This window comes from Rhodococcus erythropolis R138, from assembly GCF_000696675.2.
Taxonomy (GTDB): Bacteria; Actinomycetota; Actinomycetes; order Mycobacteriales; family Mycobacteriaceae; genus Rhodococcus_F; species Rhodococcus_F erythropolis.
Genome location: NZ_CP007257.1, coordinates 115,343 through 173,013 on the forward strand (window position 1 = coordinate 115,343; position 57,671 = coordinate 173,013).

General features: G+C 59.6%; 52 protein-coding genes and 6 pseudogenes (2 of these 58 running past the window's edge). 27 read left to right on the forward strand and 31 right to left on the reverse strand.

What is annotated here, in order from left to right; translation table 11 throughout:
- The 4 genes in view from H351_RS29590 to H351_RS29605 are tightly spaced (at most 41 nt apart) and all read right to left on the reverse strand, a layout consistent with a single transcriptional unit that may run on beyond the window.
- Window positions 1-702, reverse strand: the 5' portion of a protein-coding gene (locus tag H351_RS29590) for an SDR family NAD(P)-dependent oxidoreductase (protein WP_029256953.1). Its footprint begins 63 nt before the window's first position; the window shows 702 of its 765 coding nt (coding positions 1-702); it begins with the start codon at window positions 700-702; the stop codon falls past the left edge of the window.
- Window positions 699-2,063 carry an MFS transporter gene (locus H351_RS29595; protein WP_029256952.1) on the reverse strand — a complete coding sequence of 455 codons (1,365 nt, stop codon included), beginning with the start codon at window positions 2,061-2,063 and terminating at the stop codon, window positions 699-701. The genes H351_RS29590 and H351_RS29595 overlap by 4 nt, the downstream gene beginning before the upstream one ends.
- A gap of 41 nt (window positions 2,064-2,104) precedes the next feature.
- Complete coding sequence (locus H351_RS29600; protein ID WP_029256951.1) at window positions 2,105-2,983, reverse strand: polysaccharide deacetylase family protein; 879 nt, start codon at window positions 2,981-2,983, stop codon at window positions 2,105-2,107.
- A gap of 4 nt (window positions 2,984-2,987) precedes the next feature.
- Complete coding sequence (locus H351_RS29605) at window positions 2,988-3,989, reverse strand: asparaginase (protein WP_029256950.1); 1,002 nt, start codon at window positions 3,987-3,989, stop codon at window positions 2,988-2,990.
- Between the two features lie 165 nt (window positions 3,990-4,154).
- Here H351_RS29605 and H351_RS29610 point away from each other — a divergent pair, with 165 nt between their 5' ends.
- Window positions 4,155-5,165, forward strand: coding sequence for a LacI family DNA-binding transcriptional regulator (locus H351_RS29610; RefSeq protein ID WP_029256949.1), 1,011 nt, complete (start codon window positions 4,155-4,157; stop codon window positions 5,163-5,165).
- Between the two features lie 1,218 nt (window positions 5,166-6,383).
- Window positions 6,384-6,956, forward strand: a complete 573-nt coding sequence (locus H351_RS29620; protein ID WP_029256947.1) for a TetR/AcrR family transcriptional regulator — start codon at window positions 6,384-6,386, stop codon at window positions 6,954-6,956.
- A 376-nt stretch (window positions 6,957-7,332) separates the two neighbouring features.
- Here H351_RS29620 and H351_RS33000 read toward each other — a convergent pair.
- The 3 genes and pseudogenes from H351_RS33000 to H351_RS29630 all read right to left on the reverse strand — a co-directional run bounded on the left by H351_RS33000 (window position 7,333) and on the right by H351_RS29630 (window position 8,994).
- Window positions 7,333-7,643 (reverse strand): annotated as a pseudogene (locus tag H351_RS33000) (integrase core domain-containing protein).
- A gap of 643 nt (window positions 7,644-8,286) precedes the next feature.
- Complete coding sequence (locus H351_RS33005; protein WP_081051226.1) at window positions 8,287-8,526, reverse strand: transposase; 240 nt, start codon at window positions 8,524-8,526, stop codon at window positions 8,287-8,289.
- Between the two features lie 153 nt (window positions 8,527-8,679).
- The gene (locus H351_RS29630; protein ID WP_029256945.1) at window positions 8,680-8,994 is read right to left on the reverse strand and encodes a DUF1330 domain-containing protein; all 315 of its coding nucleotides are present in this window, start codon (window positions 8,992-8,994) and stop codon (window positions 8,680-8,682) included.
- A gap of 111 nt (window positions 8,995-9,105) precedes the next feature.
- On the opposite strand from H351_RS29630, the gene H351_RS29635 reads away from it, so the two are divergent.
- From H351_RS29635 to H351_RS29645, 3 genes are all read left to right on the forward strand, one after another.
- Window positions 9,106-9,795 carry a TetR/AcrR family transcriptional regulator gene (locus H351_RS29635; RefSeq protein ID WP_029256944.1) on the forward strand — a complete coding sequence of 230 codons (690 nt, stop codon included), beginning with the start codon at window positions 9,106-9,108 and terminating at the stop codon, window positions 9,793-9,795.
- 238 nt (window positions 9,796-10,033) lie between these two features.
- A complete protein-coding gene (locus tag H351_RS31990; protein WP_144440154.1) occupies window positions 10,034-10,531 on the forward strand; it encodes a nuclear transport factor 2 family protein in 498 nt (165 codons plus the stop codon).
- 50 nt (window positions 10,532-10,581) lie between these two features.
- Window positions 10,582-10,944, forward strand: coding sequence for a nuclear transport factor 2 family protein (locus H351_RS29645; RefSeq protein WP_029256942.1), 363 nt, complete (start codon window positions 10,582-10,584; stop codon window positions 10,942-10,944).
- 56 nt (window positions 10,945-11,000) lie between these two features.
- On the opposite strand, the gene H351_RS29650 is transcribed toward H351_RS29645, so the two are convergent.
- The gene (locus tag H351_RS29650; protein WP_029256941.1) at window positions 11,001-11,741 is read right to left on the reverse strand and encodes a Crp/Fnr family transcriptional regulator; all 741 of its coding nucleotides are present in this window, start codon (window positions 11,739-11,741) and stop codon (window positions 11,001-11,003) included.
- A 60-nt stretch (window positions 11,742-11,801) separates the two neighbouring features.
- Here H351_RS29650 and H351_RS29655 point away from each other — a divergent pair, with 60 nt between their 5' ends.
- The 3 genes and pseudogenes from H351_RS29655 to H351_RS29660 form a co-directional block, all read left to right on the forward strand.
- A complete protein-coding gene (locus H351_RS29655) occupies window positions 11,802-13,064 on the forward strand; it encodes an MFS transporter (RefSeq protein WP_029256940.1) in 1,263 nt (420 codons plus the stop codon).
- Window positions 13,064-13,225 (forward strand): annotated as a pseudogene (locus tag H351_RS32880) (twin-arginine translocase TatA/TatE family subunit); the annotation flags it as partial. The gene H351_RS29655 and the pseudogene H351_RS32880, both read left to right, overlap by 1 nt.
- 187 nt (window positions 13,226-13,412) lie before the next feature.
- Window positions 13,413-13,592: pseudogene (locus H351_RS29660) on the forward strand (twin-arginine translocase subunit TatC); the annotation flags it as partial.
- Between the two features lie 16 nt (window positions 13,593-13,608).
- Here H351_RS29660 and H351_RS31700 read toward each other — a convergent pair.
- Both H351_RS31700 and H351_RS31995 read right to left on the reverse strand, forming a co-directional pair.
- Window positions 13,609-13,870, reverse strand: a pseudogene (locus H351_RS31700) (Rieske 2Fe-2S domain-containing protein); the annotation flags it as partial.
- Between the two features lie 786 nt (window positions 13,871-14,656).
- A pseudogene (locus tag H351_RS31995) lies at window positions 14,657-14,746 on the reverse strand (hypothetical protein); the annotation flags it as partial.
- A 76-nt stretch (window positions 14,747-14,822) separates the two neighbouring features.
- Between H351_RS31995 and H351_RS29665 the strand changes: the two are divergent.
- Entirely contained in the window at window positions 14,823-15,128 is a 306-nt protein-coding gene (locus H351_RS29665; RefSeq protein WP_029256938.1) for a transposase, read from the forward strand.
- Entirely contained in the window at window positions 15,080-16,018 is a 939-nt protein-coding gene (locus H351_RS29670; RefSeq protein WP_230793658.1) for an IS3 family transposase, read from the forward strand. Before H351_RS29665 ends, H351_RS29670 begins: the two co-directional genes overlap by 49 nt.
- A gap of 26 nt (window positions 16,019-16,044) precedes the next feature.
- Here the strand turns inward: H351_RS29670 and H351_RS29675 are convergent, their stop codons facing one another.
- Window positions 16,045-17,634 (reverse strand): aldehyde dehydrogenase family protein, encoded by a 1,590-nt coding sequence (locus H351_RS29675; protein WP_081051233.1) that lies wholly within the window; start codon window positions 17,632-17,634, stop codon window positions 16,045-16,047.
- Window positions 17,635-18,295: 661 nt separating this feature from the next.
- Between H351_RS29675 and H351_RS29680 the strand changes: the two genes are divergently transcribed.
- The gene (locus tag H351_RS29680; RefSeq protein ID WP_051636543.1) at window positions 18,296-19,075 is read left to right on the forward strand and encodes an IclR family transcriptional regulator; all 780 of its coding nucleotides are present in this window, start codon (window positions 18,296-18,298) and stop codon (window positions 19,073-19,075) included.
- 895 nt (window positions 19,076-19,970) lie between these two features.
- Here H351_RS29680 and H351_RS29685 read toward each other — a convergent pair.
- The 3 genes from H351_RS29685 to H351_RS29695 form a co-directional block, all read right to left on the reverse strand.
- A complete protein-coding gene (locus H351_RS29685) occupies window positions 19,971-21,203 on the reverse strand; it encodes a hypothetical protein (RefSeq protein ID WP_244891529.1) in 1,233 nt (410 codons plus the stop codon).
- Between the two features lie 175 nt (window positions 21,204-21,378).
- Window positions 21,379-21,804: a nuclear transport factor 2 family protein gene (locus tag H351_RS29690; RefSeq protein WP_029256933.1), complete on the reverse strand. Its 426-nt coding sequence runs from the start codon at window positions 21,802-21,804 to the stop codon at window positions 21,379-21,381.
- On the reverse strand, window positions 21,801-22,685 hold the full coding sequence (locus tag H351_RS29695) for a bifunctional 5,10-methylenetetrahydrofolate dehydrogenase/5,10-methenyltetrahydrofolate cyclohydrolase (RefSeq protein WP_029256932.1): 885 nt from the start codon (window positions 22,683-22,685) through the stop codon (window positions 21,801-21,803). The genes H351_RS29690 and H351_RS29695 overlap by 4 nt, the downstream gene beginning before the upstream one ends.
- A 93-nt stretch (window positions 22,686-22,778) precedes the next feature.
- Here H351_RS29695 and H351_RS29700 point away from each other — a divergent pair, with 93 nt between their 5' ends.
- The 5 genes from H351_RS29700 to H351_RS29720 all read left to right on the forward strand — a co-directional run bounded on the left by H351_RS29700 (window position 22,779) and on the right by H351_RS29720 (window position 26,787).
- Window positions 22,779-23,597: an IclR family transcriptional regulator gene (locus tag H351_RS29700; protein ID WP_244891530.1), complete on the forward strand. Its 819-nt coding sequence runs from the start codon at window positions 22,779-22,781 to the stop codon at window positions 23,595-23,597.
- Between the two features lie 83 nt (window positions 23,598-23,680).
- Entirely contained in the window at window positions 23,681-24,298 is a 618-nt protein-coding gene (locus H351_RS29705; RefSeq protein ID WP_029256930.1) for a nuclear transport factor 2 family protein, read from the forward strand.
- A gap of 32 nt (window positions 24,299-24,330) precedes the next feature.
- A complete protein-coding gene (locus tag H351_RS29710) occupies window positions 24,331-25,398 on the forward strand; it encodes a maleylacetate reductase (protein ID WP_029256929.1) in 1,068 nt (355 codons plus the stop codon).
- A gap of 22 nt (window positions 25,399-25,420) precedes the next feature.
- A complete protein-coding gene (locus tag H351_RS29715) occupies window positions 25,421-26,350 on the forward strand; it encodes a dioxygenase family protein (RefSeq protein WP_051636540.1) in 930 nt (309 codons plus the stop codon).
- 86 nt (window positions 26,351-26,436) lie between these two features.
- On the forward strand, window positions 26,437-26,787 hold the full coding sequence (locus H351_RS29720) for a nuclear transport factor 2 family protein (protein ID WP_244891531.1): 351 nt from the start codon (window positions 26,437-26,439) through the stop codon (window positions 26,785-26,787).
- Window positions 26,788-26,875: 88 nt separating this feature from the next.
- On the opposite strand, the gene H351_RS29725 is transcribed toward H351_RS29720, so the two are convergent.
- The 5 genes from H351_RS29725 to H351_RS29745 all read right to left on the reverse strand — a co-directional run bounded on the left by H351_RS29725 (window position 26,876) and on the right by H351_RS29745 (window position 31,875).
- Window positions 26,876-27,388, reverse strand: a complete 513-nt coding sequence (locus tag H351_RS29725; RefSeq protein WP_037120021.1) for an HtaA domain-containing protein — start codon at window positions 27,386-27,388, stop codon at window positions 26,876-26,878.
- Window positions 27,385-28,656, reverse strand: a complete 1,272-nt coding sequence (locus H351_RS29730) for an NAD(P)/FAD-dependent oxidoreductase (RefSeq protein WP_037120018.1) — start codon at window positions 28,654-28,656, stop codon at window positions 27,385-27,387. The genes H351_RS29725 and H351_RS29730 overlap by 4 nt, the downstream gene beginning before the upstream one ends.
- Window positions 28,653-28,979: a 2Fe-2S iron-sulfur cluster-binding protein gene (locus tag H351_RS29735; protein WP_029256925.1), complete on the reverse strand. Its 327-nt coding sequence runs from the start codon at window positions 28,977-28,979 to the stop codon at window positions 28,653-28,655. Before H351_RS29735 ends, H351_RS29730 begins: the two co-directional genes overlap by 4 nt.
- On the reverse strand, window positions 28,980-30,182 hold the full coding sequence (locus H351_RS29740) for a cytochrome P450 (RefSeq protein ID WP_029256924.1): 1,203 nt from the start codon (window positions 30,180-30,182) through the stop codon (window positions 28,980-28,982).
- A 346-nt stretch (window positions 30,183-30,528) separates the two neighbouring features.
- A complete protein-coding gene (locus tag H351_RS29745) occupies window positions 30,529-31,875 on the reverse strand; it encodes an aminomethyltransferase family protein (protein WP_029256923.1) in 1,347 nt (448 codons plus the stop codon).
- A gap of 459 nt (window positions 31,876-32,334) precedes the next feature.
- On the opposite strand from H351_RS29745, the gene folP reads away from it, so the two are divergent.
- On the forward strand, window positions 32,335-33,141 hold the full coding sequence (gene folP / locus H351_RS29750) for a dihydropteroate synthase (protein WP_051636617.1): 807 nt from the start codon (window positions 32,335-32,337) through the stop codon (window positions 33,139-33,141).
- A 34-nt stretch (window positions 33,142-33,175) separates the two neighbouring features.
- Here folP and purU read toward each other — a convergent pair whose 3' ends face one another.
- The 6 genes from purU to H351_RS29780 all read right to left on the reverse strand — a co-directional run bounded on the left by purU (window position 33,176) and on the right by H351_RS29780 (window position 40,069).
- Window positions 33,176-34,096 (reverse strand): formyltetrahydrofolate deformylase, encoded by a 921-nt coding sequence (purU, locus tag H351_RS29755; protein ID WP_081051236.1) that lies wholly within the window; start codon window positions 34,094-34,096, stop codon window positions 33,176-33,178.
- A 50-nt stretch (window positions 34,097-34,146) separates the two neighbouring features.
- The gene (locus tag H351_RS29760) at window positions 34,147-35,757 is read right to left on the reverse strand and encodes an FAD-binding oxidoreductase (protein WP_029256920.1); all 1,611 of its coding nucleotides are present in this window, start codon (window positions 35,755-35,757) and stop codon (window positions 34,147-34,149) included.
- 40 nt (window positions 35,758-35,797) lie between these two features.
- Window positions 35,798-37,270 carry an aldehyde dehydrogenase gene (locus H351_RS29765; RefSeq protein ID WP_029256919.1) on the reverse strand — a complete coding sequence of 491 codons (1,473 nt, stop codon included), beginning with the start codon at window positions 37,268-37,270 and terminating at the stop codon, window positions 35,798-35,800.
- Between the two features lie 131 nt (window positions 37,271-37,401).
- Entirely contained in the window at window positions 37,402-37,809 is a 408-nt protein-coding gene (locus tag H351_RS29770; protein ID WP_029256918.1) for a nuclear transport factor 2 family protein, read from the reverse strand.
- Window positions 37,806-38,768: a PDR/VanB family oxidoreductase gene (locus tag H351_RS29775; RefSeq protein WP_029256917.1), complete on the reverse strand. Its 963-nt coding sequence runs from the start codon at window positions 38,766-38,768 to the stop codon at window positions 37,806-37,808. The genes H351_RS29770 and H351_RS29775 overlap by 4 nt, the downstream gene beginning before the upstream one ends.
- A gap of 8 nt (window positions 38,769-38,776) precedes the next feature.
- Window positions 38,777-40,069: a Rieske 2Fe-2S domain-containing protein gene (locus H351_RS29780; RefSeq protein ID WP_201026972.1), complete on the reverse strand. Its 1,293-nt coding sequence runs from the start codon at window positions 40,067-40,069 to the stop codon at window positions 38,777-38,779.
- Window positions 40,070-40,322: 253 nt separating this feature from the next.
- On the opposite strand from H351_RS29780, the gene H351_RS29785 reads away from it, so the two are divergent.
- Window positions 40,323-40,958 carry a TetR/AcrR family transcriptional regulator gene (locus tag H351_RS29785; protein WP_029256915.1) on the forward strand — a complete coding sequence of 212 codons (636 nt, stop codon included), beginning with the start codon at window positions 40,323-40,325 and terminating at the stop codon, window positions 40,956-40,958.
- 212 nt (window positions 40,959-41,170) lie between these two features.
- On the forward strand, window positions 41,171-41,593 hold the full coding sequence (locus H351_RS29790; RefSeq protein ID WP_029256914.1) for a GlcG/HbpS family heme-binding protein: 423 nt from the start codon (window positions 41,171-41,173) through the stop codon (window positions 41,591-41,593).
- 85 nt (window positions 41,594-41,678) lie between these two features.
- Here the strand turns inward: H351_RS29790 and H351_RS29795 are convergent, their stop codons facing one another.
- Window positions 41,679-43,373, reverse strand: coding sequence for a thiamine pyrophosphate-binding protein (locus tag H351_RS29795; protein WP_029256913.1), 1,695 nt, complete (start codon window positions 43,371-43,373; stop codon window positions 41,679-41,681).
- A gap of 98 nt (window positions 43,374-43,471) precedes the next feature.
- Window positions 43,472-44,686 (reverse strand): FAD-dependent monooxygenase, encoded by a 1,215-nt coding sequence (locus H351_RS29800; protein WP_029256912.1) that lies wholly within the window; start codon window positions 44,684-44,686, stop codon window positions 43,472-43,474.
- A 145-nt stretch (window positions 44,687-44,831) separates the two neighbouring features.
- On the opposite strand from H351_RS29800, the gene H351_RS29805 reads away from it, so the two are divergent.
- Window positions 44,832-45,623, forward strand: a complete 792-nt coding sequence (locus H351_RS29805) for an IclR family transcriptional regulator (RefSeq protein ID WP_037120014.1) — start codon at window positions 44,832-44,834, stop codon at window positions 45,621-45,623.
- A gap of 51 nt (window positions 45,624-45,674) precedes the next feature.
- Here H351_RS29805 and H351_RS29810 read toward each other — a convergent pair whose 3' ends face one another.
- Complete coding sequence (locus H351_RS29810) at window positions 45,675-46,076, reverse strand: nuclear transport factor 2 family protein (protein ID WP_029256910.1); 402 nt, start codon at window positions 46,074-46,076, stop codon at window positions 45,675-45,677.
- A gap of 90 nt (window positions 46,077-46,166) precedes the next feature.
- Here H351_RS29810 and H351_RS29815 point away from each other — a divergent pair, with 90 nt between their 5' ends.
- The 3 genes from H351_RS29815 to H351_RS29825 all read left to right on the forward strand — a co-directional run bounded on the left by H351_RS29815 (window position 46,167) and on the right by H351_RS29825 (window position 49,487).
- Window positions 46,167-46,991 (forward strand): SDR family NAD(P)-dependent oxidoreductase, encoded by an 825-nt coding sequence (locus tag H351_RS29815; protein WP_081051238.1) that lies wholly within the window; start codon window positions 46,167-46,169, stop codon window positions 46,989-46,991.
- Between the two features lie 405 nt (window positions 46,992-47,396).
- Window positions 47,397-47,777 (forward strand): 5-carboxymethyl-2-hydroxymuconate Delta-isomerase, encoded by a 381-nt coding sequence (locus H351_RS29820; RefSeq protein ID WP_051636539.1) that lies wholly within the window; start codon window positions 47,397-47,399, stop codon window positions 47,775-47,777.
- A 648-nt stretch (window positions 47,778-48,425) separates the two neighbouring features.
- Complete coding sequence (locus tag H351_RS29825) at window positions 48,426-49,487, forward strand: IS110 family RNA-guided transposase (RefSeq protein WP_029256907.1); 1,062 nt, start codon at window positions 48,426-48,428, stop codon at window positions 49,485-49,487.
- Window positions 49,488-49,558: 71 nt separating this feature from the next.
- On the opposite strand, the pseudogene H351_RS32680 reads toward H351_RS29825, so the two are convergent.
- Window positions 49,559-50,338, reverse strand: a pseudogene (locus H351_RS32680) (helix-turn-helix domain-containing protein); the annotation flags it as partial.
- 182 nt (window positions 50,339-50,520) lie between these two features.
- On the reverse strand, window positions 50,521-51,774 hold the full coding sequence (locus H351_RS29840; protein WP_029256904.1) for a helix-turn-helix transcriptional regulator: 1,254 nt from the start codon (window positions 51,772-51,774) through the stop codon (window positions 50,521-50,523).
- 191 nt (window positions 51,775-51,965) lie between these two features.
- Here H351_RS29840 and hxlB point away from each other — a divergent pair, with 191 nt between their 5' ends.
- Window positions 51,966-52,547 (forward strand): 6-phospho-3-hexuloisomerase, encoded by a 582-nt coding sequence (hxlB, locus tag H351_RS29845; protein WP_029256903.1) that lies wholly within the window; start codon window positions 51,966-51,968, stop codon window positions 52,545-52,547.
- A gap of 41 nt (window positions 52,548-52,588) precedes the next feature.
- Complete coding sequence (gene hxlA / locus H351_RS29850) at window positions 52,589-53,218, forward strand: 3-hexulose-6-phosphate synthase (protein ID WP_029256902.1); 630 nt, start codon at window positions 52,589-52,591, stop codon at window positions 53,216-53,218.
- 84 nt (window positions 53,219-53,302) lie between these two features.
- Here the strand turns inward: hxlA and zwf are convergent, their stop codons facing one another.
- Complete coding sequence (gene zwf, locus H351_RS29855) at window positions 53,303-54,844, reverse strand: glucose-6-phosphate dehydrogenase (protein ID WP_244891532.1); 1,542 nt, start codon at window positions 54,842-54,844, stop codon at window positions 53,303-53,305.
- Between the two features lie 1,405 nt (window positions 54,845-56,249).
- Here zwf and H351_RS29865 point away from each other — a divergent pair.
- Window positions 56,250-56,897, forward strand: a complete 648-nt coding sequence (locus H351_RS29865) for an MBL fold metallo-hydrolase (protein ID WP_081051239.1) — start codon at window positions 56,250-56,252, stop codon at window positions 56,895-56,897.
- 409 nt (window positions 56,898-57,306) lie between these two features.
- On the forward strand, window positions 57,307-57,671 hold the 5' end (the start) of the coding sequence (locus H351_RS29870; protein WP_029256898.1) for a LysR family transcriptional regulator. It continues 550 nt past the right edge of the window; the window shows 365 of its 915 coding nt (coding positions 1-365); the start codon lies at window positions 57,307-57,309; its stop codon lies off the right edge, out of view.

The following is a 57,671-nucleotide window of genomic DNA, read 5'->3' on the forward strand; positions in this document are numbered from 1 at the left end:
GGCCTTCGGGCTCGACAGGAACGCGACGACGTCGGCCACTTCGCGGGGGTGTCCGACGCGCCCCCACGGGATGTAGTTGGCTGCGCGGTCGAGTCCTTCGGGGCCGAGGGAGTTGACTGTGTCGTTCGACTGCGGAGTGCTGATGAGACCGGGAATGATCGCATTCGCCCGGATGCCGTGAGGTCCGTATTCCACCGCTAGGCTCCGTACGAGGCCGATCACCCCGGCTTTGGCGGTCGCGTAGTGGGCATGGTTTTGCCAGCCGTACACGCCGCCCGCGATCGATGAGATCGCGGTGACCGACCCTCCGGAGCGCATGTGCCTCAGGCCGGCGCGTGCTGTTCTCATCACGCCATGCAGATCGACGTCCATCATGGTGTGCCATTGCGCGTCCGACATCGAATGGAAGGATGCCTCACGAAGTATTCCTGCGTTGGCGACCGCGATGTCTAGGCGTTGCCATGTGGACACCAGGGTCTGGGCGAACGCATCGACGGAGTCGGTGGAACGGACGTCGACCTCGACGATCATTCCTTCGCCGCCGGCGTCGTGGACCTCACGCAGGGTGACCTCGGGGTCGTGGGGGTCGCCTGCGAAGGTGCCGATGCCGACTCGTATGCCGCGTCCGGCTAGGCAGGCTGCGGTGGCGGCGCCGATGCCGGAGGCTGCGCCGGTGATCATCGCGACTGGTTGCTCGCTCATGATCGAACTCCAACCGCTGTGGTCGAGGGGATCGACGGGGTGTCGTCGTCCACTGGTTTGGCGAACAAGACGATGCCGGCGGATAATACGGCGCCGACGGCGCCCACTGCCAGCGCTGCGGTCGAGTACCCGACGGACGCGGCTGTGAGACCGGTGAGAATGAAGCCGGCGATGATTGCACCGGGCTGGGACATGGCGCCGATGAATGCTGAACCCGTTGCGCGGCAGTCGGTGTCGAAGCATTCGGCCTGGAAGAACAGGATCGCTGCGTACGGGCCGAGGAGAAAGAAGAGCCCTAACATGTACGTGACGAGTACGAAGATCTGGCTTGACGGTCCGAGCAGCATCGAAGCGAAGAACACCCCCGACAGTGTCCAGCCGACGGCGATGGTCGGTCGGCGTCCGAAACGGTCTCCGGCCCAACCGTGGGCGAGGTAGCCAGCGACGGCAACGAGGTTGGACAAGACGACGAGGATCAGCGTGCTCGACGCATCGATATCTTTTCCCTTCTCGAGCACGGTTGTGCCAAGGACCGAGAAGGTCTGGATGGCGAACCAGTTGAACAGCCACGCAAAGGAGAAGACAACCGTGTTTCGCAGGTGTTTTCCGGTGAAGATGCGCTTGAACGGAGCTGCGGTCTGCTCGATGGTTGCGGTGCTCGACGAGAGCGCATCTGCTTCCTCGTTTTTACCGGCTTTGCGTAATTGTTTGACCGAGTGCTGGGCTTGGAACTGGGGACTCTCTTTCAGAGTCCGGCACATCAGTGCGACGATCACTGCGGGGATGGTCGCAAGCAGGAATGCGACGCGCCATGAGTCGACTCCGAAGACCGCGGTGATGATTGCCACGAAGCCGGCGGCGAGTAGAGCGCCGGCGGGCCAGCCTGTCTGGACCATCGAGTAGACGAAGCCGCGCCGCTTCTTGATCTTTTCGTCTTCGGTCAGCTCGTAGAGTTCGTTGAGATAGGTTGCGTTGACCGACTGCTCGGCGAGTCCGAGCCCGCTGATCGCGCGGACACCGATCAGCGATGCTGCACCGACGGTGGCGGCCGTGGCCGCCGATGACGCCGCGGTGCCAGCAACGGAGATAATCATGCCCTTGCGCCGGCCCAGTTTATCAACGAGCGGTCCAACGAGGAGAACGACGACCGCGGTGCCGACACTCACGAGAGTCGAGACCAAAAGCGCATGGCTGGTGGTCCAGCCGAATGATTCTTCGATGCGTGGGAGGAGGGTGCCGAACAGGATGAAGTCGTACACTGCAACGGTCCACGCGAAGAACGCGATTCCCGATGCGCGCCGGGTTTCCTTACCGGTCACGCGCCGCAGGCCCGGGGCAGGGGCAGGGATGGTTTCGGACATTGGCCAAGCTTTCTGTCGAAGTGGCGTTCTGGGGGATCGAGTCAGACGCGGGGAGAGCGGCGTTTGAAGTCTTCGGCGATGGTGTCGAAGTTCGCCCAGGTCACGCCGTCGTGTTTGTTGATGTGTTCGATGAGCCGTTCGAGCATGAGAAGCACCTGCGGCCGGCCAGCGACATCGGGATGAATGGTGAAGGTGAACACCGCGTACTCACTCTCCCGGTAGACCCAGTCGAACTGGTCACGCCACATCTCCTCCAGGTGACGAGGATTGACGAACCCATGGCTGTTAGGACTGCCTTTGATGAACATCATGGGAGGCAGGTCGTCGAGGTACCAGCTCGCCGGAATTTCGACCAGATCAGTCTCGGTTCCGCGAACGTAGGGCTTCATCCACTCGGCAGCGGGCTTGTCGTAGTCGATGGCCGTCCAGGAGTTTCCGACACGCACGTAGTACGGCTCGAAGTCCCGGTGCATCAACGAGTGGTCATAGGTGAATTTTCGTTCGACGAGCAGTTCGTTGGTGACCTTGCTGAACTCCCACCACGGCGCTACGTAACCGGTCGGACGCTTACCTGACCGGGTGGTGATGAGATCGAGGCAGTAGTCGAGGATGTCGGATTCCTGCTCGCGAGACATCGCGATGGGGTTCTCGTGGCTGTATCCGTGGACGCCGATCTCGTGACCACATGCGACGACGGCGTCGAACTGCTCCGGGAACGTCTCCACCGAGTGGCCGGGCCAGAACCAAGTGGCCGGAAGGTCGTACTTCTTCAGGAGGTTGTTGAGTCGAGGTACGCCGACCTCGCCGGCGAAGACTCCGCGAGAGATGTCACTGGGCGAGTTTTCACCGCCGTACGAACCGAGCCAACCGCCGACGGCGTCGACATCGATTCCGAACGCGACGAAAATTTCCTTGGCCATGAGGTCAGAGCTCCTTGTTGTCTGAGTAGATGTCGATGGCGGACTGAGGTCCCTCGGATGGGTCGTGACGTTGAGAAATCCAAAGCGCCAACAGAATCCGAAGTTGAGTTGCGGGCAGTCCCGATGCTGCGGGAACTCCGGCGGCAACCAGGTCGGCTCCGCCGCCGTTGCCGTAGACACCGGCGACGGGTCCTTCGGGCACGCGGGTGGACAGAATCACAACGATGCCGTCGGCGAGCGCATCGGCCACAGTTCTTACAACAGCCTTGTTCGCATTGCCGATTCCGGTGCCCGCGAGCACGATTCCGGCAGCACCTGCAGCAACGGCCGCATTCACGAGGACGCCGTCAGCGCCGAGGTACATCTCCACGAGGTCGACGCGAGTGCTGTCGAATTCTGATGTCGGCCTCGCCAGCGGCTTGGGGCGGCATGGAACCGACGCGATGTCTACTCGACCGCCGCCAACGGTTCCAATACCCCCATGCGCAGTGGAACCGAAGGCGGCGAGCGCCGTGGTGTGCAGTTTGCGTGTACCCCGCGCTGCGAGGATTTCGCCAGCGAACACCACGAGGACGCCGAACTCCCGCACGTTGGGGGAAGCTGCAACGTCGATCGCATCCCTAAGATTGCGGGGGCCATCACCGTCGAGTGCGTCGTGGGCGCGTTGGGCCCCGGTTATCACGATCGGACGCGGGTCGTCATGCACCAGATCGAGTAGGATCGCCGTTTCCTCGAGCGTGTCCGTGCCGTGCGTGACCACAATGCCGTCGACAGGATCATCTTCACGCGCAAGCAATCCGGCGACGCAATCACTGATGCGCCTCAGATGCTCGAACGTCAAGTTGTACGAACCCACTGTCATCAGGTCGACGGTCTCGATGAAGACCCCTGAGACGGCAAGGTCGTCGACGAGCGCAGCTGCCGTGCGGCTGGCTACGACCCCCCCGTTCGTGGTTGTCGATGCGATGGTACCGCCAGTGGCGACGACGGCGATTCGTGACTGCATGACTAATAGTGAAGCACAACACAATCGTTTGACGCAATCGTTTGTGTTGCGCTTATGAGACATTTATGTGAACCACTTCTCAACGCGGCTGTTCGGTAGGCTCGGCTCGTGACCACGGAGGAGAATCGACCCACGGCAGCGCGGCGAGGCCCGCTGACGCTTCGCATGATCGCCACCGAGCTCGGTGTCAGCACGTCGACCGTGTCCCGAGTCCTCAACTCACGTGGCGACGAGGCTATGCGTTGGGGATCACCGGCGACCGTCGCCCGCATCCGCAGCTATGCGGAGGAATCGGGGTACTCCCCGAACCCTCAAGCTTCGAGCCTGCGGACCCGACGATCCGGCCTGATAGGTGTACTGGTACCGCGTCTGCAGGATTTCGTCCTCGCCACCATCTACGAGGGCATCGAGGAAGCAGCGACCGAAGTGGGTCTGTCGACTTTCGTCACGAACTCTCGAGACGTCGTGGAGTTGCAACGTGCACGTACTCAGATGATGATCGATCGTCGCGTCGACGGATTGATCTACGGTGACGCCCACCTCGACCACGAGTTCCTCGATGAGGTCCACGATCGCGGTCTCAAGTTTGCTTTGACGTCTCGAAGGTCCGGCAACTACCCCTCAGCGACTGTCGACGATGTCAAGGGGGGCCGCCTCGTCGGGCAGCACCTCGTTGATTCCGGTCGACGAGACGTCGCGGTACTCGCCGGGCTTCCCTTCGCCTCGACTGCTCGCGACCGTACGCGTGGGCTCGTGGAAGCTCTTGCCGACAACGGTGTCGATGTACCGTCGGACCGCATTGTCTATTCGGGATTTGATCCCGCTGGCGGTCGTAGTGCGATCGAGGAGCTATTGGCCTTGGGGTCACTTCCCGAAGCAATCTTCGCGACGAACGATTTCGCCGCCCTCGGCGCCTTCGGGGCGCTGCGCGACAGGGGCATACGCGTGCCGGACGACGTCGCGATGGTGGGCTACAACGACACGCCACTCGCGGAGGGTGGAGCCGTACCACTGACCACAGTCAGGTCCCCCATGCACGAGATGGGTCGGCGGTCCCTCGGACTGTTGATTGACGTCCTCGCAGGCAAAAACCCTGAGCCGGTCCTGCTCGAACCAGAACTGATCATCAGGAGAAGCACGGACCCTGCGGCCCAGCCCCGAAGCATGCCGACATAACATCGGTACTCATCGGGCGTCACTTGGCCTCCGGTAATATGGTTCACCTTCGGCGGCCGAGGCTGCGGTCAAGGCTTCAGAGCATGGTGTCGCGGCAGGACGGTCTGCCTACCCACGACCGTCGACTATCCCTCCCCACTGTTGGATGCATACCGGAGCTGAATGATTTTCACTTCTTGAGAAGGGATTTGTCACACCCCTTCACTATCTTGTGCATACGGGCAACTCGGGACGAGATCCGCAGATCCGGACCGTCACATTGCCCCACAGAAACGATCAACAGCGAGACCTTTGCCCGCGTGGCTATCGCTCGCCCGCGAGAGGGTGACACAAGGCCAGCGGCACGCCCAGGACAATGACATCGAAACCCTCAAGCAAATCGCTGCACAGTCAATCGCAATTTCCTTTTGCTGGGGCACCAGCGCGACCTTCGCTAGATCCCCATCTTGCTCAAAGAATACGAGTGGTCCCAGTCCTGACATACCGATGACGACGACGTATCCGCCGGCGCGGTGACGGTGGCGAGTAAACCGACCAGGACTGAGACGGCGCCGTCGACGCTGACGACGGTTCCTCAGGGCTACTCTGACGCGCGCAGATCACGGATCTCACCGATCTCGGTAACACCGGGAGCATCCGAAGGATGGCGAACGCTTCGCTTCAAGCATCCTCGGCGCGATGGGGTTCACGGCGACGGGCCCTGCACCGAGCGGCCAGATGAGTTCGGCTGCTGACCTGTCGCCCCGGTAGCTGTTCGATGGCAGAACTGGCGCATCCGACCTTCACCGAGGAGCGCCGCCGAAGGGTGGGATAGTCGGCCCACATGCCAATGAGACTTGGTATGTCAGTTTGGAATACCTTCGCCGTGCCTGGACAGTGCTCGGCAAGATGATCCACAACCAATTCGAGGACGCCGTGCGTGCTTGGACCAACGCCGTTCGTGCGCGAACGAGCTCGGCAAGTTCCCTGATCGTGGACAATTACTTCTCCGCCGTTTCCAGCGCTCGATACGGTCGACTTCGCACCGATGAGTACCAAGAGACTGCCGCGGCGATGATCACCGCAGTCGTCGACAAGGCCCAAGACCAGACGACTTCTTGGAGATCGCCGAAGACTTTGTCGTTCCGCCACTTTCGTCCTTAGGAGCGATCATCGATACGAGCAGCAAGCAATCTCTAAATCTTAAAACAAAATAATTTATTAGGTTATGCTGTCTTTATGACCCTTCAGGATATAACCGCAACAAAGCAGCGAATCCTCAATGCGGCACTGAAAGAATTCGGCACCCACGGGCTTTCCGGTGCGCGGATCGATCGTATCGCGAAGAACGGCAATGCCAGCAAGGAACGACTTTACGCGTACTTCGGGAACAAGGCGGCGCTCTTTCATGCTGTGCTAGACGCAGACTTCGCCGAAGCCATGGAATCCGTCGCATGGGCGGACGACATACCGCAGCATGCTGTCAATTTGTTTGACGCGATGACCAGCAAGCCGTACATCCAGCGCATGCTGATCTGGGGTCAACTGCAGGGCGAGGGGCCGCGAATGAGGAGACAATCGGAGGGGCACCCCAGCTGGATCCCGAGGAGGGCTGCGATTCGCAAGGCTCAGGACGACGGCATCGTCGCCGCGCACTGGAATCCCGAAGATTTGATCACCCTGATTTTCGGCCTCGTGTTTGCCTGGGGGGTCACGCCCGGTAGCGTCGACAATCAGTCCGCAGACGCGCAAGAACTCACGCGACGCCGCAACCTTGTGTATGTAGCGACAGTTCGACTTTGCAAGCCCTGACAGGAGATTACAACCGGACGTATAGGTAACGACGGTTGAAAAGTGCGGTTTAACCATGCCGATGTTCTGAAGACTTTAGTTGGTGAACTGTATCGTTCTTGAACTGCCGCATCCGATGCCGATAAAGCAATGAACCCGCGATCAGGGCTTCTATCTATTGTCCAAAATGAAACGCCTCGCATCTTGCATTGCGATTGCCAACTCCAGCACCACGGAGTGGTCTGCGAGTCCACACGACATCAGGGGAACAAAGTGTAATACAGAAATAATCACCCCACATGCGGGGGTTATTATTGAGATCGGCAACGTCGTACACATCCCGGGGCAGGGCAAAGAACCCCGACAAGATTTGCGGTGTGGTCACTATTACCCACCCTCAATGAGCCTGGTAGGGTCCTTTTGGTGAGCCACTCGCTATAGCGAATCTATGCGTGTGAAGACAGCTGGCAGCGTACTCATTCGGAGTTCGGTACGCCAGCGATGAATGGCGATGCCGGTTGTTGTAGTCCTCCTTCCAGCCCTCGATGACCAGCCGGGCTTCGAGGAGACGCTGAGGAACTCGTTCATGTTCAAGCACTCGTCGCGAACATGGGTGTTGAAGGATTCGATGTACCCGTTCTTCCATGGCTGATCAGGTGGAACATGTCCGATTCTCAGTCGGTCCTCGCAGAACGTCCGCAACGCCACGGAGATGAACTCGGGTCCATTGTCGCACCGCAGTACTTACGTCGGGCCGTCGCAGAGTGCGAATGTTTTCTCCAAGGCGGCGACGAGACCCTCGCTGGGATGGATCTTGCGGCGATGTTGAGTACGGACTTGTCGGGTGTGTGCGTCGTCCATCGACCCGATCTAGAATTTCCTCCCGTCCGCCGTCGAATCTAACTGGGAGTCGATCGCCCACAAGCCTTTCGGCGCGGTTGCCTCGGTGATCGAAGTGGCCCGGCGCCGGTTCGTTTACGGGTCGTGCGGACCTTCACCCGCAATCCTTCCTCGCGCCAGAGGCGCTGAACCTTCTTCTTGTGGATGCCCAGCCGGCGGCCTGTAGATCCGCCCACGCACGTTGAGCCCCTTTTTCGTTGGTTGGTTTGGTCCGGGCTCGCAACCACTTCCGCAGATCCGTGTCCGGATCGTCCGGGGTGTTTCTCGCTACTTTCTTGACTTCCTTGCGTTGGGTGGAACGCGGCTGCCCGACGATTTTGCAGGCGAGACTGTGAGAGCCCTATCGTTTCCTGGAGCTTCGTCACGGCGTTCCGTTTGGAGGTCGGGCTCAGCATTTCCCTGAGCAATCTCCTTGAACGCAGCCATTTCGAGTTCGGCTTCGGCGAGGAGCTTATTGAGCAGGGCGTTTTCGTTCTTGAGTTCCTTGAGCGCTGGCGTCGTCGGCCTTCATACCGCCATACTGCCTACGCCAGTTGTAAAGCGTCGACACGGACACGTCGAGTGGTCGGGATTTCCTCGACGTCGGTGGCTGTGGCGGCGAGTTCGTCGCTGCGGCGCAGTTTGCGGATGATCTGTTCGGGCGTATGTCGTTTACATCCAGCGATGAGATGAGCCTTTCATGCCCCTTGATCGGGGCGGAAGGATTCTCATAGCCTGCGGACCACTCCCTGGGGGGTCAAGACCACTGCACTAAAGCACGATCTCAGTACTCCTATCTGATCGTTTCAACTACCTCCGGCAGCGGATAGCGGATCTCTGCCCCGTCCCGCCAAACTCAGCAGAGCTAGGGCGAGGGGGAGAACCCGTCAGGTGAGATGCCCTCCACAAACATCATGCTCACGCGAGCTTTACCTTCTCGAATATTTCTGGCCCGCAGATATTCGGGAGAGTCGTACCATTCCCGGATCCTGGCCATGTTGGGAAACTCGATGACCGCGAACCCGGAAGAGCCCCAGACCCCTTCGGCGGGCTTCGGTGCAGGTCCCGCGACCAGATGATGGCCCCCGTGACTCAGTATGGATTGTTGGGCAGCGGTTGCGTAGGCCGCACCAGCCTCCTCGTCAAGCACGTCAAAGTTGACGATGACGTAAGCGGGCATGAGATTTCTCCATCCAATTGGACACGGCGTGTAGTAATGACACGTCGAAGAGTAATGCATCCCTGTAACTTTGCAAAGGTGCACAACGACGGGAAGAGGCCATCGCCAGACATGACCAGCCGTAGAGAGCGAATACGGATCGAAGCGACCCAAGAGATCATGACCATCGCGCTACAGCAATTAGCCGAGGGCGGGGCAGGAGCGATCTCTCTTCGGGGGATCGCTCGTGAGATGGGCATGACCGCACGTGCGATCTACAGCTACTTCCCCACCCGAGACGACCTCATTACCGCCGTCATCAGCGGAATCGCAGCATCACTTGGCGAGGCACTGGAAACGGGCATCAACGCCGTGCCCCACACCGACCCCGGAGGAAGACTGATGGCCTGGGGCCAAGCCCTTAGAGAATGGGCACTCGCCCACCCGGAGAGCTTCCGACTCTTCTACGGCTTACCCATACCCGGCTACCAGCCCCCCGACAACGGCCCAGTGGACCAAACAGCACGTCGCGTATGCCGGGAACTCACCCGCCTCGTTGCCATCGCATGGCCTCGTGTCCGGCACCAGCAACCGGAAGATACTTCCTGGTCCGATCTTCACCCGGAATTCGTCGCGAAGATCCAAGCCGACCTTCCGGACGTACCGCCCGCCGCAGCAGCACTCGCGCTGCGTGTTTGGGGCCGGATTCACGGTCTCGTCGCCCTGGAAGTCGACGGCCACATCCACCCAGTCGCAGGCAACCCCGCCGCCCTCCACCGCGCCGACATGCTCGACTTGGTCAGGACACTTGGCCTGGACTGAGCGAATTGCCATTGCCGCAGCGCACTTGGCTCCATCGTAAGATCGTAGACACTCGGACGAGGCCCACAATGTGCTGAAGTGGCATCGCCTCAAGTACGGACCTACAACGGTGAGAGAACGGACTGCGGCCGCAACCTCACGGACCGACGGGTTGCGCAGAGTTGAAGCCGCAACGACTGTGCGCCCCGTGAAATAGTTCACACTTTGCTGGCGCCTCGTCCACGGTCAGAGTTTCATCGTGGAAACGACCGAACGCATCCTTCAGCACCGAATTCTGCGAGCGTTGAACGCATTCGAAAAACAAGAAATCGGAGATTCCATGAGTGAGAATACTCATCTCGACCGTGCCGAACAAAACATAGAGGTAGTCAAGAAACTTTTCGACGCCCTCGACGGTACCCGGGAGGAAGCGCGGCGCGTGATTGATGAGGTCGTCGTTGAGCAGGGTTACATCCAGCACAATCCAATGGCTGGAGATGGGCGCGACGGATTGCAGGACTTCTTTCCTCACATCATGCGTACGCCCAATACGTCGGAAAATCCCGTTCCGGACTACCTCGATGCCGACGGCACCGTCGAGGTGAAGTACATAGCCAGCGGGAACATGGTCGTTCGTATGGAGATCCGTTATCACGGAGTACTTCTCGATATCTTCCGAGTCGAGAATGGTCTCTTGCATGAGCACTGGGACGCTTTCAACCCTAATCCAGGCACCGAACGGCCACCGGGTCTGTAGGTCGATGTTCATTGCTGCAACACGACATTCGGACGGCGAGAGGTAAGTACATGACCGAACAAGACGAACGCAACAAGCAGGTCGTTCAAGATGTTTTCGACCTCATCTACGGACAACAGGCAGACCTCGGACGTATCGACACACTCATAGCCGAGAACTACCGTCAACATAATCCATTGGTGCCGCAAGGCCGTGCGGGATTCCGGGAGTTCTTTGAAAATGCGATTCCGTTGCCCGACAACGATCCTGAGCGATCGGCAAGAGTCAACGTGATCGCGAGTGATAACTTCGTCGTACGCCAGGAGATTCGAGATAGCGGAATGCTGGTCGATATCTTCGAGCTCGAGAACGGCCTACTGAAAGAGCACTGGGATTCGTTCCGGTTCAATCCTGAACGATGGCCATTTTTCTAGCTGTTCAGTTCGTCGCGTGGGCGATGCGTCGCGCGTCGCCGCACCGCCCACCTCGATCAGAGTCTGCCGGTTCTGCCGGCGCATTGCATCAGTGACAATTCGTCCAAGATTGCGAGATCAGCCCCGATTTTCCTGATCCACCCCTGGCGGGAAAAGCGCGTCATGACCTTGCTAACGTGCTCACGCGTCGCACGAACATGCAGTGCCAGTTCCTCGTGTGTCAGACCCCATGTCACGAGTAGACCGTGCTCGGTGCGCAAACCGAACCGGCTCGCCTCGTTCAGCAGCGCACTCGCCACACGCGACGCGACATCGAGACCGAACATGTCATGGTGCGAGTCGATTGCCACGTGCAACCGAGAATGAAGTACTCGGATGTACCGGCTCATCGCCTCGGGATAGGTCTCCAACCATTCGCGCATGTCGCTGGCTGACAAGATGGCTATCTCGCACGATTTCTTCGTTATTACCGTCATCGGTTGCGACGAGTACTCGAAGATGGACAGATCACCGAGGAGGTCGCCGGGTCCTGGAACACCAAGGATGCTATCGATTCGGCCTGATCGGAAGCGTACGAGTTTCACCCGCCCCGAGATCATGAGATAGACGCGCTCTGCCGGGCTTCCCTCGGCGTACACGACCGCGTCGGCTGCGAACCTTCTCGTGTCGAGAAGTCTCGAAAAGCTCTCTAACACCTCAGTTTTCAGCCCCTTCAACAGCTCGACGTCATGGAAGTTCGTCAAGACGATCTCCATCCTCTGCGGTGTCGCGAGCTGTCCGTTGTGCGTGACCGACACTACCAAAGCGTAACTCCATCGCGGCTACGTCTCACGCTGCTCCCGGAAGGAGACCTCAGAATGAATCGCTCACGTATCAACGACATTCGGATCATGATCGCTGCTTCACTGCTCATCGCCTCGCTGATGCTCGTCGTGGTGGGGACAAGCTTCTTTGTTCAACCGGTCACGGCCGACCTCGATATTTCGAGGTCGTCCTTCATGATCCACTACACGTTGTTCACTCTCCTCTCGCTCGTCACTATGCCTCTCGCCTCAAAGTTGCTGAACCGCTTCGACATCCGATTTCTGATCGTTCTCGGGGGCTGCTGGACGGGCCTGGGCCTGGTGTTCATGTCGCTTACTTCGACTCTCTGGGAGATATATCTGGTCGGCATCTGGGTCGGTGTCTCCCTCTTTCCCGCATCGAATTACCTGGTCGCGGTCTTGATCGACACCTCGTTTGCCCAAAGGAAAGGCATCCTGCTCGGCTTGGCGACCGGCTTCGGCGGTCTCGGCGCTATGGTCGCGTCGGCTGTTCTTCCCAACCTCATCGCGGAGCACGGATGGAGATCCGGCTACCAAGTCCTCGGATCGATGGTCGTCGTCACCGCCCTGACTGCTGCGACAGTGGTGAAAAACAGGCACTCACTGCCCGGTCCGCGGCCGACTGCCACCTCCGATGCGGGCGCACCGGGTATTGATGAAATGACCGGGATGCCATACCCGATGGCAATGAAGTCGAAGAACTTGTGGTGCATCTTCGTGGGCGTGGCACTGTTCTGCTCGGTTCTGGCCGGGCAAGAGCACTACCCCGCGCATCTTTACGAGCATGGCGTCCCGTCCGACGAGATCTCGATGCTGATGTCTCTGTTCTTCTTTTTCGGCATACCCGCGATCCCTCTAGTCGGTTGGCTGGTGGACAGGTTCGGGCTGACCCGCACGGCCTCGGCCATCTGGGTCGCGGCAACCGCAGGATGGACTACGTTGGCCGTCGCCGAACCGGATTTGTTCCAAGACCTGGGGGTGTTAGCCCTAGTGGCCATCACAGCGAACGGTATGTTGCCTGCGATCATCGCGGGGCTCGCCTTCGGCCAGCGAAGCTACGCGCGGCTGGTGGCAGTCCTCCTGCCTGCGGGCACGCTCGGATTGGCGATCGGGGCCCCCCTATGGGGTCTGGCCTACGATATAGCCGGTGCTTACACACCTGCGTTCTTTCTCAGCCCAATGATCATGGGTGTGGGATTCGTCCTCGCAGTGGTGGGGACCCGGAGATCCCGTGTGCTGTGGGCGCACCCGAATGAATCACGTCGAGCGAAGGTGGCAGGCGCACCGCGCCGTTGATGCGCCATGTAGGCGGAGGACGACGCTTGAGCAGGCAACATCATGTTCGGCCGCGACGAAGAGATGACATCATCGACGATGTGGCCCGGTATGTCACTGGCTGGCACGCTCTCATCGTCCTCGCGATCCTCCTTCTCGTCTTCGGCTCGACCAAACTCCCATCCCTCGCTAAGGGCGTCGGACAATCGATGCGAGTCCTGAAAGACGAAGCGCGAGAAGACACGACGACTGTGCGACGCGAGAGTGCGTCCACTGCCGATACGACGGCACCTGCCCGCGACGTGGACCCGAACGCAACGGTTCCGTACCGACAGCGTCATGGCCACGGCCACCGCCACGTCTGGGACGATGCCGATCGCCGGACATCTACGCGAGGCACGACGCCGCGCGACGCGCGCGGCGGTATCGCTCCTCGTCGGCGTGGTCATCGGGTTCATACTCACCGATCGGATCCTCGACATCCTGCGGGGACCAGTCGAAGAACTCGCCCAGTCCCGCCAGGCCAGCCTCAACTACGACACTGTCACTGGTGCGTTCGACCTCGTGTCTCCTGCGGCGGCATCTGCACGGCAGCGCCCATTGGGCCCGTATTTCAGACGGTGATATCCGCAGATCAGGTTGTCCCCACTCAATCTTCCCATCGACAGGGGAACAAGCCGATGCCAGCATGTGTCAGCCAATGCAACCGGTGTCCCATCTGTCGTTCGGTACATCACGACTGGCCGTCCGCAGATTGTGCGGGATAGCAGTGTGCGATTCACCTCGGTGTCCCACGCGGCGGCATACCATGCATTGAGCACAATCATTGTGGCGCAATCCTTGTGGTTGGTATCTATACAGTTAGGCGCGCTGGTTGTGGTGTGCGTAGCGACCGGACTGTGCTGCTCTCCACAGCACAGCAGCCGCTTCGTAGGTTTCGTTCTGCCGGCCCTCGCTATGAGCGCCAGTGGAGGTCTCCAGATTCCGACGAGCCCGAAAGCCAGGCACTTCCCTTTGCCGAACAGCCGTCGGGTGACGTCGCCGTCCGGGCAAACTGTCTTAACGGTGAAACCGCGTTTGTCTGAACTAGCCGAGGCGTCTGTACCCGACTGGAAAACTCGTCAGGAGCTCGTGATCGAGGCTGAGTTAGACAGCTAGATCGACCTGGTCACGCAAATTTTCGCGTAAATCGGTTGTCTACGTAAGCTTTTCCAGTTGCCGTCGACCCGTTGGCAAGAGCCCGTAGAAGCGCCCGGTGACTGTGGCGTCGACCTTGGTTCCATCGATGGCTGATGGTCAACTTCGCCAGTGCGACACCGCGACCGTCGACGATGTCGGCGGAATGACCGCCGAGGAATGAAGAATCGATATCCCGTTATCGAAGCGGTCAGGACTGATTGCGACTGCCGCTGGCCCCTTGGAATAGGTCGCTGCCATCGACGCCGGGGCTGGATGACATACGCCGGCGAACCGCTCCCCGTCGCCGGCGTCAACGCCACACTGCCCAGTTCTCAAGCAGGTCGCGAGTTGTTGGTTTGTTCGTCGGCCAAGACGGCCATTGGTGCCTCTTCGATCCGTTGTGACGGACTCTCACTCTAAGTCCAGCAGGATTTTCAGTCGATCAGTCGAATCGAGTGAGTCTCGACGTACTCGGACAACCCTGCAGCGCTGAGTTCCCGGCCGATACCGCTTCGCTTCACACCACCGAACGGTGAGGTTCACCCCGGATGGTGGACACCGAGATAGCGGGACCGAGGGTTCCGCTGGGAGGATGTCCTCATGTCCCGCACTCGCAGGTCTTTTACGACCGAGTACAAAGTCGAGGCCGCCCACCGGGTGATCGATTCCGGCCGCACGATCGCCGAGGTCTCCCGTGAACTGGGCATCAACGAAGCCCTGCTCGGACGCTGGGTCGCCGACGAACGACGACGCGTCGATGCTGCCGCAGAGTCTGGCGATCAACCGTTGACTGCCGCCGAACGCACCGAGCTTGCTCGGCTGCGCAAGCAGGTCTCCGAACAGGAGAAAGACATCGCATTCCTGAAAAAAGCGTCCGCGTACTTTGCGGCGAATCAACAAAAGTAGAGCGCTACTCGTTGATCGCTGCGGAGTGCGCGAACTTCGCGGTCCACCGGATGACGCGGCTCCTCGATGTCTCGACCTCCGGCTTCTACAAAAACCAAGGACTCAGTGTTCGAACAGGATTGGGCGAACGGAAACAGCGCCGCGCGGACTTGGAAGTGAAGATCCTCGACATCCACAGAGAATCGAAAGGTGTGTACGGGTCCCCTCGGATCACCGCCGAACTGCACGACGGCGGAGAGATCATCACCGAGAAGACTGTCGCCAAACTCATGCGATCACTCGGCATCGTCGGGATCAGCCCGCGGACATTCAAGATTCGCACCACTGTCGTCGATCCGCTCGCCTCGTTTCCGGACGACTTGGTGCAACGGCAGTTCGATCAAGGCCGGCTCGATGCCGTCTGGACATCCGATATCACGTACCTGACCTGCGGTGAAGGTGACATGTATTTGTGTGCGATCAAGGACGAGCACTCGAAGAAGGTTCTGGGATGGTCGGTGGCGGATCATATGCGGACCGACCTTGTCATCGCAGCCTTGGACATGGCCGTCGAAGCGCGCGGCGGCGGTGTAGCCGGCACAATCATGCACTCGGACAGAGGAAGTCAGTACACTGCAGAGATCATGAAGCAGGCGTGCGAGCGATACGGGCTACGCCGTTCGATGGGAGATACCGGAATATGCTGGGATAACGCCGGTGCCGAAAGTCTGTGGTCGACGTTCAAGCACGAATACTACTATCGTCACATCTTCGTCCATGCCGCCGAATTGGTTGCTGCGGTTGACTACTGGATGAACTTCTACAACACTCGACGTCGGCACTCCACGATCGGGATGCTCAGCCCCACGGACTACGAACAGTCACTGACCGCGACCTCGATGGCCGCGTGACCACTGTCCACTTTTCGGGGTGAACCTCACGGCATCCGCAGATCCAGCGAGTCGAAAGAGTGCGAATTGATGAATGTACTGCCGGCTTCGATCTTCCGGGCGAAGGCAAAGCCCCAGTCTGCATCCGAAGTCCACACCGAGGAGCCGAGTCCATATTCGCTATCATTCGCCCAATGGAGAACCTGGTCCTCGTTGTCGTAAGTGATCAGCGGAATCACTGGGCCGAACTGCTCTTCACTGGAGATTGGTGCCGAGTGCTCGGCGTCTCGAACCACATGTGGGAGTATGAAATATCCGTCTTCCCACCCCGATGGGTCGGTCTTGTTTCCCAACTCTAGAACCGTCGCGAACGAAGCATGGGTCCGCTCGATCAGGTTCAGGACCTTCTTGTACTGGACTTCGTTGTTCAGCGGGCCAAAGTCCGCCTCGGGGTCGAGACCATGCCCTACTGAGTAGTGGTCGACGCGTTCGCACAAGGCTGTAGCGAATCGGGCGGACAGTGCGCGCGGGACGTAGATTCGTTTGACTCCGAAACAGATCTGACCAGATCGGGTAAACACTCCCTTGAGCAGTCGTTCGAGCGTGGTGTCAATATCCGCATCGTCGAGGATCACCGCAGGATCGTTTCCGCCGAGCTCGAGAGTGACGTTCTTGATCGTTCGGGCAGTGGCTTCGATTACCTTGATTCCGGTCGACGTTCCCCCGGTGAACGCAATCTTTCGAACCAAGGGGTGGCTGCACAAAGCAGCGCCGACATCTCCGTCGCCGTGGACAACATTCAGCACCCCGGCAGGCAGTAACTCTGCGACACGTTGCAACAACAGAGTGAGGGCAGCGGATGCGCTCGGCGACGGCTTGAGTACGAATGTATTCCCGGCTGCCAGTGCGGGTGCCAGTTTCTGAAAAGTGAGCGCTATCGGCATGTTCCACGGAATGATTGCCCCGACGACACCGCGTGCGGTCTTCTCGATGCTAATGCGTCCGTTAGCGTCGGTGTACTCGACGGGCTGCAGGAAGTCCCGGATCAGCCCGGCTGTGTCGTGCAGCATACCGGTGCCGATATGGAAGTCTGTCTGCGCTTCCCACAACATGCCGCCGTGTTCACGAACAAGGAGGGGCGCCAACTCGACTTCGGCATTCGCTACCACTTCGGCCGCTGCCGTGAGGAATTGGATACGTTCGGTAATCGGTGTGGTGCGCCAATGCGAATAGGCGCCGTGGGCGGCATTTACTGCACGATCGACGTCGGTTTCGTCTCCGACGGATACTCGCGCTACCACATCGCGCAATCGCCCCCGATCGTTGACTTCGCGGAGATTGGATACTCGATGTTCGCCGCCAATAAGGTGGCCGACTTCTGGGCCAGAGTTTGTGTCATGGGTATGCCTTTCGTTCGGATGAGATCTATCCGTATGTAGGGTCAACAGCAATGTCGATGTTGATGTCGAAACAGGAGTGGAGTCATACGATCGGCGTCTGTGGGGAGGACTGCTTCGAGTCTTCTGTTGAGCTGGTCTTAGCTGATGATTCGCTCGGAATCGCACCCGAGGCACTGTGCGATGGCGGACACGCGCAGTCAGCGAAGGAGTGCCGTGGCTCTCTTCCTCGATCGGCATCTTCGGCCAGCCTGTCCGTCACTGCGTATCCACCGTTCGCCATGACGATGAACAGAGCGCCGACGTGTAATGCGACGCACTCCACCGCCCGGGGACGTCGTACACCGAAGAACCGTCCCCCCGAACAGCGACAAGGTGGACGGTCCGCAGCACCGCGCTTGGCACCGACGGTGGGTCGGTCTATTCCGGGTCAAGACGTGCCCAGTCGCCAATCCCACGACGGATCCTTCGTCCAGCCCCAAGCGAAAGGGCAAGTCGCAGATAAACCAAGAGGGACGGAATCTCGGTAGATCCGGGGTTCCTGAAGGTTGGTGGGGGCCTGAATATTTTCCATGACATCGAGCGCTGCTTCCGGCACGAAACGGGGGCTGAGCTGTCGTTCGTTCATCTTCTGACTGGGCCTTCCGGCGGAGAGATGCGATGCCGCTAGTACGGCGCGATCAGTCGCCTGGTCGTAGACTGGGGTCTTGCGATAGGGCGGGTGGAAGCGGCATGAAGCCTTCTCTCGCCGAATACCCTGTCGAGCAATATCTATCGGCAACTCGTCTCCAATTGTGTGACGTCAGCCTCTCGGCGTCCCTGCAATGTCTGCTGGGCGGACATCAATTTCGGGGTTTATTTGTGTAGCTATGCGCGGGTTCGCCGACATTCGGCGGAACGAATGAAGGGAACTCGAACTGTGCCTGACGGAGACGAAAGCGGACGAACAGTCCTTTCACGAGCGTTGGCGATACTTGCAGCCTTTACGGTCGACCGGCCTGAGCTCACGCTTGCCCAACTCTGTCGGATCACCGACCTGCGACATTCGACCGCTCATCGACAGGTCGCCGAGTTGTTGGAATGGGGTGCTGTAGAGCGTCTGCCGAACGGTGCCTACGTGATCGGTTTGCGATTGTGGGAACTCGGTACGTTGAACCCGAGGGCGCTCCCGTTACGCGCACACGCTCTGCCGATCATGGAAGACCTCCATTCGGCAACGCGGCAACACGTGCAGCTCGCTGTTCTGGAGGGCATGGAAGCGGTTGTAGTCGAGAGGATTTCAGGACAAACCGTGGTGTCGGTTGCGTCCCCGGTCGGGGGGCGGCTTCCATTGCACGCAACGGCAGCAGGGCGAGTGCTGCTTGCTTACGGCGGGGAGGACTTGTTTCGCTATGTCACCGGGTCTACGCTCGCACGATTTACGGTATCAACAATCACGGAAGCCGAGCCTTTGCGGCGAGTGACGGCGCAGTGCCGACATGATGGTTTCGCGGTTGTCCGCGAGGAACTCACTACTGGAACGTATTCGGTTGCCGCGCCGATCCTGGATTCCAGAGGGCAGGTCGAGGCGGCTTTGTCGGTGGTGAGTTCGAATTCTAAAGTCCGCGCGATGGCGCCGGCGGTGGTACTGGCCGCCCGGGGCGTGTCGCGGAATCGCGGTCTGCGAGGTCGCTCGGTCTGACTGCACCGGAACGGCAGAGGATACCGGTTCGCGCACTCACCGCGCCGATCTACCGCATCAGCGCTGACGTAGAGCCGTAACCTATCTTCGGCTTCCGCCTCGAGAATTGTTCGCGCGGAACTTAATTCGACATCGTTTTGGTTCGAGGAGATGAGAGCGCAGCTTGCAGGAACCAGATGTCGTCAACCCGAAAGTCGGAGGAACTCACCCACCCGAGTTCGAGGATCAAGCGCGTCACCAGGTGTAGGCGCAGGTGCATCAAGCTATGCCCAGACGGATGATGGTGTGCCAGTTCACCGCTCGCCGCAAGGTGAGAAGGGTTGCGCTTCTCGGGAAGGCTCAGTCGTTGTTCGACCTGGTCGCGGCGATCACGTAGCAATGCCCAAAGTACGGGCAAGCTGAGTCAGCACTACCGGTGTCGTTCGCTGGGCCGACTACCGATGAGGAACCGGGTCCGCGCGAGTATCGGTCGATTGTCCCGGAAGCGACTCCAATGCTGGATGTCCTTTCAGCTTCTTACGTTGCCGGCCTGCCGCGGAGTCAGTGACTATCAAGGCAGACTGGCGACACGGCCCGGGCGACCGGGGTAAACGAACTGATCATGACGGCACCGCTCGTGATTTGTGAGTCGTGTGAGGCGTCGGGCGGCGGCCCGACGGGGCCCTTGCACTCGGCCGTCGAACGGTTGGCGGTTGGAGGGAATACTCCCGAGCCGATGGAGCCTTCGGGCGGAGGCGTTCAAAGCAGTGTCCCGGGCCCTCTACGACGGCACCATACGTACGTGCGCGGCGTCGGCCACCACGGTGTTGGACTGTATGCCCAGTCGGACCGGCCACACTGAGCCCGCCAGCGGCTACTCAGGCGCCTTTTCGGTCTTGCTGGCCGCGTACCAACCTCATCGTCGAGGTTGGTACGCCGGTGACTCTGTGCCGCGGGTATCGACATTCTTGTTAGAGGGAAGGTCTAGGTACGGAAAAGGTTCGACTGTCGCTCTGATGGGTTTGATGCGGTTGCCGTGATCACCCCAGTGGACTGTCACCTCGTTGCCCACAACCGCCTCGGCGAGATCGAGGGTCGAGTGTGAGAGCATGTGACGGTAGTAGTAGGAGTAAACCGCCAAGGACGAGACCCCCACCGGAGAGCCGTTCTTGGTTACCAGATCTGCGTGCCCGCCAGCGGGAGATTGTGGTGTGGTAGGGAATTCGAACATTTTGTACTCTTCGCCCCCGTCGAACTGCGAAGCCAAAACATCGACGACGTCTTCTTTATTCCACCTCAAGGTCACAGTTTTCCGCCGTGGATTCGCGGCCTCTGCTTCGATCGCCTCACGTCCGATGAACTCGTGGTCAAATTTCGCCATCCATCCCCAGTTGACTTGGTGTGGCGTTCGCAATCGAGCGCCGAAGTCACGTGGATCGATACTTCCAGGCAAAGCACCGGTCTTGTTCGTAGACATATCGGGACCGGTGGGGCCCAGCATGGCGAGGAAGTCTGGATCGGTGAACGCCGAAGGAAGAAACGTACAACCCAATTGCGGAAAACCGGCCTCCGTGTGATTGACGACGTACGTCCTCCACCCCAACCGCTGCATTCCCAAGGGCCGCCCGGCCAGATAGATCGCGTCGAACACGGACGGTCCGTACTCGATCGGACCTCGAACCTCGTAGGCAAGCGTGCCCGCCATCCCGATTCGAGACAGCTCTATGGATGCTGCATCGACACCGGGGATCTCGATATCCTTCACACCGAGAAACTCGAGGTCCCGGACGTCGTCGCCGAGAAGATTGACCAGCACCTCCAAAGAGGTAGGCCCGGCGATTTGGAAGATGAAGATGGGGTGCAAACTGATGTCGACGTCCAGGCCGAGCGAGCGTGCTTTATAGACGGCCCACGGAAGGGATGCGAGCTGACGGAACGACTCTTCACCGTCCCGGACTGCAAGACCATGGTTGGCGATGTTGCCATTTTCGTCGGGCATGACGAGGTGCTTGGACTTACCGATGGGCCACTTGTAGACGTTGTTAATACTCAGACGCGACAGCAGTTCCTGCGCCTGTGGACCCCGAAATCTCATCTCCGGCGTGCCGCTGAGGTTTGACGCGAGATAGGAACCGGTCTTCCACGACATCGATTCGCGTTTCCAGCCATCCCCCTCCCATATGTGTAGAGCTCCCTGAACATTGGCGTACAGCGAGATGTCCGGGTATGACGGAACATCAACCAATTGGAGATTCGAATTTGGGTTGTCGGAGCACATGTGGTCTTCCTCTTGTCGAGAGATCGCGTCTCTGCGGAACGAACGGTCAGAACATGGAGTTACCGTTGGCGGATGTAGACGGTACGGCCTGGACCACATCCCAGTGCTCGACGATCTTGCTGTCGTTCAACCGCCAGATGTCCACAACAGCCAAACCGCCCGGATGCGAGTCGATTACGAGGTGCATGAAGGTCACGACCACGTCATGGTCGGACACGATTCGTTTGACCACGGGGGCAAAACCGGGACTCGACACGAATCCCGTCAACAGTTCGATCGCCGCTTCCCTGCCGTTGGCGACGCCGGGACTGTGCTGGATGTATTCCTCGCCGACGTGCCTCTCGAACGCATCCCGCACACGGCCCTCCCGATTGATCAGATCGAGGAAATCTTCGACCACCTGCCGATTGGTGAGTAATCGCGTGTGCACTGCCGACGCGACCGATTGTGCTGCCGAGGAATGTCGTGTCATTGCGCAAACGCCGCTTCGGCTGAAGTCGCTGATGCTACTGCTGCGTCCACGGCGTTCTTCAGAAGCATGGCGACCGTCGTCGGGCCGACACCCCCGACCCTTGGGGTGATGGCGGATGCAACCTCAGCGCACGTCTCCGACACGTCGGGCAGTAGTCGTTTTCCTTCGTATCGGACCCCGCCCCCGATGACGACCGCGCCGGGTTTGACGTGCTCTGGACGTACGAGGCCGGGTTGTCCCGCTGCCGCGATGAGAATGTCTGCTCGGCGGCTGTAGCGTTCCCAATCCCGGATACCGCTGTGCACCACAGTTACCGCGGCGTCAGCGGTGGGGCGCTTCTGCGACAGCATCATCGCCAGCGGGCGCCCCAGGGTCGCCCCTCTCCCGATGATCACGACTTCGCGGCCTGCTACAGGGATCTCGTAGAACGCCAGTAGCGCCTCGATGCCCGCGGGGGTACATGGCCGAGGGCCAGGAGTGCCGACAGCGAGGCATCCGAGGTTGTACGGGTGCATTCCGTCCACGTCCTTGCGAGGATCGATCGTCGCAAGGGCTCGCTCATAGTCAAGATTTACTGGAACGGGATATTGCACGAGTAGACCGTGTACGGATGGGTCCTCGTTGAAGTCGGCGATCACGCGATGGAGGTCTGCTTGGCTCGCGGATGCCGGTAAGTGCACGTGAGGGGACTCAAAGCCACTGTTTCGGGCTTGTCGCTGCTTGATTCTGATGTAGCCGGCGCTGGCGGCGTCATCACCGACCAGGATTGTTGCCAGTGTCGGGACTGTTCCTCGAGCACGGAGTAGCCGGGTCTGTTGGCCCACTTCTTCCAAAATTTGTTCGGCTACAGGGCCGCCCGGCAGCAAGCGCGCTCCGCTCATGCGATTCTCACCTTTGTCATCGACGAGACTCTAGGACTGGAATCTTCGAATTCCCAGAAGTTCCTGCCATTCAGTGGCAGTGTAGTTCTTGAAGTGACAACTGCGAAGGAAACACCGAACATGGCCGGAAATGCCAACGAACCGCGCCGCAGCGTTTCCAATCGGCTGCTGACAGTGCTTGGATCGTTCGATGTGGCGCGGCCTACTCTCAGTTTGACCGAGGTCACCACCATCACCGGTCTGCCGATGTCCACTGTCCGCCGGTTGCTGCGTGAACTGACTGAGTGGGGTGCATTGCAACGCCTACCGGACCAGCGCTACCGGATCGGATTGCGATTGTGGCGACTCGGGTCGCTTGCGCCTCAACAGCGAGACCTCCGAGATGCGGCCTGGCCGTTCATGCAGGATTTGTACGAGGCCACTCACGAAAATGTGCAGCTGGTCGTGCTCGACGCATCAACGGCATTGTGTGTGGAGAAGATCTCAGCGACACGAGCTGTCCCGACCAAAACCGAAGTGGGTGGGCAACTCCCGTTGCACGCTACTGCTGTTGGGAAGGTGCTCCTCGCATACGCCACCGACAACACGCTCGAATCGATAGTCGCCGCCGGCCTGAAACGTGTCACCTCGTTTACCATCGTCGAGCCAGGACGCCTTGACCGTGCACTGCAAGATGTTCGAAACGCTGGTATCGCGTACTCGCGTGAGGAGATGACCAAGGGCGCGGTGTCCGTCGCGTGCCCGGTCTTCGGGCGCGACGGTGCCGTGTTGGGAGCCCTGGGAATAGTGACTCATTCCCATGTCACTCTCGACCGGCTGGCACCGGCCGTCAGGGCTGCCGCGCTGGGGGCATCGCGTACCTACAGCGCCCGGCAACCGTGGGCCCAGGCTCCGCTCGACCGACGAGAATGATTACCACTGAGTGGCTGCGGTCCGTTGGTTGTCCAGCCCAGCCGTTCTATCGTCGTCTCCACATTCACTAGATCGGAGACACCGTGGCAGTACGTGACAGCGATCGCGATGAGATTCGTCGGTTGGTCGAGAATTGGGCCATTTGGCGAGACTCGGGCGACTGGGACCGATTCGCAACCGTATGGCATCCGGTGGACGGCTGGATGAGTGCCACCTGGTTCCAGGGCAGTGCGTCGGACTTCATCGAGGTAAGCCGCCAGGGCTTCGAGAAGGGCGTCAGTATCCTGCACTTCCTGGGTGGGCACAGCGCCGATGTCACGGGAGACCGCGCGATTGCGCAGACAAAGATGACGATCAGTCAGCGTGCGACCTTGGACGGGATTGATGTCGACGTTCTATGCACCGGACGCTTCTACGATTTTCTTGCGCGCCAGGACGACCGCTGGACCATCGTGCGCCGACAACCGATCTACGAAAAGGATCGGCTCGACGTGATCGATCCGGCGGCCACGCCCACGATCGACTCCGAACTTCTGAACCGCTTTCCTGTCGGCTACAGATATCTTGCGTACGTGCAGACGAAGTCCGGGTTTGACGTCAAGGATGGGCTTCCAGGATTGACCGGGGATGCGGTGGAGCAGTTGTACGGCGAAGGGGCCGAATGGCTTTCCGGGGCGGAGTCGCCCGGTGTTCCTGCTTGACCGATCGCCGAAGAACGTCAGGAGAGCGATCTATGCAGTTCGTTCATGAATCCGTCGCACAACGTGTCGTATTCGCCACTGGTAGCGCGTACTCCGCTGTGGCGCAGGAACTAGAAGCGGCAAACTTCACACGCGTCATGCTGATCGCGTCGAAGCGTCGGAGCGGTCTGGTCGACAGAATGGCATCAGAGCTACCGGTTGTACTGCGGCACCACGAGATCGTCATGCACGTGCCCGAGGATGTCGCCTCTCGCGCACGGTACGCGGCCGCGGATGTCGGTGCCGATGTCCTCGTCAGTGTGGGCGGCGGTTCCGCAACTGGCCTCGCAAAAGCCATAGCCCTCACGACAGGGCTTCCCATCATCGCAGTTCCCACCACGTATGCCGGTTCCGAAGCCACCGATGTCTGGGGAACGACGGTGAATGGCGTCAAAACCACAGGTGTCGACCGTCGAACGCTCCCGCGTTCGGTGGTGTACGACGCCGCCCTCTTGAGCGGGCTCGACCGACAGACTGCAATTGCGAGCGGACTCAATGCTGTTGCGCACTGCGTCGATTCTATGTGGGGGCCTCGCGCAGATCCGATCGATCGAGTGCTGGCCGCGGAAGCGCTAGAGAGCTTGGCGCAGGGTATTGCGCACGTCGCGCGCGATCCCACTGGACTGACGGGAATCGAACAGTCCCTGTACGGGGCGTACCTGGCAGCGACGGCATTCTCCAGCGCAGGTTCGGGAATGCACCATAAAATTTGCCACGTTCTCGGCGGCATGTTCGATCTGCCCCATGCTCAGACTCACGCAGTGGTGCTACCGCACGTGCTGTCCTTCAACGCTCCGAACGCACCTCACGCCGAAGAGCTCATCGCACGAGCACTCGGAGCCCACAGCGCCGTCGAGGGTATGGAATCACTCGTCGGTGAGCTGGACGCGCCCCGCGCACTACGCGAGCTGGGAATGCCACAGGACGGGATCTCGGCTGCACTCACCCCGATTCTCGATGTGATTCCAGCGAACAACCCCACCCCCGTAGATCGGGACAACCTCGCTGAACTTCTGTTCTCCGCGTGGTCCGGCCAGCCCATGACGGTTCCCGATCACTGATCCATGCCCGAAAGGAATCACCGTGGCCACCTACGTGAACCCTGTCCCCCCCACCCGCGGCACCAGCTATGCGGACGTCACCGAGGAACAACAACGGGTCGAACAGACTTTGGTCGACAAGGTCGTCGGATCCTTCGACTCCTGCGAGAACCCTCGGCTCAAAGAGCTCATGGTCTCCCTCGTGCGGCACCTTCACTCGTTCGTCAGAACGACCCGGTTGACCGAGGAAGAATGGGGCGCTGCCATCAATTTTCTGACCGAGTCCGGCAAGATCACAACCGATGTGAGGCAGGAGTTCATTCTCCTATCGGACACGCTCGGAATCTCGATGCAAACGATAAACGTCAACAACCGGGCCTACAAACAGGCAACCGAAGCGACCGTATTCGGTCCGTTCTTCGTCGAGGACAGTCCCGAGATCGAGTTGGGCGCGGACATGTCCTTCGGGGCCCCAGGAGAACCGTGCTGGGTCGAAGGTACGGTGACCGATACCGACGGGCGCCCGCTCGCTGGCGCTCGCATCGAGGTGTGGGAAGCCGACGAGGACGGGCTCTACGACGTGCAGTACGACGCTGACCACCGCGCCGCACGCGCCCATCTGTACACCGATATCGATGGGAGTTACAAGTTTTGGGGATTGACGCCAACGCCGTATCCGATCCCGAACGATGGACCGGTGGGCATGATGCTTGATTCGGTCGGACGTTCCCCGCTACGAGCAGCTCACCTACACTTCATGGTCTCGCACGACGCGTGTCGTACTCTAGTGACCCATATTTTTCCCTCTGATGACCCGATTGGTCCGGGAGATACTGTCTTCGGGCACAAGGATTCGCTCGTCAAGGACTTCCAGCGGCAGCCCGCGGCTTCTCCCACACCGGACGGCCGGCTGCTCGACGCCACTTGGTCCACAGTGCGATTCGACGTCGTTCTCGCACCGGTAGACGCTTGACATCATCGCTCGAGTGAACAATCCGATACAAGGAGCAACTAGTGAACACATCACGCAGTACGAGTGCCATGCAGCGGAACAAAGAAGTGGTCGAGAGGTTCTTCCTTGAGATCGCAACTGGGACAATCGAGAACCTGTCGGTCATCGATGAACTCGTTGCCGAGGACTACATACAACACAATCCCGAGGCAGGACAGGGGAGAGAAGGGCTCCGAGAGTTTTTCGCGCACATTCTGTCTCTTCCGCAGTCGGAACGACTCGATCCTTCCAAGACTGTCCAGCTCAATGTCGTGGCGGAGGGGGACCTTGTTGTACGCCAGGATATCCAGACCGATGGGATGCTGATCGACATCTTCCGTGTCCGCGACGGACTTCTGGTCGAGCACTGGGACGCGTACCGTCGGGCCCCAGGTGCAAAAGGCATCGTGGGCCTCTAGTGCCGTTCATCCCGTGACATAGACGGTTGTAGCCTCGGTCTCCGAAAATTCGGTGACCGAGGCGCGACTTGAGTGCGTATTCAATCCGTCACAGGTGAGGCGACGAGCGCCCGGTGGTGCCTGGTCCGTCCACGCTGATGATCGTGGGGTCGATGGGGAATCCCGAAGGGTAGCGATAGAAAAACAACTCGCTTCCAGGCTCGTCCAGGGTCCAGTCGACGCACAGAGTCGTTGCGTCTGAAACAAGGTGTCCAGAAGCGAATTGCAACCGGGCATTCGTGTCATCGGGATCGGCGATTTCAAGACGGCACAACCCGTTGACGATGAAGATGATCGGATCACGGACTGGCAGGTCGAGCATGCCTGCATGGCCCATGAACCTCACCCCGCCGGAGAATCGCAACTCCGTGTGGTTCTCGATCGTGGTCAGCGACGTGAGTGGGTATACGAATACGTTGTTCGATGTCTGCTTCGCTCGGCCCTCGACCTCGACATGCCCGTCTGCCATCGCAAGCACATATTGTGTGAATCGAGCCAGTATGGCCCACTCCAGCTCGCCGGATATCGCGGGGTCGGAGGCGAGCGAATCAGATAGGTTCACGTGTCTAGCCTTCCTGACATGGGCTGGCCGGTAGCGGTGGAATGTGAGTGCGCCTTCAGATCGAAGGACAGATCCGCTGCCTGCTGCGGGAGAAGATCAACTCCGCGTGCGAGAATTCTTCTCGATGAAATGTGATCTTTCGGGGAGTTGACGGACTCGACGGCACGAAGGGCGTCACCGTCGAATGCGAACACCGAGAATCGGCCTTGTTCGATGTCTCCACGAACTACAGTCGAGCTTTGACTGCTCGCGATACCGGCGATCTGCAGCCGCAGGGCGCCTTGATTGCTCCAGAACCACGGGACTTCTGTACATATCGTGGGTATTCCGGTCAATGTTGCAGCAAGGCAGCGAGCCTGCTCCCCCGCAGCTTGAATGGATTCTTCTCGCGTACGACCTCCTGATCCGTTCGACCGAGACGCAACATCGCCTATAGCCCAGATGTTTTCGTCGGACGTCATGCCGTATTCGTCAACCTCGACGCCGTTCGACACCGCCAATCCCGCCGATGCAGCAAGTTCGACGTTCGGAATCGAGCCGATCGCGATCAAGACCAGATCACCGTACAGTCGGTCTCCCGACAGCAAGCTCACCTGCGTTTGTGAGCCCACCACTGCCATGATCGACGAGACCCTGTCGAACCGAAAGCGAGAGTCCTGCCCCCGGTGCGCTGCGAGTAGAAAGTCGGACAACGTGGGACTCGCGATCCGCGACAGAGGTCTACCCGCAGCTACGATCGAGACCGAGATGCCTCGTTTGCGCGCTGCTGCAGCGACTTCCAGGCCGATGAATCCCGCGCCGACGATCACCAGCGACCGTGCAGAGTCGAGCTGACTGGTGAAAGTCTGCGCATCGGCGGCCGTCCGGATGGTGTGGACCACTGACGCGGCCGAAGCATCGATCGTCCCTTGAAACGGTCTACTGCGTGCGCCGGTGGCCAAAACCAGGTTCTGGTATTCAATGAACTCGCCGTCGTCGAGTACGACCTTGTTCTGCGAGCGCACAATGTTGACGACTCGCCGTCCAAGACGGAGGTCTATTGAGCGATTACGGTAGAAATCGTTGCCACGCAATGGAGTTAGCTCGGTAGACCCGTTCAAGAATTGTTTGGTCAAAGGTGGTCGCTCGTAAGGTTCGTCGGCTTCCTCGCCGATGAGAGTGATCGGATTGCCGAAACCGCGGTGACGCAGGGACTCTGCAAGCTGAACACCAGCATGGCCCGCTCCCACGATCACGACGCCTGACGGTTGTGCCGGTACGACGCTCATACTTGCCGACCAGGCACAGTGACCTCGAGATCGGCAATGTCACCTTCCAGTCTGAGTTGACAGCCCAGGCGCGATCGCACCGGATCGCGCGGCTCGACAGTGTCATCCAACATTTCGTCCTCGTCCTCGTCCATGTCCGGTAGAAACTCGAGGTATTTGTCGCTCACATAGATATGACATGTCGCGCACATGGCCTGGCCGCCGCATTCACCGACGATGCCTGCGACAGAGTGGCTGACCGCAGCCCGCATGACCGTCGTACCGTCGGGTACGGATAGATCGTCGCAGTGACCGTCGCCGTGCACAAAGCAGATGCGCGCCACCTAAACCGTTCCTCGATCCTGGTCCCAGGTAACCGCGTGATGTTGGAGTCCACGTACGACAAATCCAAACCATGGGCTTTCTCGATCAGTCGCGGTTCGGAGGCCTTCGAACCTGCGATACAACATCGGAACTGCAATGTTGCCGATTGCCCACTTGGCTGCCCACATACCAGCGCACATGTGCACGCCCGACCCGAAGGCCAGACTCACGATTTTCTGCCGCGTGATATCGAAGTCGTCCGCTTCGGAAAAAATACTCGCGTCCCGATTAGCCGAGGCCACAAGACCTGTCACATTACTGCCGGCAGGGATCGACACGCCGCGAAGAACCGTGTCTTCGGCTGCTACCCGGACAACCAGTCCCAGAGGCGAGATCCAACGCAGCGTCTCGTCGAAGACTGCCGGCCAGTGAACAGGATCGTTGAGGACCAGTTCGCGCTGCTCCGGATGCTCACTGAGTGACCACACCATGCTTGTCACAGCATGCTGGGGCTCGTTGATACCTCCCGCAATCGCCAGCTTGACGTTGGCCTTGATCACATCTTCAGGGAGTCCAGCGGCAGCTAGTGCCGAAGTGAAGGTGTCGTCCGGATGGTGACGTAGAAATCGCAGGACCTCAGTGAGGTGGTCGTCTATCTGGGTGCGTGTCGCATCGACTTGCGCCCACACTCCCTCATCGTCGTCCGTGTTGGCCACTCCCAACATGAGTGTCGACGACCAGTTGCGTACGTCGTCTACATCTACATCGCCGAGTCCCAGCAGGTCAATCAGATTCTTCGCCGCCAAAGGCGCCGCAAATGCACTGTTCAGATCCGCGTTTCGCGGGCCCTGGTCGGCGAGGACGTCGAGATAGAAGCGTGCATTTTTCTCGAAAGCACCCCCCCATCGTTCTTTGATCACCTTCGGCCGCAAGCCACTGTTGACCGGCTTGCGTATCTCTCGATGTTCGGGATCATCGGTGTCGATCATCGAGCTTCGCCCGATTGCTCGGCGCGCCGGGCTGTCTCCGCTCGAGACGAACACCTCAGTGGTCATCTCCAGGGTTCGGCAATCTTCATAGAGGGAAGCCACATAGCTGTCCATGAAAGGGACCCACGCGATCGGTGACTCGCGACGCAATCGCGAATAGGCCGGATAGGGGTCCTCCAGGAGCTGCTGAGGATCCAACCATTCGGCGACCGGGGCTGCCTTACCTGCTGTCATTAGGAACCTCCATGAGTAACCGTAGTTACGTTTAGTTATGTCGAAGATCCTGCGCCGGATTCCTTCGCTGCTCGTGGCGCGTTCGCTCAGGCATGCATCGTCAAGGCCTGTCGACATGATCTATAGAGCAGTTTGGTGACACCGAGTCAGAGAAGTGCGGCGGTCACTGGTTCGAGTCGCCGCGCAGAGATCTCCGTGACTTCAAGATGTCATCTGCAGTACACACGAAAACGGTGTTGTTCGTTGAATGGACTCCGCCAAGCGAGCGACTCCCGGATGCAGAGGTGGAACGACCAGGGCTGACAGGATCCAGCGTTGCCGGCAGAACATTCGTTCCGTCGACGGGCTACTTCGTGGAGGTCACTCCGCTGGGTACGCTGTCGATATCGTAATCCTTGTTGCTGGGCAAATCGAGGTACGGAAAACGTTCCACTGTTGCCCGCACAGGTTTGATTCGCTTGCCGAACTCACCCCAGTGGACGACTACCTCGGTTCCGATCTCTGCCTTGTCGAGGTCGATCGTGGAGTGGGAGATCATCTCCCGGTAAAAGTAGGAATAGACGGCGGTGGAGGACACACCGACTGGCTTCCCGTCGATCGTGACAAGGTCGGCGTGCCCACCCGCGGGCGACTGGGGCGTGGTGGGAAACTCGAAGTTTCGGTATTCCTCGCCCGGTTCGAACTGGGAGCGAAACACATCCACTACGTCTTCTTTGTTCCACCGCAACGTCACGGTCTTACGAGGGGGCTTGACCGCTTCGGCTTCCAGGGCTGCTCGACCGATGAATTCGTGGTCAAACTTCGCCATCCACCCCCAATTTGCTTCGAATGGAGTGCGGAAACGTGCACGCAGGTCCTGGTGGTCGACACTGCCCGTGCGTTCGCTGCCCGCGGCATTGCCGAACAACGAGAACTGCGGATGGGTCATGAAACCGTCGTCCTCGTACACTGAAGGGAGGAATGTACAAGATATCTGGGGAAAACCACCCTCGGTATGGTTCACGACGTAGGTGCGCCAACCTGAACGCTTGATACCAAGCCCTTGACCTGCCTGATACACAGCGTCGAATACACGCGGCCCGAGCTCGAGCGGACCGCGCAGTTCGTACGCAAGGGTGCCGGCCATCCCGATACGAGAGAGCTCCACCTCCCCCGCTTCGCCGATTCCCGGCACAGTGACGTCCTTGATGGCGAGGAACGCGACATCACGCACCTGCTCACCCAGAAGGCGTTCGAGAACTTGGAGTGAAGTGGGGCCGGCGACCTGGATCAGGAAGATGTTCCTGACTGTGAGCTCTACGTCCAGATCGGTCGATTCCGCCTTGTAGATCGGCCATGGCCAGGACGCAAGGTGTCGGAAGGTGTCCTCGTTGTCGCGAACACTGAGACCGTGCGTCGCGATGTAACCGTTGTCGTCGAGCATCACGAGATGCTTCGAGGTACCGACCTTCCATTTGTACACATTGTTGATACTCAACCTGGACAGGAACTCTTGCGCACCCGGACCGCGGAGCGTCAGCTCCTGAGGCCCACTGAGGTTGGATGCCAGATACGTCCCGATTTTCCAGGACAGCGACTCCTCTTTCCAGCCGTCTCCCTCCCAGATATGCAGTCCACCAACCAAATTGGTGTATGTCGGAACATCCGGATACGCCGGAACATCTACTAGAACTGGAACATTGTCGATTGACATTGATTTTCCTTCCACTGGCACAGCACCCGGCGATCGAGTCGCTGATGGGGTCCGAAGATTAATTGATCCAGAATCGCAACATCACGATCCACGCTCGCCACACACGAGCGAAGGCCTACTCCATTCCCTACACGATTGTGAGGCAACACCATTGGATCACGTCGATCAGAGAAAGGGGTACGATTCGGCTTCTGCACTGGTCTAGAAGATGACATCAACCCAGCTCCAACGGAATATTATTGTCCGTTCAATGGACCCTTCGAAGTTCGGCCCGCTCGATTCGTCGACCATTGTCCACGCGCGGGACCGCGCACGCACGCGACGTACAGAGTGCTACCTCAGCGCTCGGCCAACTAGCCGCATTCTCGAGTAGGACAAATGTATCGAAACACCAGCAATCCCCTTCATCTGCCGAGGCTTGATCGCAGCCGAGCGAGCAAGGCGCCGAGTTGCGTGATCATGGGAATCCTCAACGTCACACCCGACTCCTTCTCGGATGGAGGGCTGTACGCGACCACCCGCGCCGCAGTCGAACATGGGCTCGCCCTCTGGCGCGACGGCGCCGACATCGTGGATATCGGCGGCGAGTCCACTCGCCCGGGCGCGGGCAGAATTTCTGCCGAAGATGAACTGGCACGTGTGGTTCCGGCTATTCGTGAGCTCGCCGGTCTTGGGGTATACACGAGTATCGACACCACGAGGGCTCAAGTGGCGCAGGCGGCGATCGACAACGGTGCCTGCGTTGTCAACGACGTCAGCGGCGGCGCCGCCGACGCGCGTATGGCAGGTGTGATCGCCGACGCAGACATACCGTTTGTCGTCATGCATCGGCGGGGACTCAGTTCGGACATGCACGCGCACGCTCACTATGACGATGTCGTCGGCGAGGTCGTATGCGAACTGCGCCAACGAGTGGATCATCTGATCGCGGCGGGAGTTCGTGCCACACAGTTGATCCTCGATCCAGGGCTCGGTTTCGCGAAGAACGCTGCACAGAGTTGGGAACTGGTGGATCGGTTGGACGAATTGACTTCGGGGGTGTTGCCGGTGCTCGTCGGCGCCTCTCGAAAGTCCTTTCTGAGAACGATTTCCGGACTCGAGCATTTCGACGCAGCGCAGCTCGATGGAGCGTCAGCCTCCGTGTCCGCTCTGTGCGTGTCACGGGGCGCATCGGCGTTGAGGGTGCACGATGTGCGCATGACTCTCGATGCCCTCTCGCGCCCTCACGATACAGTCGACCACTCGAGCATCGCGGAATCGTTGTAGGAACGACGATTCCGCGTGCTTGTGGCCGAGATTGTCAGATCACGACGGTGAGGTTTCCGTAGCGCATCACCTTGTCTTCGCAATGCCAACTGACCGCTCGCGTCAGGACCTGTCGTTCGACTTCGGCGCCTTTTCGCATCAGTTCCTGCGTGCTGTGTGAGTGGTCGACCCGGATGACGTCTTGTTCGATGATCGGTCCCTGGTCGAGCTCGGCGGTGACGTAATGCGCCGTGGCACCGACCATCTTGACGCCCCGTTCCTTTGCCTTGCGGTAGGGGGCTGCACCGATGAAGGCGGGCAGGAAGGAGTGGTGAATGTTGATCACCGGCACGTTCACCTCGTTCAAAAACCTCTCGGAGATGATCTGCATGTAGCGTGCGAGCACGATGAGGTCGACGTTGTCGCGGAGCAGATCAAGATGCCGATTCTCCGCGACCGTCTTGTCCTTCGGATCGACCGGCACATGCATGAAGGGAATGCCGAAGTAGTGTACGTCGTCGGCCAGGTCGGAATGGTTCGACACCACCATCACGATGTCAACTGGCAACTCCCCACTTCGATGTCTCCACAGTAGATCGAGTAGGCAGTGGTCGGTTTTCGACACGAAGATTGCGACGCGTTTTCGGTAGGCAACCCGCGACAAGGTCACCTGAGCGTCGTACACGTCACGAATGCGGTCGCCGAGTTCTTTGTCGAGATCAGTTCGTCTAGCGTTGAGATTTTCGAGATGAAACTCGGTTCGCTGGAAGAATTGTCCACCACTTGGATCGGTCGAGTACTGGTCGAGAGAAGTGATGTTCGCCCCGAAGTCGGTCAGAACTCTACTGACAGCACTGACGATCCCTGGTTGGTCACGGCATTGGATCAGGACCCTACCGAGTGAGCGGGGTTCCGGCTTCGTGATGTGTTCAACGACGCCTGTGGTAATTCGTGGTTCGATTTCGACGCTTGTCATGTTTCCTCGTCACGTACGCGGTGTCGGCGTAGGGTCCTGACACCGACAGGTCAATTGCGATAGCTCGACGGCCAGATCCCGTGGCGCCCAGGCGAGAGAATCCCGTTGGGATCGACGGCGTCCTTGATCTTCTCAGCGAAATTTCGGTACGCATGGTCGCCGAAATCGAGTTGGTCCTGTGCAAGATCCATGAAGTCGAGATGCGCGCGGTACTCGCAGTAACCCTGCTGCGCGAGCTGGACCAGTAGGCCCTTGACGGTGTCCATCGCGGCTTTGGTCTGGTTCGGATCGTCGCGTACGTAGAACACTGGGGTGACGATGGTTGCCGAACGATCGTTGGTGGCAAAAATGGCACACATGTAGTTGACGCCGGTTCGTGCAATGACTTCTGCACGAATTTGACGCATCACTCCTGCTACCTCCGCGCCACGAAGAGGAACGACTGGCGAAAACCCGACATGACCGACGAAGTCAGGAAGGACGTCGAGGATGTCACGGCTCGGCACTCCGCCGGAGAGTCTATCCATGTAGCCGGCCGATTCGAGTGTGTGCCAATTTTCGGCGGTATAGGTTGCGAGCCTCATCACCTGGCCGCCCTCGATAGCGGACCACGCTTGACGAATTTTCCGTTCATGGATATCGATCGTCTCCGCGTCGGACCACAACGCTGTCCGCACGCCCCACCGTCCGATGCCAGTCTCGTCGGCTACCGCATCGAGTTGTTCGTCGGTCCAGGTCGGGTCGACGAACGACGGGAACTTCCCGCGGTGTTCGGGAAAATGGATATCCCCGGCGGTAATCATGTCCTGAATGTTGGGCACTCCGCGAAGAATCCCTGCGAGACGAAGTTCGCGGACGATGTCGATTGCCTGGTCGAGTTGTTCATCGCGCGGAATAGACAGGTACAGAGGCGAATACGCCTCCGGACGCTTCATCAGCCATACACCCATCCGCGTCACGATGCCGTAGTTCGACTGCATGAAGAGTGGGTCGAGAACTGGTCCGAGTCCGCGTTTGTAGGTGTGCCAGGATTCGTTGCCGGCTTGCGCCCCCATTCCGGTCCGTAGAAGCGATCCGTCAGCGAGAACAACCTCCATTCCGCACTGAGCCGAGAAGTCGGAACCTGCTGGCATAAAGGTGATTCCGTTATCCAGCGAATTGCCTATGACCGAACCCCACCCGATGTCCGGAACCGAAACCAGAAGCTCATCGCCCTGCGCGTGGAGTTCGTCGTACAAATCGAACCATCGAACACCAGGTTCGACCACGGCGTAGGCAAGTTCGGTGTTCACTTCGAGAACGCGGTTCATCTTCCTGAACGAGATCAGTATCGAGCCCTTCACTCGTGCAGAGGGGCCGCCGTAACCGTTGTTCCTGCCTTGTGAGGACGCCCATACCGGCACTTCGTTCGCGTTGGCAAGTCGTACGATCGCCTGCACTTGCTCTGTTGAGGTTGGAAAGAGAACGAGACTCGAATCGTATGTGCGGTCGGGTGGAAACCAGTAGGGGTCGCGATAGTCGTCTCGTTCAGCTTGGTCGATCAGAGCGTTTTCACGACCGACGACCGCCACGAACTGCTCACGCAATTCGTCTGTGAGCACGAAGGGATCCGCGTCGACGGTTCCAGTTGTCGAATCGCTGTCGGTCACACGTAGTGTCATTTCTTGTCCTTGCCGATAGGTCGGTGAAAGAGCGAGTGCGTCAAATTGGGTAGTGCCGGGAACCTGATTGGATTGTGATCCAACGTAATTCGGTGAATTCCTCCAGCGCCGCTCTGGAACCGAATCGCCCCCACCCGCTTGCACCGACGCCACCGAACGGCATCTGCGGTTCGTCGTGCACCGTTGCGCTGTTGATGTGGCAAATGCCGGATTTTATGCGCCGCGCCACATCGAGCGCAGCTGCGGCATCGCGGCCGAACACCGCCGCTGCGAGACCGTACTCGCTGTCGTTGGCAACCGCGATAGCTTCCTCTGTCGAGTCCACTTCGATGATGGACACAACCGGGCCGAACGACTCCTCGGTGTAGATTCTCATCGAGGGCGTCACCCCTCGCACGACCGTCGGAGACACGAAGAGTCCGTCTGACGTGCCCCCGGCCTGAATGTGGGCCCCGTGTGTACGTGCGTCGTCGATGAGCGAGACGACATGGTCGCGCGCTTTGGCGTGGACCAGAGGCCCGATCTGTGAACTCGGATCCGATGGTGGGCCGACAATGAGCTTGTCTGCCCGTGCAGCCAGCAGAGCACAGAATTCGTCGGCAACCTCGCGCGCGACGACGATGCGTTCAGTTGACATGCAGATCTCCCCCTGGTTCATGAAGGCGCCGAAACTTGCAGCGGCGGCGGCCTCCTCCAGATCTGCATCAGGCAACACCACGAACGGTGCTTTGCCTCCGAGTTCAAGGACGACGCGGGTGAGGTAGCGCCCCCCGAGTTCTCCGATGACGCGACCGACTCGGCTCGAACCGGTGAAGTTCACGCGCGTGACTGCCGGATGCGCGACCAAGGCTTCGACTATCTTGGGCCCATCCTCGGGTGCGTTGCTGATGAGGTTGACAACACCGTCGGGAACTCCAGCGTCGCGCAGGACCTCGACAATTGCTGCCTGAGTACACGGGGTTTGCTCGGAGGATTTCAGCACGACGGTGTTGCCCCAGACAAGCGGCCAGACGATCGCTCGCACTCCGAGGATCAGCGGCGCGTTCCATGGTGCAATTCCTGCGACTACGCCGACCGGTTGCCGAATCCCTAGCGCGGTGAGCCCCGGCACGTCCGACGGAATCACTTCCCCGACGGCCGAGTATGCCTGAGCGGCCGCTTCCGTCAGCATGCCCTTTGCCACGTGGACATTGAACCGGCACCAGGGCAACGTCGCGCCCATTTCTCGACTCATCGTGGTGACAATCTCGTCGGCACGTTCACCCAAAAGCACTGCGGCCTTTTCCAGCACCGTACGACGTGCGGCAGGCGCGAGCGTCGACCATCCGTCGAACGCTTTCGCCGCCGAATCCACTGCGCGATTCACATCGGCAACCGATGCGGCGGCTACCCGTGCGATGGGTGTGCCGGTCAACGCCTCGATTGTCTCGAAATAGCGGCCGTCCTCTGCCTGCACCGGACTACCGCCGATGAACAGGTCGGTAGTGCGAATGTCGACCTCGGTTACTGACATGTGATGTATGTACCTCCGCGATGGCGGCCAACGCCGCGTGATGGGTGAGCCGCAGCCGTTGTGCTGCGCCTCGAACGACTACTGCTCCGCGCCGAACGGCGGGCAGCGCAGAGCACTAAGGCAACCGCACGTCAGGCTGGTGGCTGACGCTTCGACTGATGCATGTGCGCCAACCTCCAGCCGTCCACGGTGTATTTCCACACTCTGCTCACTGCTTCTTGAATCGGGAATGGGGGGAGGTCTTCTGTGAACACGACATGCATCTCTTGGAGGCAGGTCACGATTGCAACGTCGCCTCGCACAATCACCGTTGTGTCCTCCGCCCGGGCGAAAACAGTTCGCCGACGCTGAGATGCGAAGGCGACAAAGCTATCCGGTCCGTCGATCTTGCCTATTGGGCCGTGCACGACGTGGCTGTCGTCGAGCATCAGGGAGCGCATTGCTTGTTCTCCCTCTGTCAGCGCAGTAAGCCAGGCGTTTTCGGCTTCGTCGATCGATGCCCGAATTTCAGCGTCGGTGGTGTGCGACGTAGTGGTCATAAGTCCAACTCCAGAATTGTCGAATGAGATCGTGACGTGCAGGTGGCAAACTGCCCTTGCTCGTGCTCTCTGTCGGTGAGTACGTCGTCACGATGGTCTGGTTCGCCGGCCAGTACCGCGACGACGCATTCACCGCAAATGCCTTGTTGACAGGAGTACGGTGCATCGACTTCGTTGTGCAGTAACACATCGAGCACAGTGTCTTGCGGCGGTACCTCGAACTCACGGCCGGAGCGGGCGAGCCTGACGATGAATGATTCGTCGTCCTTGGACGCGGCATTTGCCTCCGTTGGCGCGAACCGCTCCATGTGGATCGACGAAGCATCCCACCCTGCGTTGAGTGCGGACGATACGACGAAATCCATGAATCCGCCAGGCCCACACACGTAAAGGGCCGTATCGGACCGAGGGCTGCCGACGTCGGTGGACAAACTCAATCGTTGATCGTCTGGGCCGTTGTCGAAATGAAGTGTGACCCGTGGATCGTCTTCCAGGTCTTCGACGAAGGCTGCGTCAGATCGACTACGTGCGCAGTAGTGCATCTCGTACTCGGCACCGATCGAATCCAGCGTGTGCGACATGGCGAGCAGAGGGGTTATTCCGATACCGCCTGCCAGCAGGACGTGACGTCGAGCTTCATCGTCGATGCCGAACTTGTTGCGGGGCTTTGACACTCGAACGAGATCGCCTTTGGACAACGCGTGCATTCCGGCGGAGCCGCCCCGCGAGGCGCTCTCGATCAACACTGCCAGTCGGTACCGCGATCGGTCATGTGGTGGTCCGCACAACGAATACTGTCGAACCAATCCCAGGCGCTCGTTGACGAGCACATCCACATGGGCGCCCGCCGCGAACTCGGGGAGATCGGACCCGTCGGCACTGAGCAGCTCGAGCACAACGATCCGATCGGTCTCGTCACGCCGATCCTCGACTACGGTATCGAGCCACGTGTTGTTCATCGGGTTTGTCAGACTCTTGCAGCGGCAGTCGAGTCGGACTCATCGTTCCGAGATTTCGACTGGGTGGTGATAACACCCGAATCGGAGCGGCGGACCAGGTTCTCGTCGCGACTAATGTTAATGGGCTCCCTCCCCGCCTCCACATCGTCCACCATTGCCAGTAGCATGCGCCGAAGCATCACGACCCCGCGATCTGCGCTCACCAGAGTCTCTTCTGAATGCAGAGTGATCGGGCCCTGAGAACTCTGTGCTTCGGCGTCGCCCGGGGTACGATGCTTTTCGTCCTCGGACATCTCGAAATTCTGCTTTCCGTCCTGAGCAATGCCAAATGCGAAGCGGTTCACGCGCTCGGGGTCGCGAGTGCGAATCGAGAAGAAGATTCGGTGGCTCGTGTCATCAGAGGGAACGACCCACATCATCTGATCGTGGCGAGCGTCCGGAACCACCGTGGTGAAGTCGGGTAGGCCGAACACGTTCGGAAGCTGCAACTCGACCATGAAGCCAAGCTCGGTGGCGTCGCCGCTCTCGCTTGGCGGGTCGAATCGATGGATGTACTTCACTCCGTATTCGGTGCGCTCGTATGTGATCCGATCGGAAATGGTCGTCGGATCGAAGAATTGCTTCGGATAGCCGAAGGTTCCCGTTCCCATCATCTGAAAGCCGCTGTGTGTGGAGTGGAGCCACGTCACATGTGTGGGGTCGGCTCCGTTTTCGTAGTTCTGAAGCCAGTTGAAGTCGCTCGGCATTCCGGTGATCGCAGCGTGCGGCACAGGCCAAGTCGCGTAGAGCTGTTCGCCCTCCTCCAAGTCCTCCAGCGCGTCGTATCGTGGCAACGCCGGCTTGTGCTCGGGCGGCCCCATGTAGACGAACACCAATCCGTAGCGCTCCTCCACCGGGTACCAAGGCTGGCGCGCCTTGTCACGCTTGAGTCCGCCACCAGGCTCGCATGCTTGCTCGACAACGCGGCCTTCGACGTCGAACTTCCAGCCGTGGTAGCAGCAACGAATGCCGTCGTCCTCGACCCGCCCGTAGTACAGGCTCGCACCACGGTGCGAGCATCGTTCGAACACGACGCCGGCCCGACCCTGGCCGTCTCGGAACACCACCAGGTTCTCACCAAGCACCTGTGTTCGTTCCGGGAGTGCTCCGGAGACCAACGTGTCCGAACTTGCGATCGGATGCCAGTAGCGACGCAGTGCCTCACCCATCGGCGTACCCGGGCCCACTTCCGTCAGACGAGCGTTATGGGCTGGGGTCGGTCGTCCGTACCCAGTGCCGGTATCCAGCGTTGATGTGGTCATCGACAAGTCTCCTATCTCGCAGAGCGAGCTGTAAACGGTCGTCGAGTGCGGCAGGCACAGATCTGCCACGGTTCGTTCCGCACCCGACGACGTTGACCAAATATGATTCGAGATTCACATTCGCATTTTTAGCCGCCAGTGTCAAGGGTCACAACGAAAAAACTTGGCCGATTCGCGAGCAACCTCTGCAGCGATTTCTGTTGCGGTAGTGGGGAGATAGTCGAATCGTTGGGTATGCCCCTAGTCTGATGGGGTGAGTAGCCCACCGACCCTCCCGCGTGCGCAGCAGGCACGGAGCAGACGCACGCAGCAGCAGATACTCGACGCTGGAACCTCATTGCTCGAAGAAGGCGGCGCCGAGGCGCTCACTGTGGCGGCTGTCGCCGCCCGAGCAGGAGTCGCCGTTGGAAGCGTTTATCGCAGATTCGGCGACAAAGACAGACTGCTCGCTGCACTGCAGCACGACATGATCGACCAGTTCCGCGCCGATATCATCGAACGATTCACTCCGATCGCCACGGATCCCGCATCGCTGGTCGCTGCCGCTGTCGTCGGTTTGACCGAAACGTACGAGGCACACGAGCGCCTCATGCAAGTCTTCATGACCGCAGGCGCATCCGATGCCGCTGTTGCCCACGTAGGTTCGCAGGCAAGTATCGACGCGGGGAAGGTCTTCCTGAAGTTTCTCGAACCCGTGACCGTGTGCGTTCCCTCCCCTGATCCCGAGACACGTCTGGACTTCATCTACCGGCTGATATGCGGAACCTGTGCACATCGAATCGTGAACGGAGAGAAGTTCGAATCGGAACGAGCGTTGCCGTGGAAGAAGCTCACCGAGGAACTGGTGACCGTGGCTCGGTCATATCTTCTGGGCGAAGGCTGGCACTGACTTCGGTAATCTTGAGTTCGCTTACGGGCTTACTCTTGCCCGAAACATGAAGAGTGTCTTTCCATTCGGGCGCCTTGGTGGCAGAATCTGATGCACCACATCGAATTTCGATGCCGTCTGCAACAGCCCCCCATCGTCGGAATTCGCTCATGCCGCGTTGTCGGATATGCACTCGCGCACGTGGTTCACCAACGACCCCTAAGGAATATACGATGCGAGAGCCATTGACATACGAGATCGCGCTCACAGCCGCTGAGAGCGGGATTCGATTCGGACGAGCCGATGGGCGCGCCTTGTGCGTCGTCGTGGTCAACCGCAGCGGTATCACCAAAGTCGTTCTCGCCGATGACGGCGTCGGAGCCCTCGGCGTCGAGACCGCCCGCCGCAAGGCGTACACATCAGCGCTCAGCGGCGCTACCACTGCACAATTCGCGGCATTGGCGGCATCGCCCAAGATGCAGTTCGCGCCAACACATCTACTTGATCCCCATCTGCTACCAGTGGCGGGCGGAGTCCCGATCGTCACCAAGGAGGGTGAGGTCATCGGGGCCATCGGCGTCGGCGGCGCCGACGACATCACCGACGACTTCATCGCCGGACAGGCGAGGGAGTCCGTGGCCGAACTGGTTGGCTGAATCAAACAGCGGCAACGGGCCGGCGACTGAAACTATCAGTCGCCGGCCCATCGACCTCACACCTTGGAACCTCGAACAGCGCTGATCACAGCCTAGTTTCGACACCGGTGAAAGGCCCGCCACCCATTATTACTCGCTCTTCGGGCGGGATCGGCGCAAGGCTGACCCTGACATCTATACACGTCGGGCGTCCCGACTTCAACGCTGCCTCGATCGCCGGCCTCAGCTCTGAAATGATGTCAACTTCGATGCCCTCTGCGCCCAGTGCACGCGCGACACCACTGTAGGAGCCGTTGGCCAGTCGATTGTGTGTGACCCTGTCCTCGCCGAACAGCGCCTGCTGAGTGTGCAACGTAGCACCCCATGCCTGGTTGTTGAGGACGATCACGATCACCGGGAGGTCCGCTCGAACCATCGAATCGAACTCTGCAAGTGAGTATCCCACTGCGCCGTCACCGGTCACAAGAATTGTCGGCCGCTCCCGAATTGCATACTGCGCACCGAGCGCGGTACCCATATTGCACCCCATCGAGCTGAGGTATCCGTGGCCCAGATAGTGCGAAACATCAGCCTTTGCAGCCACTTCCGACATCCAAAGCTCGGTCAGTGCGCCGTCGACGACGACGACTGACCCCGCTGGAATGCTGTCGGCGATCGTCCGCGCAGCGAGATACGGATGGATGGCACCGTCGTGGGCTTCCGCCTCCTTCTCCAGAGCGGTTCTGCGCTCGTCGGCCACGCACCGAAGCGCCGCAAGCCAGTCCTTACGCTCAGCCGAAGTATTGTCTTCCACAAGCTCGTCGCGGAAACCTGCCACCGTAGCGACCGGGTCGGCCTGTACTCCCACCTCGATATTCTGCAGTCGTCCGAGTTCCTTTCCATCCGAATCGATCTGGAAGATTCGGGCGTCTTTCGGGATCAATGTGCCCTTGCCGAATTGCGTAGGTAAGCCGAAACGAAGCCCCAGCATCAGCACAACATCGGGTCGCTGGTTCTCCGGCACCGTCGCAAGCAATTGCACGAGCCCCACGTTCCATTCCGAACCACTTATGGCGCCGAGGCCCTCATAGTCGGAGAGAAGTGGGATCCCTGCGCGTTCGGCGAATTCGTGGAGCTGTTGGCGCGCCTCGGGAGTGGTGAACGAACGCCCGACCAGAGCCACAGGGCGCTTCGCTGCGCTCAGTGCATCCAGAACAGAGCCCGTGACAGACTTTGGTGCACAACCGAATCCGTCAATGGACGTCCGAAAGTCCGGTGTTGCATCAGCGTCCACTGATTGCTGCAGCACATCCCAGGGAATGTCCAGCAAGACCGGGCCCTGCGGCGCAGACCTGGCAATGCGCACCGCCTGTGCAAGCAACCGCGGAATCAGATCGGCTCGCGTCACCCGGTGGGCGAACTTGGTCACCGGTGTTGCCATGGCGATCTGATCGACGCCGGCCTGTTGGTCGTTGACCTGGTCCAGATCCAAGGGTCCCGAACCCGCGATGTACACGACAGGCGTGCGATCCATGTACGCATTCGCGACGGAGGTCAGGAGGTTGGTGAAACCTCCGCCCGCTGTGACCACCGCGACGCCGATGTCGCCCGTCACGCGCGCGTACCCCTCCGCGGCGTGTCCCGCGTTCATTTCGTGGCGGACGTCGACGATCTCCAAGTCTGCATCCAGCGCCGCTTGAAAGATACCGTCCACGTGAGCACCGTTGAGACTGAACAGCACTTGCACGCCTGCGTGTTGCAGACCTCGTACAACGAGTTCACTACCAGTTGCAGCTTTCATTCGTCGAGAAACCTTTCTGTTGACGTCATCGACGTCATTCGGCGTGATGTCTTCTCATGCATTGTGGTGCGACCATGCTGTACGCATGCGGCCTCTTCTCAGGGCACCGCTGCCTGTGTGGCGCGGTGATGTGCAACGGCGCCAAGCGGGTCGTAGCCGTAGATCCAGCCGTTGTCGGTGAGCGGGTCGAGCGCCGAGAATGCATGATCGCGAGCTTCTTGCTGTTCACCATCGGGTAGATGATTGACGAGTGATCGCCCGTGCGAGATCTCCTGCAGGCGCGTCGTACGCGGACGACGGATCTGCTCGTACGTGAAGAGCGCAGTAGCGACATCGGTGGAAGTGTCGGCTAGGCACAACGCAAGGACTGCTGCATCCTCGATGGCCTGCGCGGCGCCCTGCGCGAAGAACGGAAACATCGGATGAGCTGCGTCACCGAGCAATGTGGCATGGCCTCTGTTCCAGGTGTCGAGCGGTTCGCGATCGAGCAGGGCCCACCGTCCGGGAGTATCGGATGCCTCGATCAAACTCAGAAGCCGTGGATCCCATCCCGCGAATTCGGCAGCCAATTCCTCAGTAGTCGCTGTTGCCGTCCAGGATTCGACGTTGGAGGCACTGCTGGGGGCGAACGCCACCAAGTTGACGAATTCGCCGCCCGACACCGGGTAGTGCACGAGGTGGTGGTCGGGCCCCACCCACAGTGTCTGTGCGGGTCGCGTGGCGAACTCCGGAGCACGCGACTGCGGAATTAGCGCGCGAAAAGCGCAAATTCCAGACTCCCGCGCCGGGACGTTCCCCACAACTGAACGGCGAACAACAGAGTGGACACCGTCCGCTCCGATCACCAGTCCTGGCCGTACTTCTTCGCCGCTTGCGAATGTCAGAACCGCTTGGTCACCATCAAAGTCGGTAGATGTGCATTTCATACCCAGGCGCACAGTCGATTCCGGCACCGCAGACTTCAACGCAGCCAGCAGGTCAGCTCGGTGCGCCGTGTAAGTATGTTCGCCGTACAGCTCCCGACACGCGGTCTCGAGATTCTCGCTCGACAGTACGGAACCGTCCTTCCAGCGCCGAAACTCCCATCCGACGTCCAGTCTGACGCCACGGTTGATCAGATGATCGAACACACCCAGTCGACGAAGCTGCCGGCCGGCGTTGGGCGCGATCACCAATCCAGCACCTATCTCGGTCAATGCGCTCGCCTGCTCGTAGACGACAGGTGCGAATCCCTCGGCGCGCAGAAAGGCAGCTGCCGCAAGGCCTCCAATGCCGCCACCCACGATCGCGATGTCGATCTTTTCTGATCCCATTGTCTGCTGATACTCCTCGAATGCAGTGCCGGCTGGGCCGAATATGAACAACATCAGCGTCCGGTTTCTATCGGATTTTGTGAATAACGCAGTTCATCCAACGGACATCGCGTAAATTCGCCAGTCAACAACCAAAGGAGGCCACGTGCCCCGCGCAAACGAGCCAGGACGATCGGTCAGCTCACGTCTATGGGATCTACTGTTCGCCTTCGACCCGAACCACACGGAGTTGACTCTGTCCGATCTGGTCCGGCGCACCGGTATGCCGCATGCGACTGCACGCCGACTGGCGCTCGAGCTCGTCGAAGTCGGGGCCTTGGAACGCGCGAGCAACAATCTGTTCACAATCGGCCTACCACTCTGGCGCCTAGGCACTTTGGCCCCTCGCGCCGAAAAACTAAGGACTACGGCACAACCCTTCGTGGAGGACCTCTACACCGCTCTACACCAGCACGTACAGCTAGCTGTACTGCAGGGTGATCAGGCGATCGTTATCGAGCGGCTCTCCGGACCCCACGCGGTCAAGTTGACCTCACAGATCGGGGGGCACCTCCCGCTGCACTGCTCCGGCGTCGGAAAAGTCCTACTCAGCCATAGCAACCCAGTGTTCAGCGAGAAGATACTCGCAGGCCGCCTCCAGCGATTCACGTCGAACACCATTGTCGATCCTGACGTGTTGCGTAAGGAGTTGGCGTACTGTCGATCAACGGGGACCGTGGTGGTCAACGAAGAACTCAGTGAAGGCGCCCAGTCGGTGGCAACGAGGATCATCGACCATCAAGGCTCGGTAGTCGCTGCGCTGTCTGTGGTGGTGTCTGCTGGTTCCGTCAAACTTCAGGCAGCTGTGCCGTCGCTCGTCGCCAGTGGTCTCGGCATTTCCCGCGCTCTTGGCTGGAGGCCTGGAATTCCAGTTCGAATCGGCTCCATGGAGCCGTAGCCCGCGGATCGAACCCTCGGCAGGGCACGGAGTCGTGAATGCACAGCACATTCAGCCCATAGGTTGGCGTCGTGAGAGCTGCTGGAGTCCGAGCTTCCACCCCTCAGCAGTCGAGAACCAGACTCGTGTGACCGCGGCCTGGATCAAGAACGGGGTCAGATCGGACGCGAATTCGACACGCATTTTTTGATGGCAGGACACGATCGCCATTCCTGGGGACTCGACCACATGCACGTCGGTAGTGACAGCGCTGGCGATGGCACCCATAGTCAAGTTGTATCGAAGAAACTCTTCTCGGTCGTGGACGTTGCCCACCGGCCCGTGAACGAGAACGCAATCAGCGAGCATGAGATCACGCTGCGCATCGTTGCCCCGTGAGATCGCCTGCAGCCAAGCGCTTTCGACTGGGCCAATCGAGTCCGGCACCGAGGCCGCGGAAGTAGTCGCAACCATGTTTCGAGTTCCTATCGCTCAGAGAAAAGGGTCGGGTGGAGTCCATGTAAAGAATGCCAATGACAGCTTCAGGTGACGTCGCGATGTTCAATGGACGAACACCTGGCGCCATTCGTGAATCATCTACACGAGTATGAATGCACCAACGAATCCATAGAGGAGTTTCACTTGAGTATCAGACTTGCCGGCAGGACCGCCGTCATCACAGGTGGCGCCACAGGCATAGGCCAGGACATCGCTGTCAGACTCGCCTCCGAAGGAGCGAACATTGCAGTGGCGGACGTGAACGACGCCTCGGCGACTCGAGAGCTTGTTGAAGCGCAAGGGCAGCGATTCTTCAGTGAGCTCGTCGATATCACGGATGAGGATCAGATCAACTCCTTCGCATTGCACGTGCGCGGTGAGTTCGCCGGCGTCGACATCGTAGTGAACAACGCTGCAGTCGTACTCATGGGCGATTTCGACCAAGTCACCTACGCCGACTGGCGAAAGACGTTCTCGGTCAACGTCGACGGAGCCTTCCTGACGACGAAGGCCTTTCTGGACGACCTGAAAAAATCGGGGGTGGGACGCGTTATCAATATATCGTCTGCAAGCTACTGGAAGCCCCCGCCCCCCTTCGTGTCCTATGTATCGGCCAAGGGCGCGTTGAACGGATTCACGTCCGCGCTGTCCGCGAGTCTGGCGCCATATGGCATCACCGCCAACAGTCTCGCCGCAAGTCTCGTGCGCACTACTTCCTCCGAGTCGAAGACCAGCGAAGCCTTCTTTGAGAACACCGTTCGCACACAGGACATCAAGCGGGTTCAGATGCCCGCCGACGTCTCGGCGACGGTCGCGTTCCTTGCTTCCGACGACTCTGCGTTCATCACAGGACAGATAATTGTCGTCGATGGAGGAAGTACCCGTAGATGATCAACGCCAAAAAAAGCGACATTGATGTGTGCATCAAACTTGCCTCGTAGCATTTTGGCGACAATCCCCTGTCAGTGCCGAGTATCCGATATACTTGCTCACTTCTCATAGGCTTCGCGTATGCCCAGGCACGCCAAGTCGCTAAATACGCTGCGCATTTGGCGACTTGTTTCATGCCGATTCGTACGAATCGTGGTCGTCGGTTCCAGCATAGGTCTGCGCCGTATACTTCAGCGCATAATTTCGTCTGATCTACCCGGCGCGCACTCCGGGAGACTTTGACAGCAGCTGCCCGCCAGTTTAAATTGTCATATTATATCGAGATCGATGCGCCATCTATACTACGCCGAGTGCCGGACTTGTAAATTACTACGAACTCATTCCTCGAACCGAGAATGGACCTGAATGCCGCACCTTGCCATCGAATACACGCGAAATCTGTCAGACACACTCAATGTAGACGCCCTCATGAAATCCTTGCATTCGACGGCGCAGCGGCTGGGCGTGTTTCCGAATTGGGGCATAAGGACGTTCGCAACGCGAATTGACCTTTGGCAGATAGGGGACGACATCGTCGGAGACATTAATGGTTACGTCCACGTGCGGGTAAAAATTGCTTCCGGACGCGACGACGCCACTCTCCGAAGAATCGTCGACGAACTTCATTCCGCATTGCAACGAACGCTGGAACCTATCTGCACATCCCAACCGGTTGGTTATCAAATCGAAATTCATGAATTCAACCCGGCGACGACACGCTCGGGAGGAAGCATTCCGGATCAGTGAACCACACTTGCGAATGACTAAAGCGACGATTGAGCATTGTTCGCTCGCTGGGCCCGCCAATCTCAGATTGCTATTGAGATAGTCGCATCCTGCATGAACGAGCCAGACTCGAATATGGCAAGCAGGACAGAGTACGCGTCATCTCGCTTTGGAAGACGTCAAGGGATTTTCCATCTCATCGAGGCTATATGCAACGACGGTCGCCTCCGATTACATTCGCTAAATGGATGAACGCAGGCGTGGCAGGATCAGCACCCGCGCGGTAGCGTGAGACTCGAAGCCACCTAGGTGTATGAGACACGGACGTTGGCTCGCTACGCGGTGCCGACTGTAAGCGGCGGGCGGTCGTCCTCCGCGTGCTGAATGCGGTCGGTGGTAATTGTAGTGAACATTCCGACTTATATGAGTGTCACGGCAAGTGACCGGGATTGCAGCCCATAGCGTGTCGTAGCAGGCCGGAAGGAATGACTCGTGAACATTCTGTCTCCCGCAGTCGGGATGACTCTTGTCTGGTGTGTCACCCCCTCCGGTCTGCGTTCGCGGTGTGACTCGAGAGAGGCGTGACCACAAGCTGCTGTGAGAGGTACTTGAAGTCGGATTGTCCACCGCGGATCCCCCATCCATCGAGCGAAAAGGGAACCGAACCCCATGATCGTCATCGGTATCGATCCACACAAGTCCACCCATACTGCGACCGCACTCGACTCCGCCACCAACACCGATCTCGGTTCGATCCGCATCGACGCCTCGGTCATCGAATACAAGCGATTAATCGTTTGGGCCAAAGCCTGGCCGGACCGACGCTGGGCCATCGAGAACGCCGACGGCCTCGGGCACCACCTCGCACTGTGGCTCCTTGCCATCGGTGAGGTCGTGCACGATATTCCCACTACCGCCACCGCCCGAGTACGTGAACTCTCCCGTGGTGGACGACGCAAGAACGACCGCATCGACGCTGCGGCCGCAGCCAGCGTCGCAGCTCTGCACGGCGACGCCAGGCAGGTCTATCCGGAGACCGTCAACGATGCGCTTGCTTTGCTCGACGAGCGGCGAGTCAATCTGTCGTCCAGTCGAACTCGCACCGTTAATCAACTTCACGCCTTATTACGTGAGCTGATGGCCGGCGGTGCGCCAACGTCGTTGACACCCAAAAAAGCTGCTGCCGCGATCCGAGGCTTTCGGGCCAGAACCGCACCGGACAAGATCCGACTCGAACTGGCCAAGGAGCTGATCACGGACTTCGCGCGGTTCGACGAACAGCTCGCGGCGAACAGCCGCAAGATCACCGCGTTGCTCGACGAGCACGGCACACATCTGCGCAATATCGACGGAGTCGGTCCAGTTCTTGCTGCCCGCATCCTAGGCCGCAGCGGCCGAGCCAGCCGGTTCCCCACCGCTGCTGCGTATGCCAGCTACACCGGAACTGCACCCGTCCAGATCGCCAGCGCCGACTCCTCCCATCACCGATTGTCGAGATTCGGCGATCGGCAACTGAACTCCGCCCTCTACACGATCGCCATGATCCAGATCCGGATGCCGTCGAGCACGGGACGAGCGTTCTACGACAAGAAAATCGCTGAAGGAAAAACACCCCGGACCGCCGCTCGCGCACTTAAACGGCACCTCGCTACACACCTGTGGCGAGCCATGCTCGCAGATGAAAAACGGGGCATTCGAGCCATATCGAGAGAATCCCTCACTGCCGCTTGACAAATAGAGAGGCACCAGACTTCGACGGCGGTGCGTCGTTGCTGCTCGCTGCTGTATTCGCGGGAGTAGAGAAGTTCTTCGGCGAGGATGCGGTTGTACCGTTCGACTTTCCCGTTGTGTTTCGGGGTGTACGGCCGGATGCGGTAGTGCCGAGCTTCGCGGAGTGAAGCGGTGAAATCAGCTGCCCGATAGCATGATCCGTTGTCGGTGATCACGCGCTCGATCCGGGTGATGCCGTGTGCGGCGAAGAAGAATCGGGCGTTGTTCATGAAATCGATGGCTGTTGCGGCGGTTTCGTTGTTCCTGGCTTCGGTGTACGCCAGGCGGGTGTTACCGTCGATCGCGGAATGCGGAATGCAGGTAGGTGTAGCCGATGCGGGCCTGCTTGTTCTTCGTTTTCCGGCGCTGTGATCGTTTGGCCTGCTCGGACCCGTGGCCGTGAACGCGCCCCCGCCGCCGTCCGGGATCTTCCCGACCTTCTTGATGTCGACATGCACCATCTGGCCAGGTCGTTTCGCAACGATGACCTGCGGTTTTCGGTTGGTTTCGCCGTTCGGGTCGATGAACCGGCGACGGTGCAATCCCAGGCCTCTCAGGATTCTCGTGACCGTTCGACGGGCAATGACGATGCCGTCGGTTCCCAGTTCGAAAGTGATGCGTGAGGCCGACCATTTCCGGGTTCGGCGCATCGCTTCGATCTCGGCCACGATGCCCGCGGCTGTGGCGGTCGGCTGATGATGTGGCGTACTGGACCGGTCCTGTAATCCCAGCTCACCGAACTTGCGATACCGGTTGACCCAGGTGGAAGCGCATTGTCGTGAAATCCCCATTTCGGCGGCGACGTGGGCGATCGGACGACTCTAGCACCGCTCGATCAAGCGGCGTCTTCCTTCAACAGTAAGTGGGGCATTACGGTGTGTCACAGGGCTGGTCCTTCTTGGTCGAGAACGGTTGTGTCGCAACTCCCATTCTTACGCCGAGGACCAGCCCGTCTACTTCAGTCCCGCGTCAACAACGTCCATACCCACAACATCTAGCCCTGTGGAGCGGGCACGATTCCCGCGCGTATTCCCACTGCGCCGGCCTCGCCTCGGTTGACTACGTCCAGTTTCTTGAACAGACTTGCGACGTGAAACTTTATGGTGCTCTGACTGATTCCGAGTTCTTCGGCGATAGTGCGGTTGCGTTTTCCCGTAGATAGATGGGCGAGGACTTCAAGTTCACGGGGATTCAGGGTGGCCAGGAGGTGCTCGTCCAGACGGGCTGCGGGCGGGTCCAGAGGAATCGTGAGCGCTACACGGCTCCCCCAACCCCTGATCGATTCGATGGCGATACCACCGCGCAATGTGTTCACGCGGCCGGACAACTGGCGAGCCAGCGCAGTGCTGTCGAGAGATCCGGGCCCCTGGTCTCGAAGCTCGATCAGAACGTTCTCGCCATCGCAATCCCACGCGATACGCAATCGGCGTAGTTCCGGTTGAGCGCAGAAGGCGAGAACGATGGCACGAACCATTGCCCGCGCGGCTGCCGCAACTTCGCCCGGTAACGGACGTCCGTCGGCGGGCGGATCGGCGTAGTCGACTACGACGTCCTGATGTCGCAGCAACGGGCGTAGTTCACCTTGTAACCTGGCAAATGCAGTCGTCACGGCTTCCTCGGAAAGAACACGGTCTGCATCACCTGCAGACCGCAACGTGATCAACGCAGCTGAAGCCGTCTCGCTCGCAGTGATTCGGGCACGACGGTCGTCAAGATCGTTCGAGCGGAGCGTTCCGAGGATGGACGACAGGGTCGCCTCGTGCAGTTCCGTCAGTTCGGCAATGGTGCGGGCACGTTCGCTCGACGCAGCCCGCGATTCGGCAAGATAGTCAGGACTGGCCTGCGCAACTTGTTGCTGGATGGAGGTAGCAACTAACCCGAATACCGCCGCGATCTCGCCGAGGGTGGCCTCGACATCTCCGGAATCGAGCGCCCCGACTTTGTTCGACCGCGGAACGAGAACGAGCAGGGTGTCGGAGGAATCACGAACAGCCCACAGTAGGTGGCTTCGACCCGCGAGAGTGGAAAGACTCTCGCTTCCCGTACCCAGACTGAGGGTCTGTTTGATCGTGTCGAGCTCGTCAATGGTCACTCTGTCTACGAGCTCCCGATTTCCAGAAACCTTGCGAGGTCGCCCCGTGCATTCACGGGTGAAAATGATCAGGGCGTCGTGCGGCCAGAGGTGCGACAAATATCGCGAGAATCGGACGGCGATGTCAGGGAGTGGCCCAGTCAGAACCTCTCGCATCGCAGTCCATGCATCGGCCTGCAACCCAACAGCTCCCTCTGGGATAACCACAATTCTTAGCCTAATCCGGGTATGCCTCGGTCGCACTGGCCGACAGGCTAGTCGAAACCCGCCGAGTGGCGAGGTGCCGGGGCGGACTCCAATCGACAGCCTTGTTTCACAACACTACGTGGACACAATCGAGGAGGAAAATGACAGTCGACGTCGAGCAGGTGCCCGTCGGGTTCAACGAAGGGCGCCGCATCGTGCTCAGGGAGAATGCTCGGCTACTCAATGCTGTGGCGGCGGATGAATGGAACGAGGCTGGTTCGCTAATCCGTTCTGCCCGCGCTGTTTTCGCAATTGGCGGTGGGCGCAGCGGCCTAGCCATCCAGATGGCGGCCATGCGACTGATGCATCTGGGACTTCGGGTGCACGTAGCCGGCGAGGTAACCGCCCCGGCCCTCGGCTCCGGAGATGTGTTGATCGCGGTCTCCGGCTCGGGTACTAGTGACGTCGTAGTGCGTGCAGCCGATACGGCGAACAAGGTCGGGGCGTCGGTACTGGCCGTCACGACCGCACCCGAATCGCCACTTGCCCAGCGCGCACGCGCGGTACTGGTACTGCCCGCCGCCCACAAACAGGACCACAGCGCGGAAATTACGCTCCAGTACGCAGGCAGTCTGTTCGAGCAATCTGTACTCCTCGCGTTCGACGCACTGTTCCAGGCGCTATGGAGCAGCGCCGATCAGAGCGCCGAGCGGCTATGGGAGCGCCACGCCAACATCGGCTGACCTGAATCACCCACCCATTGATAGTCAACCAAGGAGAACATATGACGAAGCTGCAGGTTGCAGTCGATCTACTCACCACTGCCGACGCCTTGTCGCTCACCAACAAGGTTGCCCAGTTCGTCGACATCATCGAACTGGGCACCCCGTTGATCAAGAGCGCCGGTCTCAGTGCCGTCAGCGCGATCAAGGCTGCACATCCGGACAAGGAGGTCTTCGCGGACCTCAAGACCGCGGACGCGGGTTTTCTCGAAGCCGACCTCGCCTTCTCTGCTGGCGCAGACCTGGTTACAGTTCTCGGCTCCGCAGGTGATGCCACCATAAAAGGAGCCGTCGAAGCCGGCGCGAAGCACGGCAAGAGGGTGGTCGCGGACCTCATCGGCGTCGAGAATCGTGTCGAGCGCGCCCGCGAGGTCTCCAAGCTCGGTGTCGCATTCGTCGAGATCCACGCTGGGCTCGATGAGCAGGCGCAGCCCGGGTACTCCATTCAGTCACTCCTCGACGACGGCAAGATCGCCGGTGTTCCGTTTTCGGTCGCCGGCGGCGTGGACATCGACACCGTCGCCGCCGTCCGTGACGCCGGCGCAGAGGTCGCGGTTGCCGGCGGTGCGATTTACAGCGCCAAGGACCCAGCCGCTGCAGCGAAGGCACTCAAGGAAGCCCTATCAAAGTAGTGTGAGATCTATATGAAATGCCCTGAACACGTTAGTGTTCGGGGCATTTCATCTTTACCCTGAATTCACCACTGGACCCCAGAGCTAGAGAGAACGCCACGCTCGACTGGTCCTGCTCATGACCCGGTCCGATGAGGAAGGGCCTGAAGAGCCGGACGGATAGTTGTCGGGGCGACCGAGATTCGCCCAGTGTGCAAGCAGCGGATCGATGATCCGCCAAGACGTTTCGACCTCTTCGCGTCGAGGAAAAAGTGTGGCGTCTCCGCACAGTACGTCGCGGATCAGTCTTTCGTGGGCTTCCGGGGCCTCGTCGAACACCGACCGAAAGTCAGTCCCAAGACTGACTGGCTGAATGTGCATACCCCCGCCTGGACTTTTTGCACCGATGTGCAGTTCAATTCCGTCGTCGGGTTGGACTCGAAATATGAGAACGTTCGGCGCCGCCCCAGATCGCGCTATGGACGCCCTATGAGCTGGAGGGGTAAAGGTCACGGCGATCTGGGTGGTCCTACGGGCCAGCCGCTTGCCGGTCCGGATGAAGAAGGGAACACCGGCCCATCGACGGGTGGCAACACCGACCGTCAAAGCTGCGAAGGTCTCGGTTGCGGAGTCGCTGGGGAAACCTGTTTCCGCTGCCAATCCTCCGACGGATAAGCCATTTACGAATCCTGCACTGTATTGGCCGCGACTCGATGTCTCGGCCAGAGGACCGATGAGTTCCGTAGCCGAGAGGACTTTGATCTTCTCAGCTGCGATGCCGTCGGCGTCGAATGAAACCGGCTCCTCCATCGCGATCAAAGAAAGAATCTGAAGCAAATGATTCTGGATGACATCGCGGGCCGCACCCACGCCGTCGTAATACCCGGCCCGGCCTGAAACTCCGACGCTCTCGGCCATGGTGATCTGGACGTGATCGATATGCCGATTGTTCCAAAGTGGTTCGAACATGCCGTTCGCGAAGCGAAGCGCGAGGACGTTCTGAACCATTTCCTTGCCAAGGTAGTGGTCGATTCGGTAGATCGACGATGGTCGAAACACGCGAGCCAGTGCGATCTCGAGTGCTTGTGAGCTGACAAGATCGTGCCCGAATGGTTTTTCTATCACCACTCGACGCCAACCATAACTGCCACGGTTCAGTCCGCAGATCGCGAGCTGATCACACACCAGCGCAAACGATCTCGGCGGCACAGACAGATAGAAGACGTAGTTCCCAGGCTTACCGCGCTGAGCATCGAGCTCCGCCAATCTGGACCCAAGCTCGGCGAACGACGCAGCATTCTCGAATGATCCTTGTACGACGTGAATTCGCTCGACAAGCAGCTCCCAAACGGCAGGGTCAAAAGACGTTCGTGCGTGCAAAATCACGGAGTCACGTAGAATGGACTCGATGCCGTCAACGTCCCGGGCGAAACCGACAAGATCGAAGTCAGTCGGCAGCTCTCCGTCGTGCGCGAGATCGTATATCGCGGGTACCAATTTCTTGCGCGCAAGGTCACCGGTGATTCCGAAAATCACCATCGACGCCGGATCTGCGACGCACCTGCCACCACCGATCAACGTCTCTCTCGCAGGAACCCCCGTTGCGCCGACTGAGAGGCTCCGCGCATAGACTTCAGACACGGCCACTGTTCGTACTCCGTTTTCGCTCCGCCACAGGCGCATTCAGTAATGCGCCTGTTGACAGTATCGAAGGATGCGCGACGGAAAGCACTCGGCTGAGAGGCCAGTTCCACCCCCCCATCAGGTCAGGTGTTGTGTATCGAGCGCACGTGGACATAGACCTCGGTACGAGTGACGAAATCGAAGGGGAGAACGGCGCGATGAATCTGGATATGTCCGACTTATACGAATGCGGTTAAGCACGCGAGAGGACTCCGCGAACATTGACAGGGACACGAAGTGATCGGACCCTGAACTGCAGCAAGAGAAGTGGCGCGCTCGCAGCGCTATCGAGTCGATTTTTGCCCTTCGGGGAGATGCTCATGGTGCCCACCGTTACCAGTCACGTCAGATGATCCGAGGAGACTCTCCGTCCTTCTCAAGTGTGGTGGTTGGTGGTGAACGGCGGGATTTCCTGACTTGTGGATGACAGCTCAATTCAAGCATCCGGGCCGAGACTGCCTGAGGGACACAAAACCGGAATCTGTTCCCGGCCCGGTGCCGCCTACGGTTGCTCGACATGGACAGCTGGATCGGCGGCGAAGCGCATTACGTGAGTGCCCCGTACGCCGACTGGACCTGCTTATTCTCCGATCAAGAACCGCCACAGCCAGAGTCGATGTCGAATCCACCGGCTAAATCGCAAGCACCGGCCGATCGGGCTCGTCGCCGCAGCTAGCACGAAACCCCTCGGCACAGCAGTCGTGATCGTCGGAAACCTCAACAAACGGATCGCCTCGCCCAACCCCGTAGCTTCGGCTGCGTAACAGTCGATGTCAGTCTCGGCATATCCGAAAGGCCAGATTGAACGACTCCTCAGAGTACCGAAGAAATTACCCACAGCCGTCCTGAACTCGCTGATGGACATCACTACCGTCAGCGGATCATTCAGAACCCCAGGTCTTTCACGTCACCGAAATCCCCGGCGCGAGCAACGAAGCCGCAAAGTCAGAGCGCTCAAGCCAGCAGGGGGCGGGTTGGGCGGATTTCTTTCGCTCGCGACGGGACAGTGTACGACGATGCAGTATCACCGTCTGCTGGTGATGACCACGCTGAGTAGCCGGGTATATGTCGCGAAGGCTGTCGATGCCCGTGCGATTAGTCGCGACGAATTCGGCGAGCAACCAAATTCGTCCTCGATACCCTCACCCTCATCGGCGCGATCTTGGTCCCATTCTCACCTTTCGATTAGGCAGTCCTCGCCTATCGATCAGGTCCGCAATTAGCCGCAGAAGTCTAGTCTCGACAGTCGTAGGGTTGATCACCGGACGCAGTCGTCGGCCCCGAGAGAACAAACAGGTCCCGACGCGGTCTACATCCAGCACGAGTGCGTGTCGAACACACTAAACGAGCAACTAGGACGCGCCACCATATGAGTCAACGATTCCACATCGACCGCGTCCAGGTGCGGTCAACCGGGCGTCCCGACCGCGCACCCTCTCACCGCCCAGAAACCAACGTGTGGCTGATCGGGGACGATCGGGACGTGGTGATCGTCGATCCGGCGGGTGCTCCCGAGTTGGTCGCCGATGCTATGGGAAACCGGCGGCTCACCGCAGTGATCTGCACACACGGTCATCGAGCCCACGTGGCGGCTGCAATGGTGCTGGGCGAAGAATTCCACGCGCCAGTTCTGATGCATTCAGCCGACCATGCCGCGTGGCAGGCGGTGCATGGCGAGCGCCGCTACTGGCGTCTGGACGACGGCCAGCGCATCGGTATCGCTGGCGAAGAGATTCGGGTCCTCCACACGCCCACCCCCACCCCAGGCTCTGTGACACTGCATATTCCGCGCCACGCCATTGCATTCACCGGCGACGCACTGACACACCAAGGCTTTGATGTCGAGAAACACTACGCCGCTGAAGTTCTCGAAACGTTCGCCGCCATGTCCCCCGAGACGGAAATACATCCCCGGCACGGAAACAGTTCTCCGCTCAGCGCGATATTCCCCGAACAGGTACGCAGATTCGACCGACAGAGCACACGACGCCACACGCCGGCAAACAGCCTTCGGTGAAAACGACGTGCATGCCACCCACCGCACGGCCTACGCTGCTGGCGTTCCCTGCTGTTTCTGACGTATCTCGAATGCTGCCTCTCGACCGCAGCGACAGCAAGCCCGGTGAACCTATCTCGTTGTATCGGCTAGCAATTCGCCGCGACGCACGCCTGCGAATCAAGTCAGATTCTGCGACACACAATCTAGCTGGCACACATATCCATCTGAAGCGGGCCTCCCCCATGGCATTAACGAATCAGCTCGCCGTTGCCGACGGGGATATTGTCTTCGTGACACGGAGTGTTGTCACGACGGAGTTAGCGCAATCGACTTCAAATGCGAGATTCAGTCCGCTGGTTGGGAACGAAAAACCCTTGCGCTCCTCGGCCCAACTTTCAGTGAACCCAGCGCGGGGGTCTATCCGCTGATGTTGTTCCGCCAGCTCGAATACCTCGTTGCTCTCTCCCGTGAAAAACACTTCACCCGCGCCGCCGAAGCATGCGCTGTCTCCCAGCCCGCGTTGTCGGAGGCGATCCGGAAACTAGAGATCGAACTGGACTTGCCCTTGATCGTTCGAGGACACAAGTTCGAAGGTCTTACTGCCGAGGGTGAGCAGATCGTCCGTAGAGCCGAGCGCATCCTCGCAGATCACACTTCCCTCCTACATGAGGCGGCCAGCCTACGGTCGGGTGTCACCGGCACCGTCCGACTCGGAGTCGTACCCACCGCAGCCGCCACAGCCGCAGAACTCACCGGACCGCTGTGCATCCGCTACCCCCTCGTCACCGTCCA

Excerpts from the sequence above, each read along its gene's own strand:
- H351_RS29675 (WP_081051233.1), bottom strand. The coding sequence starts at position 17,634 with ATGCCGATCGAGGAAGAGAGCCACGGCACTCCTTCGCTGACTGCGCGT.
- H351_RS29695 (WP_029256932.1), bottom strand. The coding sequence starts at position 22,685 with ATGAGCGGAGCGCGCTTGCTGCCGGGCGGCCCTGTAGCCGAACAAATT.
- H351_RS29790 (WP_029256914.1), top strand. The coding sequence starts at position 41,171 with ATGCGAGAGCCATTGACATACGAGATCGCGCTCACAGCCGCTGAGAGC.
- hxlA (WP_029256902.1), top strand. The coding sequence starts at position 52,589 with ATGACGAAGCTGCAGGTTGCAGTCGATCTACTCACCACTGCCGACGCC.
- H351_RS29730 (WP_037120018.1), bottom strand. The coding sequence starts at position 28,656 with ATGAGCGTCGTACCGGCACAACCGTCAGGCGTCGTGATCGTGGGAGCG.
- H351_RS29775 (WP_029256917.1), bottom strand. The coding sequence starts at position 38,768 with ATGAACAACACGTGGCTCGATACCGTAGTCGAGGATCGGCGTGACGAG.
- H351_RS29655 (WP_029256940.1), top strand. The coding sequence starts at position 11,802 with ATGAATCGCTCACGTATCAACGACATTCGGATCATGATCGCTGCTTCA.
- H351_RS29710 (WP_029256929.1), top strand. The coding sequence starts at position 24,331 with ATGCAGTTCGTTCATGAATCCGTCGCACAACGTGTCGTATTCGCCACT.
- H351_RS29610 (WP_029256949.1), top strand. The coding sequence starts at position 4,155 with ATGATCGCCACCGAGCTCGGTGTCAGCACGTCGACCGTGTCCCGAGTC.
- hxlB (WP_029256903.1), top strand. The coding sequence starts at position 51,966 with ATGACAGTCGACGTCGAGCAGGTGCCCGTCGGGTTCAACGAAGGGCGC.
- H351_RS29800 (WP_029256912.1), bottom strand. The coding sequence starts at position 44,686 with ATGGGATCAGAAAAGATCGACATCGCGATCGTGGGTGGCGGCATTGGA.
- H351_RS29745 (WP_029256923.1), bottom strand. The coding sequence starts at position 31,875 with ATGTCAATCGACAATGTTCCAGTTCTAGTAGATGTTCCGGCGTATCCG.
- H351_RS29780 (WP_201026972.1), bottom strand. The coding sequence starts at position 40,069 with ATGACCACATCAACGCTGGATACCGGCACTGGGTACGGACGACCGACC.
- H351_RS29635 (WP_029256944.1), top strand. The coding sequence starts at position 9,106 with ATGACCAGCCGTAGAGAGCGAATACGGATCGAAGCGACCCAAGAGATC.
- H351_RS29865 (WP_081051239.1), top strand. The coding sequence starts at position 56,250 with ATGAGTCAACGATTCCACATCGACCGCGTCCAGGTGCGGTCAACCGGG.
- H351_RS29740 (WP_029256924.1), bottom strand. The coding sequence starts at position 30,182 with ATGACAGCAGGTAAGGCAGCCCCGGTCGCCGAATGGTTGGATCCTCAG.
- H351_RS29685 (WP_244891529.1), bottom strand. The coding sequence starts at position 21,203 with ATGTCGTGGAAGACCGGTTCCTATCTCGCGTCAAACCTCAGCGGCACG.
- H351_RS29770 (WP_029256918.1), bottom strand. The coding sequence starts at position 37,809 with ATGACCACTACGTCGCACACCACCGACGCTGAAATTCGGGCATCGATC.
- H351_RS29810 (WP_029256910.1), bottom strand. The coding sequence starts at position 46,076 with ATGGTTGCGACTACTTCCGCGGCCTCGGTGCCGGACTCGATTGGCCCA.
- H351_RS29680 (WP_051636543.1), top strand. The coding sequence starts at position 18,296 with ATGAAGGGAACTCGAACTGTGCCTGACGGAGACGAAAGCGGACGAACA.
- H351_RS29595 (WP_029256952.1), bottom strand. The coding sequence starts at position 2,063 with ATGTCCGAAACCATCCCTGCCCCTGCCCCGGGCCTGCGGCGCGTGACC.
- H351_RS29840 (WP_029256904.1), bottom strand. The coding sequence starts at position 51,774 with ATGCGAGAGGTTCTGACTGGGCCACTCCCTGACATCGCCGTCCGATTC.
- purU (WP_081051236.1), bottom strand. The coding sequence starts at position 34,096 with ATGACAAGCGTCGAAATCGAACCACGAATTACCACAGGCGTCGTTGAA.
- H351_RS29825 (WP_029256907.1), top strand. The coding sequence starts at position 48,426 with ATGATCGTCATCGGTATCGATCCACACAAGTCCACCCATACTGCGACC.
- H351_RS29630 (WP_029256945.1), bottom strand. The coding sequence starts at position 8,994 with ATGCCCGCTTACGTCATCGTCAACTTTGACGTGCTTGACGAGGAGGCT.
- H351_RS29645 (WP_029256942.1), top strand. The coding sequence starts at position 10,582 with ATGACCGAACAAGACGAACGCAACAAGCAGGTCGTTCAAGATGTTTTC.
- H351_RS29690 (WP_029256933.1), bottom strand. The coding sequence starts at position 21,804 with ATGACACGACATTCCTCGGCAGCACAATCGGTCGCGTCGGCAGTGCAC.
- H351_RS29600 (WP_029256951.1), bottom strand. The coding sequence starts at position 2,983 with ATGGCCAAGGAAATTTTCGTCGCGTTCGGAATCGATGTCGACGCCGTC.
- H351_RS29760 (WP_029256920.1), bottom strand. The coding sequence starts at position 35,757 with ATGACACTACGTGTGACCGACAGCGATTCGACAACTGGAACCGTCGAC.
- H351_RS29605 (WP_029256950.1), bottom strand. The coding sequence starts at position 3,989 with ATGCAGTCACGAATCGCCGTCGTCGCCACTGGCGGTACCATCGCATCG.
- H351_RS29765 (WP_029256919.1), bottom strand. The coding sequence starts at position 37,270 with ATGTCAGTAACCGAGGTCGACATTCGCACTACCGACCTGTTCATCGGC.
- H351_RS29795 (WP_029256913.1), bottom strand. The coding sequence starts at position 43,373 with ATGAAAGCTGCAACTGGTAGTGAACTCGTTGTACGAGGTCTGCAACAC.
- H351_RS29665 (WP_029256938.1), top strand. The coding sequence starts at position 14,823 with ATGTCCCGCACTCGCAGGTCTTTTACGACCGAGTACAAAGTCGAGGCC.
- H351_RS29820 (WP_051636539.1), top strand. The coding sequence starts at position 47,397 with ATGCCGCACCTTGCCATCGAATACACGCGAAATCTGTCAGACACACTC.
- H351_RS29620 (WP_029256947.1), top strand. The coding sequence starts at position 6,384 with ATGACCCTTCAGGATATAACCGCAACAAAGCAGCGAATCCTCAATGCG.
- folP (WP_051636617.1), top strand. The coding sequence starts at position 32,335 with ATGGGAATCCTCAACGTCACACCCGACTCCTTCTCGGATGGAGGGCTG.
- H351_RS29815 (WP_081051238.1), top strand. The coding sequence starts at position 46,167 with ATGGACGAACACCTGGCGCCATTCGTGAATCATCTACACGAGTATGAA.